Below are 57,671 nucleotides of genomic sequence, written 5' to 3' on the forward strand. Positions count from 1 at the left end.
AAAGGGCGACTTTCGGAGAAGCTTCTTTGGCAGTGAGGGTGTTCGCGCCAACGTCCTACCTCCCCTCGATGGGGAGGTCGGCGCGAAGCGCCGGGTGGGGTGACACCCTCTCAGAAGGAACAACTGGAACATCTGGAGTAGTTAGGTGACCTCTAAATCGCCCCTTCGCGTCGTCGTCGCAGGCCTCGGTAATATGGGGCGTAGCCATGCGCTGGCCTACCACACTAATCCGGGCTTCGAGATCGCGGCCCTGATCAACCGCTCCGACGTGCCGTTACCGGACGGGCTGTCGGGCTATGACATCCGTCGTTCCTTCGACGATGCATTGCGCGATGAAAAGCCCGACGTCGCCTGCATCGCCACCTATTCCGACAGCCATGCCGACTATGCGGTGAAGGCATTCGAGGCCGGCTGCCACGTCTTCGTCGAGAAGCCGCTCGCAACAACGGTGGCGGACGCCAAGCGCGTCGTCGCGGCGGCCAAGGCCAATGGCAGAAAGCTGGTGATTGGCTATATCCTGCGCCATCACCCGTCCTGGGTCCGGCTGATCGCCGAGGCGCGCAAGCTCGGTGGCCCTTACGTGTTCCGCATGAACCTCAACCAGCAATCGTCAGGCCCGACCTGGCAGACGCACAAGCAGTTGATGCAGACGACGTCGCCGATCGTCGATTGCGGCGTGCACTATCTCGACGTCATGCTGCAGATCACCGACGCCAAGCCGGTCGAGGTGCGCGGCATGGGGCTGCGGCTGACCGAGGAAATCGCGCCGACCATGTACAATTACGGCCATCTGCAGGTGCTGTTCGATGACGGTTCGGTCGGCTGGTACGAAGCTGCCTGGGGACCGATGATTTCGGAAACGGCGTTCTTCGTGAAGGACGTGATGTCGCCCAATGGCTGCGTGTCGATCGTCATGAAGGAAGGTGTGAAGTCGGACGACATCGACACCCACACCAAGACCTCGACCATCCGCCTGCACAGCGCTGCGACGGGTGCGGACGGCAAGTTCGCCAGGCCGGACGAGATGCTGTCGATGGACGGCGAACCCGGCCACCAGGATCTCTGCGACCTCGAACAGGCCTTCGTGCTGAAGGCGATCCGGGAAGACATCGACCTGACCCGCCACATGGACGACGCGGTGAAATCGCTCGCCGTCTGCCTTGCCGCCGATGAGAGCGTGCGCAGCGGCGCCCCAGTTAAGCTCTAGTAGGGCAAACTCTAGAACAAGGACGAAGCCGTGGGCTCGCTGGTAATCGAGAATGTGAAGAAGGCCTTCGGGCCGGTCGAGGTGCTGAAAGGCATCAACCTCGAAGTGACCGACGGCGAATTCGTCGTCTTCGTCGGCCCATCTGGCTGCGGCAAGTCAACCTTGCTCAGGGTCATCGCCGGGCTGGAGGATTCGACCTCCGGCAGGGTGGTGATCGACGGCGCCGATGTCTCGGCCACGCCCCCGGCAAAACGCGGCATCGCCATGGTGTTCCAGACGTACGCGCTCTACCCGCATCTGACGGTGAAGAACAATATGGGCCTCGGCCTCAAGCAGGCCGGCACGCCCGCCCCGGAGATCGAACGCCGCGTCGGCGTCGCCTCGTCGATGCTGTCGCTGGAACCGTATCTCGAGCGGCGGCCGGCGGAACTGTCGGGCGGCCAGCGCCAGCGCGTCGCCATCGGCCGCGCCGTGGTGCGTGAGCCGAAACTGTTTCTCTTCGACGAGCCGCTTTCGAACCTCGACGCTGCGCTTCGCGTCAACACGCGACTGGAGATCGCGCAGCTGCATCGCCGGCTGAAGGCAACGATGATCTACGTCACCCATGATCAGGTCGAGGCGATGACGCTGGCCGACAAGATCGTCGTGCTCAACGCCGGCCAGATCGAGCAGATCGGCGGCCCGATGGAGCTTTACAATTCGCCGGCAAACGAGTTCGTCGCCGGCTTTATCGGCTCGCCGAAGATGAATTTCATCGACGGCGCCAGATTGGGCGAGACGGCCAAGACGATCGGCGTGCGGCCGGAGCATCTGACCGTGGATCCAAGGTCCGGTGCCTGGAAGGGAACGGTAGTGCACGCCGAACATCTCGGCGCCGACACCAACCTCTATCTCGACTGCGAAAAGGCCGGGCTGATCACGGTGCGCATTTTCGGTGTCTACGACGCCGAGCCCGGTGCGACGCTGTATGCAACGCCCGAGCCGGGTAAGACATACCGGTTTGGGGCGGACGGCAAGACGATCAAGTAATCCTTCGCCGACAGCAATCACGGCGATCACACCGCGCCGAGCAGCACCGCGCCATGGATCGCCGCCTGCCAGCCCAGGGCCGCCCAGCGTATGTCCAGAGGCTCTACAACAAGCGAATGCGGCAGGCTGTCCGCGATGCGCTGCTTGAGCGTCTGGCGGGGATAGGACTTCATGTCGACGATACCGCCGCCGATCAGGATCGTCTGCGGGGAAAACAGGGCGGCTGCGGTTGCGACGGCCACCGCCTGCTGCCAGACGATTTCGTCGAGCCATTCGCGCAGCGATGGCGGCTGCCCGGCCGCCGAAAACAGATCGGCCACCGGGATATCGTAGTCTGTCGCGAGTTCGACGAGCGTTGCCCCTGAGGCATAGGTCTCGACCCGGTTTGGCGGACCGCTTTCGTCGGGCCGGTAGATCGGCATGTGGCCGATCTCGAGCGCCCAGCCGCCACCCCTGAAAATGCCGTCCTTGCCGAGATAGGCGCACCGATGCCGGTGCCGAGATAGACCGCCAGCACCTCCTTTTGCCGCTTCACTGCGCCGGCGACGCTTTCACCCAGCAATTGCAGCACGACGTCGCGTTCGAGCCGCACGGGAACGCGGAGCCGCGATGCCAGTTCCGTACCCAGCCGGATGCCGTTCAGCTCGGGAATCCACCGGGATGCCGTGGTCGGCAAAGCCAACCTTGACCGACGTGCCGCCGATCTCGACCACGGCGATCGTGTCGTCCATCGTTTGATGCGTCATGCGAGCGGTTCCAGGAATTCCGAAAGACAGGCGCGGAATTCCAGCCGGTAGGCGGCGCGATCCTGCGATTTGGCTGTGATGGTGCAAAGCCGGGCCGACGGAATGAGTCCGGCCAGCGTCTGTGCGTCGGCCAGGCGATGGACGAGGTCATGGTCATGGCCGATGACAAGAGTCGGCACCGCGATAGCGCGGATGTCCGCCTCGCTCACGCCGGGACCATCGCCGGCGATCGCCGAAAGCAGCCTGCCGAACAGAACCGGGTCCGGGCGAGTGAAGAAGCCTTGCAGGCTGCCGAGATTGTCCGGCGCCAATCTGGCCAGTTCGCCGGCAACAGCGCTGTCATCGAACAGACGCCTGGCGTCTTCAGGCGAATGCCGCATCAAGAGATCGCCGACGACGGCATAGGGCCTCATATTTTCCGGAGCCGCCTGGGCTACCCAGGCGGGCCGGGCGAGCACCAAAGCGCGCACACGGGCCGGCCTATGCACTGCCAGGCGCAGCGCCAGCGCCGCACCCATCGAAATGCCGCCGACGACGGCCGGACCGATGCCGAGATCGTCGGCGAGCGCTTCGACATCTTCAGCAAAAGTCGCAATCGAAAGCCGCTCGACCGGCCCGTAGCCGGATCCACCCTGGCCACGGCATTCGAGCGTCACCCGCCGTGTCTGCGGCAGGTCGGGAAACACGTCGGCGACCTGCGCTTCATCACCGCCCAGCCCATGCTGAAAGATGACGGGGAAGCCGGCGCCGACGTCCCGGTAAGCAAGGTCGGCACCGTCGCGGCTGAAGGTCTGTTTCACGCTCTTCCGCTTTCTTCGAGCGCAGAGCGAAGGAAGGCGCCCACGCCGGGCGCCTCGGCCTCCATCAGGCCGTGCGTGATCAGGGGGCCGTCGAACCCGGCAGCTTGAAGGCGGCTAATGAAATGCGGGAAGTCGACAACGCCCTGTCCGGCGGCGGCAAAACTGCCGTCGGCATGGCGGTCCTTGGCATGGGCCATGCCGATCTCGGCGGCCAGCAGGTCGACGGCCTCGTCGATCAGGCGATGACGCTCCGCGCTGTCAGCCACTTCGAACAGATTGGCCGGGTCGAGCACAATGCGCAGGCGCTTGCTGTTCACCTCATCGAGCAGGCGGCGTGCGGCCCGCGCGCTGGAGACGACATTGGCAAGTTCCGGTTCGATGCCAAGCTCGATGTCGAAGCGCTCGGCAATCGCGATCGCGGCTTCCATCTCCACCCGAAGATCGCTCCAGGCGGCGTCAGTGGCATTGTCGGCATGCCAGCGCCACTGATCCTCAGCATCCCTGGTGCCGGTGCACAGCGTAATCAGCCGCGTGCCCATGTCAGCGCATGACGCAGCCAGTACCTCGAGCCGGGCGAGTCCCTGATCGCGAACCCTGCGATCGGGATGGATCATGTTGTAGGTTCCAGACACTGCTGCAATCGAAACACCGGTCTGGCGGCTCGCCTCAACGACGGATCGGGCCGCATCCGGCTCGATGCTGTCCGGCATCGACGGCAGTCCAAGGCACGCCAGGTTGAACTGCGCCGCCGCGTAGCCGGCGTCCGCGACCGCGCGCAGAACCGGCAAGGCGCCGGTGGTGGTGAAGGTCTTGGCGAAGATCCCAAGCTGCATCACACGACCCCGTCGACGTCGGCGAGGCGGACGGCGCGGCCGCCGGCAGCGGCGGAGCGGGCGATGGCCGCCATCCCCCTGACCGATGCGATGCCGTCGTCTATGCCGGCGCCAACCATGGGCGCGCCATTCAGCACGACATCGGCAAAGCCTTCGAGCTGGCGGCGATAGAAGTGACCGTCTGCGCCAAGCGTGCGATGCCAGCTGCCATCGGCCTCGCGGAAAATGTCGACCTCGCTGCTCTTGTAGTACCAGGGGTTATAGGTCTTCGCGAGAACGCTGCCGTTCTGACCATAGATCTGAAACCCTTCGTGCCAGTCCATGCGCACGGCAACCGTCAGGTCGAGATGGCCGACCGACCCGTCGGCGAAGATGGTGGTGATGAACCAGCAATAGGCGCCGTAGCGCTCGGTGAGCCGGGCCTCGACCGCCTCGATTGGGCCGTGCAGATGGCGCGCCGTGTCGATGAGGTGGCTGCCATGCGCCAGCATGTAATACTGGCGCAGATCCGCCTTGGGATTGACGGAAGGCTTGCGCGCCTTGGTGCTGGTGATGATCAGCGGCTGGACCGCATCGGTCATCGGGTAGCGATGGGTGCTGTCGCAATACCAGCCCTTGAACGCCAGCCGCTCACCCATCTCGTCGTCGACGAAGGCCTTGGCCGCCTGGATGCCGGGATCGAAGCGCTTCATATGACCGACCTGGAGCACCTTGCCGCTCCTGTCGACCGCCGCCCGCAAGCCTTCGACTTCCTCGACCGAAACGCCCAGCGGCTTCTCGCACAGCACGTGCTTGCCGGCATCCAGCGCCAGTTCCGTGGCCTTGACGTGGAACGTGTCCGATGTCGCGATGATGACGGCATCGAGGTCGGGATCGGCCAGCATCTGGCCATAGTCGGCATAGGATTTTTCGGGCGCGTAGGTCGCCGCCATCCTGTCGCGCAGATCGTCGGCGACATCGCAGATGGCATAGAGATCGGCATTGCGCGCCTTGGTGCAGGATTCGAAATGCGCCGCCTGCGCAATCGGACCGCAGCCGAGCACGCCGACACGCAGCCGCTTTTCATCTTTGCGAGGCATGGAATCTTTCTCCTGATTAGCGCGCGGCGAGGCCGCGAAGTTGAAATTGCGGATCGCCCGACAAAGCTGCCTGATGCAGCAGGCAGGCAGCGCCCAATGCCGGACCGTCGGCGCGGACGCGCGCCAGTTCGATCCGGGGAACGGGATAGCCTTCGGCGAGGAAGTCCGACAGGAAAGCCTCGACCTGCTCAGCGACGAAAGGATAGACGGCATTGACCGAGCCCGAGAGGATATGCGCTCCGGCTGCAAGGTGCAGGTGAGCGTCGCCAGGCCGCGGCCGAACCAGAGCGCCCAGTCGCGCGCGGTGGCGACGGCTGCCGGATCGCCGCCGGCAAGCGCCGCGACAAACTCATCCACGCCGGCGCGAAGTCCGCTTATGTGCAAATAGCGAGCCAGCAACGCATCTTTGCCGACATAGGATTCCAGCCGCCCCGGGCGCTTCGCGTCGAAGACAAAACCTTCGTCGCCATGCGCAGATGACCGATTTCGCCGGCGCCGCCGAGTCGGCCGCGATGCAGCCTGCCGGCATTGATGATGCCGCCGCCGACGCCGTTCTCGATCAGGATGACCAGGGCATCCTCATCGTCCTTTCCCGGCTGCGGCCGGTATGTCTCGGCCACCGCGACGGCATTGGCATCGTTTTCCAAGAGGATCGGAAAATCGTCGCCAAAGGCATTGCCCAAAAGCTCCGCTAGATTGACCACGTGCCAGCCAAGGATGGTGGCATGGTATGAGACGCCATCAGCTGCGGGGAAGCCGGGCACGGCGACATTGAGCCCGTAGGGGCGCGTGCCTTCAGGCAATTGCGACCGGATCTCGGCAACGAGCTCCTTGATGATGTCGACCGCGGCTTCGGGCGTGCTACCGGGGCCGGCAAATGCCCTAGAGGCGCTCGCACGCCGCGCGCCGGCAAGGTCGACAGTCACGACTGCGATCCAGTTGACGCCGATATAAGCGCCAAGGAAGAAGCCGCCATTGCCTTCGATCTCGACCAGGATACCGGGACGGCCGACCCGACCCTCGCTATCCTGCTCGTCATCCGTTCCATCCGACCGCTCGCGCGCCAGACCGGCTTCGGTCAGCCCCAGCACCAGGGCGCCGGTGGTCGACCGGGTCAGGCCGAGATCGCGTGCGAGCGCCGCTCGGCTCAACGCGCCGGCACGAAACAGCGCCGCAAGTGCCCTCGTTTCGTTCGGCCGAAGATCGGTCGACACCAGCACGTCGTTCTCCACAATTTGTTTGATTTGCATACTAATAGAATTTCTAGGCGGTTTGAAAGACCCAAGGTTGGGTGCATTGCAACAAGATATTCAGCATCCCCAAGCCCTTTGACCCAAGTTTCAAACGAGGATTTGTATCAGAAACTTACAAATTGGCATGGGAGGATGCGTGCCGGTTCTAGCGCGTCTCGAACATATCGTGAAGGATTTCGGTGCCGTCCGCGCGCTGGACAATGTGTCGCTCGACATCAATGAGGGCGAGGTTCTCGGCCTGATGGGCGACAATGGTGCCGGCAAATCGACGCTGGTCAAAACCATCGCCGGAAATTTCCAGCCGACGTCCGGCGCCTCCCAAGCCTGTCCTCCGGCGCATCGGCCGGGGGACATCTCTTCGAAGGCAGGCTTGCAGTTGGGCCGGCCCGCTTCGCAATCAGAGACTGCCTGTGTCCCTCCAGCAGGCGATCAGATGACCGTCGCCGGCCTGCCTGACGGGTGGTTGCGCCTTTCGGCAATCGGGCAGCGCGACAGGACAGCGGGCGGCAAAGGAGCATCCGGAGGTTTCGGCATCGTGTGCCGCGACGTGGAGCTGAGCCGGAGCCCTCGGCGCCGTCTCATCCGAGGAGGCGGCCAGAAGCAGCTTCGTGTAGGGGTGGTTGGGGCCACGGAAAATCTGCTCGGATGACCCCGTCTCGACGAGCCGGCCGCGATAGAGCACGCCGATCCTGTCGGCCATATAGCGCACCACCCTTAGGTCGTGGCTGATGAACAGATAGGTGGTGTCCTTGTCGCGCTGCAGGTCGTTGAGCAAATTGAGCACGGTCGCCTGCACCGAAACGTCGAGCGCAGAGGTCGGCTCGTCCAACACCACGAGCTTCGGCACGCCGGCAAAGGCGCGCGCAATCGCCGCCCGTTGGCGCTGGCCACCAGACAGCGATCTCGGCTTCTGGTCGACGGTCGTAGCGGCAAGACGAACCGAGGCCAGGAGATCGCCGACACGCTGCTTCACCTCGCTGCGGCCAAAGCCGGCGAGCCGCCGCAGCGGACGGCCGAGGATCCTGCCGATCCGCTGGCGCGGATTGAGCGTGCGGTCGGGTGACTGGAACACCATCTGCACGTCGCGCCGTTCGCTCAGGCTTCTTTTCTCGACGCGCGGCGCGACAGTGCTGCCGAACAGCTCGACCGACCCAGCGTCCGGCGTCTGGAGGCCAGTCACGATCCTTGCCAATGTCGACTTGCCGGAGCCGGATTCGCCGATCAGCCCGAACGTCTCGCCCTGGGCTATCTCCAGGTCGATATCGTGCAGGACGGCCTGGGAGCCGAAGGCGTGGCTGATGCCTTTGCAGGCGACGGCGATCGGACGTGCGGCTTCCGGTTGATCGCTGCGGACAGGCTTCGACGGGCTGGTTGTGTGCATCTCGGCCAGCCTGCCGTCGCGCTTGGTGAAGTTGAGCGCCGGGATCGAGGCGATCAGCGCCTTGGTGTAGGCGTGAACAGGGTTCTCGAAGACATCGTTGGCGATGCCGCTTTCGACCACCGTCCCCGACTGCATCACGGCCACCCGATCGCAGGCCCGGCGGACCATGTTGATGTCATGGCTGATCAGCAGAACGCTGGTTTTGTGATCGCGGCGCAAGTCCTGCAGGATGGCGACGATCTCGGACTGGACGCTGGCGTCAAGCGCCGTCGTCGGCTCGTCCAGCACCAGCAGCGACGGGTCGAGCGCAATGGCAATCGCGATGTTGGCGCGCTGCTGCATGCCGCCCGACAATTCGTGCGGATAGAGATCGAGCACCCGTTCCGGATTGCTCACCCTGACACGGCTCAGCAGTTCGGCGGCGCGGGTGCGTGCTTCGTCCTGCCGAACCTGGCGATGCCGCATGATCGTTTCGGTGATCTGCCGGCCGATCGTCATGGCCGGATTGAGTGCCGCACCTGGATGCTGGTAGACAGCCGCGATGCGATCGCCCCTTAGCCGGCGAAGCTGCTCGCCGGAGAGACTGCGGATCTCGCGACCCTGGAATTCGAGCGCCGACGCGGCGATCCGGGCGTTGCGCGGCAGATAGCGCAGAATAGCGAGAGCCACCGAGCTCTTGCCCGATCCGGACTCGCCGACAAGGCCGAGCGCTTCGCCTTCGCCGATGGCGAGCGACACGCCGTTGACGGCCGGATGCGATCCCCGGCGTCCATCATAGGCGACGGTGAGCTGCTCGACGTTCAGAACCGATGACGACATGTCTTGCTGAAACCACTTTCTTTCGGCGCGGTCTTCGAGGGCAATCGCTTCCGCTTTCGCGCCGCACAATCTCTATAAAATTACTCGAATTAAGCTGGAGCGCAATCTACCTTTCATCGCTCAGGAGAGATTGTCGCAGCCGGTCGAGGCGTCGCGACGGTCCCTTGGAGCAGTTCTGCAAGGAGGCCGACATGGCACGCGACCACATGATCCTCAGCGCGTTTTTCTTCAACCCGCAGGGCGATCATCGCATGTCATGGCGCCATCCGCGCGCGCCCGGCCGCGAAGTGCTCGACTTCGACTTCTACCGCGATCTCGTCCAGTCTGCCGAGCGCGCCAGGATCGATACGATCTTCGTCGCCGACCATGTTGCGATCTGGGATTCCGTACAGAGCGGCGTAGCCCATTACGCCAATGCCCGCCTGGAACCGCTGACGCTGTTGTCGGCGCTTGCCGGCGTGACCAGGCATATCGGCCTCATCACCACCGCCTCGAGCTCCTACAGCGAGCCCTACAATGTCGCCCGCATGTTTGCCTCGCTCGACCATATCAGCAAGGGCAGGGCGTCTTGGAATGTGGTGACGTCGGCCATGGACGAGGAGGCCCGCAATTTCGGCCGCGACGGCAATATCGAGCACGCCTTTCGCTATGAGCGCGCCACCGAATTCCTCGATATCGTCAAGGCACTGTGGGACAGCTGGGAAGACGAAGCCCTGCTTATCGACAAGGCATCGGGCTATTTCGCCGATCCCGACAAGGTCCATGCGATCAACCACAAGGGCCCGCACTTCAAGGTGCGCGGACCGCTCAATGTCTCGCGCCCGCCGCAGGGCCATCCGCTGATCGTCCAGGCCGGCTCGTCCGAAGACGGCAAGAATTTCGCTACCGCGCATGCCGATGCGCACTTTGCCATCTACAGCACCAAGGAAGACGGCATCAAATATAGGCAGGACATCAACGAGCGCCTCGCCCGTTACGGCCGCAAGCCCGAGAGCTTCAAGATCCTGCCGGGCATCCTGCCGATCGTCGCAGCTTCCGAAGCGGAGGGACGCGAGCGGCAGGAGTATCTGCAGAGCTTGCTTCCCGATCGGGTCGGCATCGACCTTCTCTCGAGCTGGAGCGGCGTCGATCTCTCCGTATATCCGCCGGACGGCCCGCTGCCGCCGCTGCCGGACGAGAGCACCTTCAATGGCGGCCGCACCTCGCTCAATCGCGTCAAGGAATGGTCGAAGCAGAACCTCACTCTGCGCGAGATCGCTCGCAAGCTCGCCAACAGCGGTTCGGTGCCGACCGTCGTCGGCACACCGAACCAGATCGCCGATCAGCTGCAGGACTGGTTCGAGGCAGGTGCCGCCGACGGCTTCAACCTGATGTTCCCGCTGCTCCCGGAGGATTGGGTGAATTTTGCCGAGCAGGTCGTGCCGGAACTGCAGCGCCGCGGCGTATTCCCCACCGAATATGCGCCGGGGACGCTGCGTGATCGTTTCGGCCTGGCTCGGCCGGCCAACCGCTTCGCCGAACAGCGCGACAATGTGCGCGCCGTATCCTGACTTGGGGCAACTGATATGACCGCAGCGCCAAAACTTCAGCCCCGCGAAGCCACGGCTCCGCAGCTCATCAATGTTCTGCACAGCCCCAAGCGCATTCGGGTCAAATTCGCCGGCCGCACCATCGCCGACAGCCGCAACGTCCTGGTGCTGCGCTCCAACCATTTTCTGCCGATCTATTTCTTCCCGGCCTCCTCGGTGGACCGCTCGCTCTTAAAGCCGTCCGAGCATAGCCAGCGCCATCCCGTCGGTGGCGAAACCACCTATTGGAACCTGGAGACGGGAGAAAAAGCTTCGCCCAACGCGGCCTGGTCGCTTGTCGCGCCGCCGGATGAAAATCTGTCGCCGCTGGCCGGGCGTATCGCCTTCACCTGGAAGGCGGTCGACCAATGGTTCGAGGAGGAAGAAGAGGTCTTCGTCCACGCCCGCGATCCATACGCACGCATCGATGTGCTGCAGAGTTCAAGTCACGTCCAAATCTGGTTCGACGGCGAACTGATCGCCGACAGCCATCGCCCGGTGCTGCTGTTCGAAACGCATCTACCGACGCGTTTCTACCTGCACCCGGACGATGTCAGGCTCGACCGGCTGACCGCTTCGGACAGCACGACGCGCTGTCCCTACAAGGGCATCGCCTCCTACTGGTCGGGCCGGCGCGCCGACGGCTCGGTAAGCCCCGATGTCGCCTGGAGCTACCGCGATCCCATTGCCGAAATGCCCAAGATCAGGGGCCTCATCGCCTTTTACCCGCAAGCCGTCGACCGCATCCATCTCGACGGCGAACCAGTCGCTTAAGCCATTCAACAGTCATTTCAGACAGGGGTTTCAAAATGACCAAACGCAACGACATCGATACGCTTCGCAATCTGTCCGGCGACATCTGGAACGTCGCCGTCGATGAGCACCAGGCCGGCTTCCTCAAGCGCCGCGATCTGCTGAAATACGCAGCCTTGATCGGCCTCACCGGCTTTGCCGCCTCGCAGGGACTTGCTGGTTTCGGCACTGCGCGCGCTGCCGGCGCCGGCGGCACGGTCCGCGTTGGGCTCGGACAGCCGACCAAGGCGATCGATCCCGTCTCCATCACCGATCCGGCCAGCATCGGCGTCATCAGCCAGGTCGGCGAATATCTCATCCTCGACGATCCCAAGGACGGTCTGCAGCCCAAGCTCGCTCTGTCGTGGGAGGCCGACGAGACCGCCAGCCGCTGGACCTTCAAATTGCGGCCGGGCGTGAAATTCCACGACGGCCGCACCGTCACCGCCAAGGATGTGGTGGCGAGCTTCGAGCGGCTGGTCGATCCGGCCAGCGGTTCGTCCGCTTTGTCTGCCTATAAGGGCATCCTGTCCAAGGGCGGCGCCAAGGTCGTCGACGACCAGACAGTCGCCTTTGATCTCGACGGGCCCAACAGCAACTTCCCCTTCTATGTCTCGTCCGACGTCTACAATGCCGTCATCCTGCCGGCCGACTATGCCGGCGATTTCGAGAAGAATTTCAACGGCACCGGCCCGTTCAAGCTCGAATCCTTCCGCCCCAAGCAGGGCGCCAGCTTCGTGCGCAACCCAGACTATTGGGGCGACAAGGCGCTGCCCGACCGCGTCGAGATCAAGTTCTTCGACGACGAGCAGGCGCAGGTGCTGGCGCTGCAGGCCGGCCAGCTCGACGTCATCCCGAGCACGACCCGGCTCGAACTGGCGATCGAGGGCAATCCCAACTTCAAGCTGCTCAGCGTGCAGGCAAGTTCGCATGACGAGGTGCATCTGCGGACCGACCAGGCGCCGTTCACCGACAAGCGCATCCGCCGCGCCTTGGCGCTCACCATCGACCGCGAGGCGGTGGTCAAGGGCTTGCTCAAGGGCCGCGCCATCGTCGGCAACGACACCCCGTTCGCGCCGATCTTCCCCTCGGCCGATCCGTCGGTGCCGCAGCGCAAGCAGGACATCGCCGAGGCCAAGCGCCTGCTTGGCGAGGCCGGCGTGCCGAACGGCTTCCCGGTGACGCTGACCACCGAACGCGCCTATGACATTCCCGATTATGCGGTGCTGATCCAGAACTTCGCCAAGAAGGCCGGCATCGACATCAAGCTCAACGTGCTGCCGCAGGACGCCTATTATGGCTCGGCGAAGTTCGGCTCGTCGCCATGGCTCGATTCCAATCTCGGCATCACCGATTTCGGACATCGCGGCACGCCCGACATCTTCCTCAACGCGACGCTGAAGAGTTCGGGCGCCTGGAACGCCGCGCATTTCAACAACCCGGCCTATGACGGGCTGCTGCTCGAATACGGCAAGGCCCGCGACCTTCAGGCGCAACGCCTTGCCGCGGGCAAGATCCAGACCTTGCTGCTGGACGAGACGCCGCTGATCATCAGCTACTTCTCGCAATACAGCCGCATCGTCTCGTCGAAGGTCGAGGGCGTCCGCTTCACGGCGATCTCGCATCTGCTGCTCGACCGCGTGACGTTCGCCCAGGCATGATTGCGAGACGTCCAGCCACTCCGGGCACTAAAATCCGATGCTGACCGGCCGCACTGTGTCGGCGCGGGCAGCCTCGCTTCTGCTCACGCTGTGGCTGGTCAGCATGCTGGTATTCTTCGCCGGGCAGGTTCTGCCCGGCGATGTCGGTCGCCTCATGCTCGGGCCGTTCGCCGATGCCGAGGCCGTCGCGGCGCTGAACAGGCAGCTCGGCGCCGACCAGCCGGTGCTCGTGCAATACTGGCACTGGTTCAGCAGCGTGCTGTCAGGCGATTTCGGCACCTCCCTGTCGCTGCGTCTGCCGGTGGCGCCCTTCGTTCTGGAAAGCCTCAAGCGCTCGGCGGCCCTTGCCGGAATTATCCTCGTCTTTCTGCTGCCGCTGGGCATCGGCGCCGGCATCGTCGCCGGTCTCAACCAGGGCCGCTTTATCGACCGCCTGATCGTACTCGCCGGCGTGTCCTTCGGCATCGTCCCGGACTTCGTCTCCGGCCTGCTGTTGCTCATCGTCTTCGGCCTGTGGCTGAACTGGTTCCCGATCACCGGCGCTGCTCCCGATGGCGCCGGGCTGTGGGTCAGTGGCTATTATCTGATCCTGCCGGCGCTGCCGCTGGTGCTGAACCTTGCCGGCTACATCACCCGCATGACGCGGGCCGGCGTGATCGAGGCGCTGGCCGCCGACTATACGCGCACCGCCGTCCTGAAAGGCCTCGAGCATCGCGAAATCCTCATCCGGCACGTGCTGCGCAATGCGCTGACGCCGACCATCGCCGTGCTCGCGACGCAGACCGGTTACATGCTTGGCGGGCTGGTGGTCATCGAAGCGCTGTTCGGCATACAGGGTCTCGGCAATCTGGTGCTCAACGCCGCCAAGTCGCGTGACTTCCCGATGCTCGAAGCCGGCGTGCTGGTCATGGCGACAATCTTCGTGCTGTCGGCCGCGGCAGGCGATCTCGTGAATGCCTTGCTCGATCCGCGGCAGCGCCGCCGTGTCTCGCCATGATGGAACTGATGGAATTGCCGGAGCGCCGTACGCTGGGCTGGCGGGCAGCAAGTCGCATCCGCGAGACTGTTTCGCAGCTGCCGCCCTCGGTCATCGTCGGGTCGTTGCTGCTGTTGTTCTGGGTCGGCTGCGCCGTGTTCGGCAGCCTGTTTGTGCCTTACGACCCCTATGCCGAGGATTTCCTGGTCATGCTGGCACCGCCCGACGCCGCGCACTGGTTCGGCACCGACCAGCTCGGCCGCGACGTGCTGTCGCGCATCGTCGTCGGCTCGCGCGACATCCTGCTGGTCGCGCCGGCGGCAACCCTGCTCGGCGTTGCCGCCGGCAGCGTGCTTGGGCTCGTGCTCGGCTATTTCGACGGGCTGGTCGACGCCATCGGTGCCAGGCTGCTCGACACGCTGATGGCCTTTCCCTTCATCGTTCTCGTCACCATGACGCTTGTCGCGCTCGGGCCGTCCAACCTCACCGTCATCCTGGTGATCGGCATCGCCTATGCCCCGCTGGTGGCACGGACGGTGCGTGCCGCCGTGCGCGAACAGCGCGACCGCGACTATGTCAGCGCCGCCCGCCTCGGCGGCGAGAGCGCTCTTGCCATCATGTTCCTCGAGATCCTGCCCAATGTCAGGGAAACCATCCTCATCGAGCTGGTCACAAGGCTTGGCTACGCCTTCTTTTCGATCGCCACGCTGAGCTTCCTCGGCCTCGGCATCCAGCCTCCCTCAGCCGATTGGGGACTGGCGGTCGCCGACGGCTACGGCTTCCTGACCGGCGGCAAATGGTGGGTGGTGATCTTCAACTCGGCGGCCATCGTTTCGCTTGTCATGGCAACCAATCTGATCGCGCAAGGCATGGGCGCCTTCGAAAACAGCGATCGGTGAAGAGCGCAACGCTCAGCAAAGCTGACGCGCAATCGCGGACCGTGCGCTAAAATCGTTCCTCGTGATTCGGCTCTGACAGGGCCTCAAAGCAAGGAACGGCATGAGCAAGGCCCTCATTACATTCGCATTGGTCGCGGTGCTCACCGCATTGCTCATGGCGCTCAGCCTGGCGGTCGCCAGGCACGGCTATCCCTATGGCGCGATCGGGGTGAGGCGGCTGGACGGCATCGCCGATGCCGGGTCGTTCCTGCCACTCGCCGCCGTCTATTTTTTCGGCGCCATGCTGATGATGATCCTGCCGATCCGCGCCGCCGGCATCGTCTTGACCCATGCTGCGGATGCGCTGTTCTGGGCTGTGATTGCCCTGTTCGCCACAATTGTCGGCTGTCTCGTCGCCCGCTGGGCTTTCGGCCAGAGCAGCGTGCTGTGGGCGCTCCTGAACTGGCGTTTCCTGTTCGCCGCGGCCATCGTTGGCAGCCATTTCACCATGAACGAGCTGCGCCGCAACATCCTGCTCAGGAGCTTGTTCTTCGTCATCTTCGCCGCGGCGACGCTGGCTTGCCTGTTCTGGACTTTTCCGACCTGACAGGACCGCTTCATATTGTCCATCTTGAGGTCGCGGCTTTCATAGCCGCGCGCCATCGGCTATCCAGTCCGCAGCTAGATTTCAGCCCTCACAGTGTCGTCATTTGTCTGATAAATAATTCAGGCATACGGCACCCCCAGCGAACCAATACAAGGAAACCGCGACATGAGCCTGTTTCGTAAAAATCTGATCGATGGCGAGTGGGTGGGCGAGGCCGGCTCGCGCAACATCAATCCCTCGAACACGGGCGATGTCGTTGGCGAATATGCCTCGGCCGGCGCCGAACAGGCAAAGCAGGCCATAGCGGCGGCCAAAGCCGCCTTCCCGGCCTGGTCGCGTTCGGCGCCGCTGGTGCGCCACGCCGTGCTGAAAAAGGCGTCGGACGAGATCATGGCGCGCAAGGACGAGATCGGCCGCGCGCTGTCGCGCGAAGAGGGCAAGACGCTGGCCGAGGGCATTGGCGAGACCATCCGCGCCGCCCAGATCTTCGACTTCTTCGCCGGCGAGACGCTGCGCCTGTCGGGTGAATTGGTGCCCAGCGTGCGCCCGGGCGTCGGCGTCGAGATCACCCGCGAGGCCGTTGGCGTCGTCGGCATCATTACGCCGTGGAATTTCCCGATCGCCATTCCCACCTGGAAGATCGCGCCGGCGCTCGCCCACGGCAACACCATCGTCTTCAAGCCAGCCGAACTCGTTCCCGAAAGCGCCTGGACCATCGTCGACATCTTGCACCGCGCCGGCCTGCCGAAAGGCGTGCTCAATTTGGTCATGGGCAAGGGCTCGGTGGTCGGCCAGGCCATGCTCGACAGCCCCGACCTCAACGCCATCACCTTCACCGGCTCGGTCGGCACCGGCAGACGCGTGGCCGCGGCAAGCGTCGAGCACATGCGCAAGTTCCAGCTCGAAATGGGCGGCAAGAATCCGATGGTCGTGCTCGACGACGCCGACCTCGCCACGGCGGTCGAGTGCGCCATCAACGGCGCCTATTTCTCGACTGGCCAGCGCTGCACGGCCTCGTCGCGCCTGGTGGTGACCGAAGGCATTCATGACCGCTTCGTTGCCGTGCTCAAGGAGCGCCTGGAAAAACTCGTCATCGGCGATGCGCTTGATGCCAAGACCCAGATCGGGCCCGTCGTCGATGCGAGCCAGCTGAAGCAGGACGAGGACTATATCGCCATCGGCAGCCAGGAAGGCGCCAACCTCGCCTTCGGCGGCGAGCGGCTGGATCGCGAAACGCCCGGCTTCTACCTCCGGCCGGCGCTGTTCACCGAGAGCACCAACGCCATGCGCATTTCGCGGGAAGAAATCTTCGGCCCGGTAGCCAACGTCATTCGCGTCAAGGACTATGACGAGGCGCTTGCGGTTGCCAACGACACGCCCTTCGGCCTGACCTCCGGGATATGCACCTCTAGCCTCAAGCATGCCACGCATTTCCGGCGCAATTCCGAGGCCGGCATGGTGATGGTCAATCTGCCGACCGCCGGCGTCGATTTCCACGTCCCGTTCGGTGGCCGAAAGGGATCGAGCTACGGCCCGCGCGAGCAGGGCCGCTATGCCGCGGAGTTCTACACCACGGTGAAGACAGCCTATACATTCGCCGGCTGATCGACGGGTGACCCGATGGCAGCGGCGAAAGAGGACCTGACCTGGCTCAACCCGCCGCCGCACCATGCCTTCGGCGATGGCATCGTGCATGTGCGCACCGCCGGGGAAACCGACTTCTGGCGCGAAACCTTCTACGGTTTCTGGCGTGACAATGGCCATTTCCTGTATCGGCCGGTCGAGGGTGACTTCAGCGCCGAAGTCACGGTCAAGGGCGACTACAAGGTGCTCTACGACCAGGCCGGGCTGATGCTGCGGCTGAGTGAAACGCACTGGATCAAGGCCGGCATCGAATACACCGACGGGCTGGCTTACTTTTCGGTGGTGGTCACCAACGACACCTCGGACTGGTCGCTGCTCAGCATTCCCACCGGCCCCGACGGCGTGCGCATCCGGCTGACCCGCCATGCCGAGGCGATCCGCATCCAATATCTTGATACCACCGATGGCAAGTGGAAGCCGGTGCGGCTGGCTTATTTCCCGATCTCCAAATCCGTCGATGTCGGCATGATGTGCTGCTCGCCGCAGCGCGAAGGGTTTGAGGTAACATTCTCCGGCTTTACTGTCGGCCCGCCGATTTCCAGGCAATTGCACGACTGACGGCCATATCGATGGCGGACTAACCGTCTGCCCGATGCTGGAAGAACTGCAAAAACAGCTCCCGTTCGGTGGTTATGTCGAGCTTCTCGTAGATGCGGCGGCGGTGGTTCTTCACCGTGCCGACGGCGATGCCGAGCCGTTCCGCGATGTTGGCGGTCGGATGTCCCGCCAGGATCAACTGAACCAATTCCCGCTCGCGCAGCGACAGTTCCGGCCACAGGCTCGCAGGAATGGTCGGCTCTTGCCGGGGCGAGGCGCCGGGGCCGGTCGGCGCCGATGTGCGGGAGAACTCGGTGCCGCGCGCCTTGATGTCGAGCGCATGCAAGGCCTCGAACACCGGCAGCCGCTCGTCCAGCAGGGCGATCTCGCTCTCCTTGAAGGTGGAGGTCGAGCGGTCGAGGAAGATGCCGAGGCACCAGTCGCCGCCATCGGCCAGCATGATGCCGACCTCGTCGCAGATTTCCGACTGCGCCAGGAAGCCCGCTATGTACTGGCCGCGCTTGGCCTCGTCGTCGGCAAGCCGCTTCAGCGGCAGGATGCCCAGCCGGCGTTCACGCCGCCACGAGGCATAGAACGGGTCGAAGACGTAGTAATTGTCGAGATAGCGCCGGACCATCTCGTCGGAGAAGCGCCGGTGCTTGATGAATTCCGGCGTCTTCGTCGCCGAATATCGGGTCACGGTGACGAGATCGTGCTCGATGTCGGCGCCGATCAGGTCGATCAGGCAGTCGACATGCCTGTCCGTACCGGTGGCGGCAATCGCCCTGGCGAGCGGCCCCCAGATATTGCCCATGCGCATGCCCTTTTCTCAGCGATCCCGGTCCGGCGGTCATTGTGTCTTTTGGCACATGGCGCAAGGCCGCCCAAGGAATCTAGCTTGAGCATCCTAGAGCAATCCCGAGGCGACCGTGACACAACCCAACCTCACCAGCCCCATCGTCGGCAATCCAATCGTCATCGGCATCGACGCCGGCGGCACCATGACCGACACGATCCTTGTCGACCAGGACGGCCACTTCAAGATCGGCAAGTCGGCAACCACGCCCAAGAACGAGGCCGAAGGCTTCCTCGCATCGGCCGAAGACGCGGCCGACGCCTGGGGCATCTCGCTGGAGCAGCTGTTCTCCGGCGTCAACGTCGTGCTCTATTCCGGCACCGGCATGCTCAACACGCTGTTGTCGCGCACCGGGCGCCGGCTTGGCCTGATCACCACCAAGGGTCTGGAAGACATGATCCTGATGGGTCGGGGCCTGCAGGCCTGGGCCGACTATTCCTATGCCGACCGGCTGCATGCGGTGACCCACCATCATCCCGATCCGCTGGTGCCGCGCCGTCGCACCCATGGCGTCACCGAGCGCATCGACCAGTTCGGCGACATCGTGCTGCCGCTCTACGAGCATGAGGTCGCGACTGCAGCCAGGAAGCTGATCGCCGACAAGGTCGAGGCGATCTGCATCATGACGATCTTCTCGCACGTCAATCCGGTGCACGAAAAGCGCATCGCCGAGATATGCCGCGAGGAGGTGCTGAAAGCCGGCGCCGACATCCTCATCTACACCAGCCACGAGGTCCGCCCGGTCATCCGCGAACAGTCGCGGCTGAACTCGGTGCTGATCGAAGCCTACGCGACGTCGCGCGGCCGCAAGCAGCTTAGGGGTATCGAGGACGTTTCGAAAAAATACGGCTTCAAATACGGCGTGCAGACGCTGCTGTCCTTTGGCGGCCTGACCTCAATCAACCATCCGCGCCTGCACGAAACCATGATTTCCGGCCCGATCGGCGGTATTCTCGGCGCGGCCTATGTCGGCAAGCTCATCGGCAACGACTCCCTGATCTGCTCGGACATGGGCGGCACCTCCTTCGACATGGGCGTCATTTCGCGCGGCCAGACGCGGATCGAGAACGAGCCGCTGATGGACCGTTTCAAGCTCAACGTGCCGACGCTGCATCTCGACACGATCGGCGCCGGCGCCGGCATGATCCTCAAGGTCGACCCGCTGACCAAGAAAGTCTCGCTCGGGCCGGAAAGCGCCGGTTCCGACCCCGGCCCCATCTGCTTCGCCAAGGGCGGCACTGAACCCACCATCGCCGATTGCGACGCCATACTAGGCCGCCTCAACCCGTATTATTTCCTCGGCGGCAAGGTCGTCTTGCAGGTCGAGAAGGCGCGCAAAGCGTTTGAGGAAAAATGCTCCAGCATCCTTGGCGTCGGTGTCGAGGAGGCTGCCGAAGGCGTGATCGACATGCTGGAAGCCGATGCCAACAACGCGCTGCGCCGGGTCATCTCCGGCCAGGGCATCCATCCCTCGGAATTCACGCTGCTGTCCTATGGCGGCTCGGGTCCGCTGCATCTGGCCGGCTGCTCCAGGGGCATCGGCTTCAAGGACATCATCACCTTCCAGTTTGCCGCCGCCTTCTCGGCCTTCGGCTGCACCACCGCCGATTTCATGCGTCGGCATTCGGTCTCGACGCAGCACGACATCGGCGCCCGCGCAAGCGATGACGAGCTGCTCGCTTTCGGCAAGAAGGTCACCGACGTCTGGAATGATCTCACCAAGGCGGCGGTCGACGAGATGATCAGCGACGGCCATATCAGAGACAAGATCAAGACCGTACCGTTCCTGATGATGCGCTACACCGGCCAGCTCGAGGATGTCGAGGTCATGGCACCGCTTGCCGAGGTCAATTCGGCTGACGACATGCGTAGGGTCATCGACGAGTTCGAGGCGGTCTACGCCAAGGTCAACCATCGCGTTTCGCGCTATGGCGAAGCCGGCTTCACCATCACCGAGCTCGGATTGATCGCCACCGCCGACAAGGTCAAGCCGGTGCTCTTGAAGCGCCCGCTCGGCAAGTCGGCCCCGGCAGCAGCGCACAAGGGCGTGCGCGAGGCCTATATCGGGGGACGCTGGCACAAGGCCAATCTCTACGAGATGGACCTACTGCAGCCCGGCCATGAGGTGATCGGTCCGGCCATCATCGAACATCCCGCCACCACGCTCGTTGTTCATCCGCAGGACCGTGTCCACGTCGATGAGTGGACGCTGCTGCATTACACCCATTCTTGAAAGGGCACCGCCATGTTGGACAGACCTGCCTCGGCCCTGCGCCTTCGCGAACGGCTGCTCGATTCAGAACGGCTGATGGAAGAGACCGGCTGCTATGACGGCATCACCGAGCTCACGCTACGCAACCAGGACCCGCTGAAATTCGAGACGCTGCACACCAAGCTGCGCGCCTATTGCGTCTCGGCCCGCGAAATGGCCCGCCGCATCTCGGCCTCGCCCGGCGTGCGCGAAGTCGGCGAAATGGTGGTGGCGATCTATACGCCCGAGGGCGATGCGATCGCGCTGTCCAACGGCATCATGGTTCACGTCCACACGATGAGCCGCTTCATCAAATGGATGATCAAGAACAATTACGAGGAAAACCCGAAGATCCGCGAAGGCGACATCTTTGCCAACAACGATGCCTTCATCGGCACCGTGCAGGTGCCCGACGTCATGGACGTGGTGCCGATCTTCCATGAAGGCACGCTGGTCGGCTGGGCCGGTGCGGTCTGCCACGAGCTCGAAGCCGGCGGCATCACGCCCGGCGGCGACGTCTGCCTGGCGCAGGAGCGCTTCACCGAAGGCCTGTTCGTCTGCGCCGAGAAGATCGGCGAGAATGACGAGATCCGCCGCGACTACGTCATCCGCTGCGAGCGCAATCTACGCATGCCGATCTACTGGGTGCTCGACGAGAAGGCCAAGGTCGCCTCCTGCATCGACATGCGCGAAAGCGTCAAGCAGCTGATCTCCGAGATCGGCCTCGACTACTGGATGAAGGTGTCGAAGGAGTTCATCGAGGAGGGCCGTCGCGCCCAGCTCGCCCGCACCCGCCAGCTCACCGTGCCCGGCATTTATCGTGGCCACACCTTCTATGGCCATGTCACGGCGGGCAAGCCCGGCTTCCAGCTGCTTGGCGATCCCGACTGGCTCTACAACATCCCGATCGAGATGGAGATCACCACCGACGGCAAGATCACCATGGACTTCGAGGGCACGCAGCCCTGGGGCTACCATTCGATGAACTGCACGCCGGCCGGCATGGATGGCGGCATGTTCGTCACCTTGACCCAGCACATGAATTTCGAGGGCCTGGTCAATGACGGCGCCTGGATGGCGACCGAGCTGAAGCTGCCGCACGGCACCTGGACCAACCCCGACAATGAGATGGTGGCGACCGCCACATCCTGGGCGCTGCTGCTGCCGGCCTATGGCGTGTTCCAGCGCCTTTTGTCGCGCGGCTTCGTCGCGCGCGGCTTCGTCGAGGAAGCCTTCGTCGGCCAGGTCAACAGCCCGATGATCGAGATGGGCGGCGAAAGCCAGTACGGCACGCCGTTCGGCATGGCGCATTTCGAATGCGCCGCCGCCGGCTCCGGCGCGCTCGCCATCGCCGATGGCCTCGACACCGCCTATGTCGGCTGGAATCCGGAATCCGACATGGGCAACATCGAGGTCTGGGAACAGTCGATGCCGATGGTCTATATCGGCCGCTCGATCATGCCCAATTCGGGCGGCGCCGGCAAATATCGCGGCGGCTGTTCCTTCGTCTCGACCTGGCTGATCAACAAGACCTCGCACCTGCGACTGCACACCTCGGAACACTCCTCGCGGGTATTCGACAATGGCGGCATGTGTGGCGGCTATCCCGCGCCGACCTGCCAGAAGCATCGCGCGGTACGCAATTCCAACATCCATGAACTGGCGGCAAAAGGCGAACCGCTCGCGCATGCCCCAGGTATCGATCCGCATGTCTCCGACTACGAGAAGAACATCGGCGGCGACCATGCCGTGGTCGAAGGCCCCTACATCACCTCGCCGCACAAGTCGGGGGACATCTTCAGCCATTCCTACAATGGTGGCGGCGGTTACGGCGACGTGCTGGAGCGCGATCCGGTCAAGACCGCCTGGGATGTCGAGAACGGTTTTCTCACCCGCCAGGCGGCGATCCAGATTTTCGGCATCGTGCTGAAGGACGACGCCGAGGGTTATCCGGTTGCCGATATCGACGCCACCGTCGAACGTCGTGCCGCCATGCGCAGAGAGCGTCTGGCCAAGGCGATCCCGGTTTCGGACTGGATCGCTGCCGAACGCGGCCGTGTCGAGAAGGCCGACTTCGCGCCCGAGGTGAAGAAAATGTATGCCAGCGCGATCAAGCTATCGTCGCGCTTCACCAGGGATTTCAGCGATTTCTGGACCATCGACGCCAGATCGATCTTCATGCCGGGAGCAAAGCCATGACCTCATACAGCAAGGAAGTCCTCGGCGATCTCTCAGCCGGCAAGCTGCCCTGGCCGCAGACAAGGCGCATCATGAGCGCCTACAAGGACGACGACCGCTTCTTCAAGATGCTCGCCGTCTATCAGGACCGAGTCGCATGGAAGGACCCGATCCTGCTGCCGGTCTCGGATCACCTCTTCATCTGCCAAAGCGGCGATCAACGGATCACCCGCTGCGAATGCGGCCACTCCTTCGGCGACTACCGCAAGAACTGGAAGCTCAAGGCCGCGATCAACGTGCGAAACACCGAGGAAGCGCTGCGCGAGATCTATCCCAACAGCGATATTCCCGATCCGCAATGGATGGAAATTCGCGAATTCATCTGTCCACAATGCGGCACCATGCACGAAGTGGAAGCGGCGGCGCCGGGCTACCCGATCGTCCATGATTTCGAGCCAGATCTCGAAGGCTTCTACCGCGAGTGGCTGGGCAAACCGCTTTAGCGAAACTCGATGTTACGGCCGCGTTGCCGGCAAGGTAGCGCTCCTAGCCGGCGACGGACTATGAATAAACGCATCGTACGTCGCATCGGAGACTGCCCACCATGACAGACCTTTCCGGCCGCAGCGCCATCGTCACCGGCGGGTTTTCCGGCATGGGTTTCGCCATTGCTACGGCCCTGGCGCAAGCCGGCGCCAATGTCGCCGTCGGCTCCTACATCGCGCCCGCCGGCGCCGACAGATCCGACGCCGCCTACTATCCCGGCGCCGATGAACTCGAGGGCGTGCGGTTGGCCCTGTCGGCACACGGCACCAGGGTTTGTGCCGCCCATCTCGATGTCCGCGACAGCGAGGTGACCAACCGGTTTGCAGCCGACGTGCAAGCCGCCATCGGCCCGGCCGACATACTGGTCAATGCCGCGGGCACCACCGCCGAACAGCCGGTCTGCGGCCATTCCGACGCGCTGTGGGACAAGATCGTCGACACCAATCTCAGCGGAGTGTTCCGCGTCACCCGAGCTGTGCTGCCCGGCATGATCGAGCGCGGCTGGGGCCGTATCGTCAACATCGGCTCGACGGCGGCTTCCGTCGGCTGGAAGAACAACCCGGCCTACTGCGCCTCGAAGGCCGGGCTGCTCGGCCTTACCCGCTGTGTAGCGCTGGAAGGCGCCGCGCACGGTGTCACCTGCGTCATGATCAGCCCGACCTGGGTCGAGACCGAACTGATGCGCCGCAACGTGGCGCAGGTCGTCGAGCGTGAGGGCAAGGGCAGAACCGCCGAGGAAGCGATGGCCGAGATCGCCAAGGGTAATCCCCAGCAGCGCATGCTGCAGCCGCAGGAAATCGCGGCTCTAGCCGTGTTCCTGTGCTCGGATCTGGCCAAGGGCATCACCATGGAAAACATTCAGGTCACCGGCGGAGCGCTGTGGTAGCTGTCACCGCTTGAATTTTCAAACGAGCGAGCCGTATTAACGCCATTTGTCGGTTGCATGGCCGTTTTGGCCCTGCCCGCGGCAACTTTACCCCTCGCGGCAAATTTACCATTGAGTGACAGGCGATAGAGGTTATATTGTGCACTGCACAATGGATGCCCGCTGATCGGGTCCGGCAAGGGCAGGTTCCGGCGATCTCGCATGTAAGGGCGGACCTGACGCAGAAAAGCCGACCATGGGCGCTTAAGCCCAGCCGAAAGGCGTTAGCATGAGAAATCCGGTACGGATATGAAGATCCCGAAATCCATTCTGATCGATCCGGACAACAACAAGGCCTATGCCGCCTTCGCCGTTGCGGTGTCGGTGTTTGCCTTCGCCTACTCCACCAATTTCGGCCAGATCCTGATCCTCGCCTACTATCTGGTATGGCTGCCGCTGCTGTTCGTCGATTACCGGCGTTTCGCCCGCGATCTCTCCAGCGCCTGGCTGCCGCTGCTGTTTGCGGCCTATGTCTGCCTGTCGCTGTTCTGGTCGCAAGCGGCCGGCACCAGCGCGCGGGCGGGGCTGCAATATTTCTCCCACATGCTGTGCGCCTACATCGCGGCGCGCACCATCAGCACGCGCACGCTGGTGCTGGGCTCGCTGATCGGCATCTTCATCGTGCTGCTGTATTCGCTGAAGGTTGGCGCCTATGCGCTCGACACTATCGACGGCACCACCAATTTCGTCGGCGCCTTCGGCTCCAAGAACCAGATCGGCTTCTTCGCCTCGCTCGGCATCTTCTTCTGCTTCGCTTTTCTGGCCTTCTACCGGCGCAACTGGATGAGCTTCGTCTGGACCGCGCCGATCATCCTGCTGTCGGTCTATATGCTGGCGATCGCCCACTCGGCGACGTCAGTCGCTTCGCTTCCGGCGGTGATCGGTGTCGTTGCCTTGCTTGCCATGAGCAAGGTTCTGTCACGCCGCTACCGCCGCGTGCTGTTCGTCGTCGGCGCTACGGCGCTGGTCGGCGGTGTGATGGCTGCGCTGAACCTTGGCCTGCTCGATGTCGTGCTCGGCATCTTCGGCAAGGATTCGACGCTGACCGGCCGCACCTATCTCTGGGAACAGGGCTGGGCCGCCGCGCAGCAGCGTCCGGTGCTCGGTTATGGCTATGCCGCCTACTGGATCCAGGGTTTTGCCGATCCGGAACGGCTCTGGGCCGAGTTCTACATCTCCACCCGCACCGGCTTCCATTTCCACAACACCTATATCGAGACGCTGGTCGAGCTCGGCTTCATCGGCGTGACGATGCTGGCGCTGATCATCCTGCGCTCCTTCTGGGGCCATGTTTCGAAGGTGGTGTTCGGTGACTGGAGCGCCGATTCGGTGGTGCTCGCCGGCGCGGTCGGCATGATGCTGATCCGCTCCTTCTTCGAGGTCGAGATCCTCGGCCCCTATTTCATGGCCTCGTTCATCGTCTATTACGGCCTGTTCAAGCTGCGCCCGGTGCCGCTCGCCAGGGCAAGGCGGGCCTATGTTCCGGTGCCGGACGAGAACACCGCCAACGGCCGCATGCCGGCGCGCGTCTGACTTGCTTATCTCAGGCGACGGCGCGCTTGCGCAGCATCAGCCGCTGCAGGAAGCGGCGCAACGGCTCGTCATAGAGGCGCGTGGCGATGTCGGCGATGACGATGACGGAAACCGCCATGACGATGCCGAACCAGGGATGATGCGCGAACGGGTCGATCGCTGCGGCCTTGCCCGCCCCGGCGATGATCATCAGCAGCGGCGTGTGGATGATGTAGATTGGGTAGGAAATCCGCCCCAGCCAGCCATAGAGGCCTGACAGGCGCGGCGCCGTCGGCGCAATAGTGCCGACCACCACCAGCGCCGGGAAAACAAAGACGACGCAGGCGAGATCGTAGGCGACGCGCGCGCCGCCGGCCGGCGCGATGGCAAAGACGACGAGCGTCAGTGCGATCGCGGCCTCTATCCACCAGCCGCGCCGCAGAAAGCCGAGCCCGCTTTGATAGCGTGTCATGGACCGGCAAAGCAGCACGCCCAGGAAGAACGAGAAACAGACGCGCGGCAGGCCGCTGATGATGGTCGATCCGGTCATGCCGAAGTCGAGGGTGCCGGCAATGATAGAGACGACCACCAGCAACACCAGACTGACGGCAATGAGCGTGCTCAGCACGCGTTTCGTCAGCAGGAAGAAGACGGCGACATAGGCTATGTTGACGATCAGCTCGAAGAACAGCGACCACGACGCGGGGTTGAGCGGAAAGATCGTGTGATAGGCATCGCTGACCAGCGGGATGAAGAACATGCCCGTCGTCAGCATGATGCCGATCTCGGAGATCGGCATGTATTCCGCCGGAATCAGCCGGTTCTTGATGATGAGATAGAAGAAACCGAGCAGTGTGCCGGCGAGGTAGAGCGGGTAGAGGCGTATCAGGCGGATCGCCACGAACGTGCCGAAGCCCATGCCGTTTTCGATCTTGCGGGCATAGGCATGCGCGATAACGAAGCCGCTGAGCAGGAAGAACAGGTCGACCGCCAGATAGCTCGACGGCAGCACCTTGCCGGCGGCCAGGAACGGCGAGAAGTGGTAGAGCATGACGCTGATCGCCGCGACGCCGCGGATGGCATCGAGATTGAGATAGACGTGGCGCGGGGCAGCGGGCTGCATTTTTGCCTCAAGCGGTCGAAAAACGGAAGTTCCCGCCCGCACCCTGGCGCGAACGAGCCGAACTTGTTCATCCCGCCCCTTCGTCGTTCCGGTCTAGCTGAGCGAGACAGGAACTTACTGGCTGGCCGTCGGCGCCAGCTTCACCTTGATGACGTCGCCCGGCAGCACCGGTGTATCTTCCTTGGCGTCTATCTCGCTGGTCTTGCCGTCGGTCACGCGCACCAGCGAATAGATGAGCGCCGGCTCTTCATTGTTGTTTGTGATGGCGGCGGTCGTGGCCGGGTCCGATGCCTGGGCCATCAGGCCCTGTTGCATGTTGACCCTGAGTGCGGCTTCGTTGAGGTCTGCTTCGACCTGCTGCCGGTCGGCGGCAAGTCTCGAGTTCAACGTGTTCTGGGCATCGATGGCATCCTGCGTCGCCTTGCTGACCGACTGCTTGGCGGTGAGGATCGCCGTCTCATAGTCCAGGATCTTGCCCTGCAGATCGGTGACCGACTGTTGCGAGGAAAGCAGGCGTGCGTTGGCGACCAGGCCCTTTTGCGCCAGCGGACCGATACTGTCCGCCTGCTGCTGCGCCAGGTCGACCTGCTTTTGCTGGTTGACGATCTTTTTCTGCAGCGCCTCGATTTCGGACTGCAGGACCCCTTTCAGATCGTCAAGCGCCTGCAGCTTCAGCTTCAACGCTTTCTGGTCGGAGATCAGGATCTGCATTTCGTCGGAGACGATTGTCGCCAGGCGCGGGTCGCCCTCGACTTCCTTGGGCGCCTCGAAACTCTCCTTGCCGGCGAGATCGGCATCGATGCGGGCACGCTTGACGATCAACCGCACGCGCTGGTCGTCATAAATGTCGAAATTGCCCTTGGCGGTGATCAGGTCCTTGCCGAGCTGGGTGCCGAAATCGGCGTTGCGCCGGATGCCGCCGGCGATGCTGATCGCCTTGAGCACGGTCAGCTCCGGCACATAGGGAAACTGGCCAGGCGTCTGGATCTCGCCCGAGATGTAGAACGGCCGGAACTGCACCATTTCCACCGAGGCTTCCGGCTTGTCCGACAAGGCAAGCTTGCGCTGCAGGGCGACGCTGATCGCGGCCGCAACCTCCGACGTGGTCTTGCCGGCGGCCGGCAGTTCGCCGACGAACGGCACCGACAAATTGCCGGCGGGACCGACCGAATATTCGCCGTTTACCGCCGACCAGTCACGGAACGTGCCTTCCACCGTCTGCCACTCGGCGACGCGGATGTTGAGCTTGTCCTGCGAGCCGAGCCGGTACTCGTCGGCCATGGCTGGAACCGCGAGCGACAGAGCGAGGCACGTGGCGACGAGCCGTGCCGGCCGCATCGGGCCGGCAAGGCGAAAATACGCTGATATGTCTGTTTTCAACTGAACGTTTCCGATCCGTTTTGGCCCCATCCGCCCGATAGGCCTGCTGCCGAGTGCCTCCTTCGGAACCTGGCAGAATACTATGGCTGCAATGCGAGACCGGCCCATCGCCGAATAGCTTTGGACCGGATTGGCTTCGGGCCGTGCCGGCCCGATTGCTGACCAGTTGCGGTCGGTCAGTAGGAACCGCGCGACATCCACACCGCAGGCACGGTCTTGAGGATGATGCGAACGTCTTCGAACAGCGACCAGTTCTCGACATAGTGACGGTCGAACGCGACGCGACTGTCATAGGAGACATCGTTGCGTCCGCTCACCTGCCAGAGCCCGGTCAGGCCCGGCCGCGACTTCAAATAATAGACCGCGGCGCTGCCGTAGATCTCAAGCTCGTCGCGCACCACCGGGCGAGGCCCGACAAGGCTCATGTCGCCCTGCAGGATGTTGATGATCTGCGGCAGCTCGTCGAGGCTGAGCTTGCGCAGAACGGCGCCGACGCGGGTGACGCGCGGATCGTTCTTCAGCTTGCGGGTCGCGATCCATTCGGCGTTGGCTTCCGGATTGGCCGCGAGATAGGCGGCCAGCACACGTTCGCCGTCTTCGACCATGGTGCGGAACTTGAGGCAGGGGAAAATCCGCCCACCGCGTCCGATGCGCTTGTGGCCGTAGAAGATCGAGCCGCCGTCGGAAAGCTTGACCAGAAGGGCCACCATCAGGAACAGCGGGCTAAGCGCCACCAAGCCGACAAGTGAACCGAAAATATCGAAACTGCGCTTCAGCAGCCCGCCGATGGGTGGCGGAAAATCTACGCCGACATGCGAAAATGCCGCATTGGCCGACTTGGCAACGTCCCTCATGCAAAAGCTCCATACGTTGAACGGATGGTTTATGCCACGATACCAAAAAAATGCTGCAGCGCAACACACAATTTCCCATATGGCTGAAATAGTCACGTCAGGAATTGACTAAATAATAAACCCTCCTTGCCCAAATTTTGCCCTTTATGGCGGGTTTGTGGCGAATAATTAGCAACCCTAGGAAATGTAATGCCTTTTTTCGGCGGGTTTTGGGCAAATCGTCCTTTGCCGTAGAGGGAACGGCTTTAACTGATTTTCGAATCACTGGCTTTGCTAAATTAATCAAGTAAAATACTAATCAACATTGTAGATTCTACTGTAGTATAAAGCGCATGACGAGTTAGGTCACCACCCCTGCGTGTGCATCGCAGCATGGCGGAGTCCAAGCCGCCGCCAAGCCGAAAATTATTGCAGGTTGCCCTTGCCGTCAGTTTCGCGCCTTAATAGAGTCGCAAATTATTCCTGATAGAGTCTGGATGGGTTGGGAAGGCCGGAAGCAACCGGCCGAAAAAGAGCAGCTAAATAAGCTCGCATGGCGAATGGGGAGATACTCGGGTGGGTAAGTCATCGCTTTTGCATGCTCGGGCCGGTTGACGGGCCGCCGAACATGTCATTACCAAAATTCGTCATTGGAATGGTTTTCGCCCTCGCGATCGTGGTCGCGTGGTCCTATGTCGACGGCGCGACGGTCACCACAGCGGTGCTTCGCGTCATCGGCTGCGCTGTCCTCATCCAAGTCGGTTATTTCCTGCTGGTGTATGTTATGATCGCCAGGAGCGCGCCGACATCGGCCGACAGGGCTCGCGACGCCGAAAGAAGCCTCGGCGCCGACAAGGCGGTTGAAGGCGAGAAGCTCTCGGCGAGGCGCAGCGTGCATTGAGCAGTCTGAAGCCGCAAGGTCGGCCTCGGATCATCTTGCAGCCGGACTCAGCCTGCTTCGGCCGGCTCGGGTTCCGATTGCTCGCCTGAAAGCATTTTCGACAGGCGGCTGCCGGCCTTCGCTTTCAACCTCTGATATTGCCCCACTTCGACGATTCGTCCGTTTTCGACTGCAACCACCCAGTCGGCGAAGGCGATCATCGATGGCCTGTGCGCAATGGTCAGGATCGTCATCGATCCGCGCAAGCCGTCGATCGACTTGGCGATCAGGGATTGGTTCTGCCAGTCGAGCGCGCTGGTCGCCTCGTCGAGAATGAGCAGCGAAGGTTTGCGCAGCAGCGCGCGCGCCAGCGCGATGCGCTGGCGTTCGCCGCCCGAGAGCCGGACGCCGCGGTCGCCGACCACCGTGTCGAGCCGCAACTCCAGCCGCTCGACGAAGTCGGCGCCATGCGCAGCGCGCAGTGCAGTCCACAGCTCCGCGTCAGTGGCTTGCGGCGCGGCAAGGCGCAGATTGGCGGCGATCGTATCGTGCAGCAGGAACACGTCTTGCGGCACATACGCCACCTGGTCGCGCCAGCGCCGGCGGTTGGCGGCGCCGATCTCGACGCCATCGGCCAGGATCTTGCCCTCGCTCGGTTCGAGCAGGCCAAGCAGCATGTCGGCAAGCGTGCTCTTGCCCGATCCTGACGGACCGATCAGCGCCGTTACCTTGCCAGCGGGAAGGCCAAAGGTGACATCGCTCACCACCGGCTTGCCGCCGGCCTCATAGGCAAAGGAGACATTGCGGATGTTGAGCCCGACATCGAGCGACAGCTTGGCATCCGATTCGAGGTTTGCCGGCTCGAGTTCGGCATCGAAACGCGCCTGCATGTCGCGCATCGAGGCATAGGCCGGCAGGTTGATCAGCACCTGCTGCGCCTGCATCTGCATGTCCATGAAACGCGGCGCGATGCGCATGAACACCAGAAGCAGGACAACGATCTCGGCCAGCGAGAGGTTGAAGCGCACCAAAGCGACATAGATGAACAGGCTCAGACCAATGACGCTGGCGACCTGGAACAGAGCGGTGCCGATGGTGCTGTTGCGCACATAGTTGATGTTGTCGGCCTTCATCTTCTCCAGCGTCGCGCGAAGCTGCGCGTAATAGGTCGCCTCGACATTCAGGCTCTTGGCCACCTTGATGCCGCCGAGGAACTCCGAGACCGTTCGGTACTGCTCCTGGCGATTGCTGGTCAAAACCCGGCCGAAGGCGCTGGCTCGTGCCCGAAACGGCTGCAGTGCCAGGAAGGTGACGATGCCGACGACAATGGCAAACGCCGTCATCACTGTCGAAATGAACAGCGAGACAACGAGATAACCCGCCAGAAGCACGGCGATCTGCACCAGCATCAGCAGCGAGAACGCCGCCGACTGCACGCGGTCGATATCGCCGGTCAGCGCATGGTCGAGATCCGAGATGCGCATGCGCGCGAATATCCCCCACCGCGCCTTCCCGATGCTCTCGAACAGGTTCATACGCAGGCGATTGATGAAGTCGAGCAGCAGTCGCGCCATGTAGACGGATTTATAGCGGTTGAACGCTGCCTGCAGCGCGACAAGCCCGACCAGCAGGCAAAGCACCGTGGTCAATTGCAGCGTTCCGTCCGGAGCCAGCCAGCGCACCCAGTCGCGGTCAGGCAACCTGACCGCGAAATTCTGCTCGGGTCGCCCGACCAGATGCAGCAGCGGCACCAGAAGCAGGATCGAGATGCCTTCGGTCAGGCTTCCCAGGATCAGGAACAGCAATGCCGTGAAGGTCCTGCGCCCGCCGATCCGGGCCATGGCGGCGCCGAAACCGGCGACATCGCGGTAAAACGAAAAGCGCAGGATCTGCGATGCGGACATGTCAGTCACCGCGGCCCTTTGTCGGCCGCCAGATCGTTTTCGATCAGGGCGACGGCTTCGCCGATACGGTCGAGCCCGGTGGGCACTTCGAGGCGACAGACGCCGATCTGGCTGGCCAGGGCCGCGCATTGGCGAAGATGTGTCGTGGCAAAATCGCCGACCAGGGCTGGACGGCCGAAACGCGTCACATAGGAAAATTTGATGATGGCCGGCAGGGCGCCGATGCCTGGCAGCGGCGTGATCGCTGCCTTATCGCCGCGCTCGAGGATATAGATCCGGGTCGCCGGCACCGCGTCTGCCGCAAATCCGGCGTGCAGGCGATGCTGCATCTTGTCGATCGCCGCATGCACCTGCGGGCGTATTTCTGCCTGGCGGATGGGAAACGCGGCGGCGGCATCGGCGGCGAGCTTCAACTGCGGAAAACCCGGAACGATCATCGGCCGGTCCGTGAGATCGAGCGCCACGACATCGTCGGTCAGCAATCGATGCCCGGCACGGATCATCGCGCTCGCCGTCGTCGATTTGCCGGCGCCCTTGTCGCCCATGAAGACAGCGCTCTTGCCGCCGACCGCAATGGCGCTGGCGTGCAGGATGAGCAGGCCGCGCTGGTGCAGGAGCAGTGCCATGACCGGACCGAGCAGCGGAAACGCCAGCAGCGCATCGTCGACATCGGGCGCCGGCTCCACCTCGATGCGGCAGGCATCGGTGATCAGGAAGGCGCCGACCGTCTGCCATGCCAAATATTGCTGCCGCGGCTCGAAACGGAAAGCGGTTCCGGTCTCGGGCGAGGGTTTTGGCAGGTCGATCGGGCCGACCGTGATCAGCACATCGACGCAAGCTGGTTCGCTCGGCTCTAGCTCAGGCAGTTCGACCTGCGAAGCGATCGTCAGCCCATAGGCTTTGTACAAGTGCTGTGCGCGAGCAGCAATTGCATGGCGGTCATCAGCGGCAAGAGGCATGTTGGCCGGCATCATCAGTGGCTCCCGCGCTGTTGCACCTGCCGCAGCCACAACGATAGCGAAATCGAACGCCATACATACTGGACATCGGGCAAGGTCGCGGCCTCGGGTTGGCTGGAAATGCGGCCATAGGCGGCGGTCACCTCAGGCAGGTTGACGTAAGGGGCGATCCGCGCCGCATCTTTCACCAGCACCTTGTCCAGGAGATCGCGGTGATTGCCGAGCATGCCTTTGACCAGGTTCGAGGTGAAATCGATCTTGTCGCGCCGCCACTGCACTGCCGGCGGCAGGATTCCTTCCATCGCACGGCGCAGCACCGAGCGGCCAAAGCCCTGGTTCAGCTTTTCCGCGCCGGGCAGCGCCAGGCAGAACTCGACCAGAGGCTTGTCCCAGAAGGGGTAGCGCGGCTCGACGCCGAAATTCGCCGCCGCCTTGTCGAGTACCTCGAAGGCGTGCGGCACCATGCCGTTCGACAGCAGCCAGCGATGGGTCAAGGTCTCGCTGGCGCTGACCGCGGGCGACATGTAGCCGGCCCTGCGGAACCGTTCGACGAGGTCGGTACGCATCGCCAGGTCCGGATTGATCAGGGCGCGCCAGCTCGTCGCCGGCCGCCCAGTGGGATGGCGCCGCAATTTGCCAAGCACGCGGTTCGCGAACCGCTTGATTCTCGCGATGCGCCAGGCCGGCCCGTAAAGGGTAAGGAACTGGTAGTAGAGGCCGAGCATGCCATCGCCATAGGTGTTGGAGGCGCTGCGCAGCTCGCGCCACAGCTCCATCCATTTGCCGGCATAGGCGAGTTCGTGCAGATGGCCGTGGCCCTGCGAAACCACCTCGTCGCCTCCATGGCCGTCGAGCAGAACCTTCATGCCCTTGGCGCCGGCGGTCCTGTAGATGTCGCGGGTCAGCGACAGGCCGGGCGCAAGAAACGTTTCTTCCTGCTCCTCCAGGATGCGGTCGAATTCGGCGAAGGGGGCATAATTGCCGACCGAAATCAAAGTGCCGTCGACCTTCTGCTGGCCCAGCACCGCCTCGATGAACGGACGCTCATCCATCGGCGAGCCCTTTTCGAACACCAGCGAGAAGGTCGGCAGCCTCGATCTTTGCTGGGCGGCATTCTGCAGGCCCGCCACGCAGGCGATCGAGGAGGAATCGAGGCCTCCGCTCAGCATAGCACCGACCGCAGGCGTGCCGCGCATGCGGTTGCGGACCGATTGCGAGAACAGATGCCGGAATTCCTCGGCCGTGTCCGCCCGCATCGGCCTTGGCGAGGGTTCGATCTGCCAGTAGCGGCGCAGCACCACCTGGTTCCCGGTCACCGTCAGGCTGTGGCGCGCCGGCAGGCGGAAGATATCGGCATAGGCTGTCGACTGCGGATCGTCGGGCAGCCCGGCCAGGAATCCCGAAATCTGGTGTTCGCTGATGCGCATGTCGACGCCGCCGGCATCGAGGATCGGCCCAATCTCCGAGGCAAAGACGAAGCGCCGGTCGCTCGAATGATAGTAGAACGGTTTGACGCCGAAATGGTCGCGCACGCAAAACAGCTGCCGGCGCTCGCCATCCCAGATGGCAAAGGCGAAGTCGCCTTGCAGATGCTCGGGGCAGGCTTCGCCCCAGCGCAGATAGGCGCGCATCACAAGCACGGCGTCGGCAACCGAATTGTCCCGGATGCCGAGCCTGGCCAAGAGTTCGTCGCGGTTGTCCAGCCGGCAATCCGCGGTGATTGCGAGCTTGCCGCCGGCCATGGTCAGCGGGCCGGGGCCGGCTTCATCGGTGGTGTTGAGCCAGGCGTGGCCAAGAACGACGCCCTCGTCGATCCACCACGAACTGCCGTCAGGCGCGCGATGCTGCATGCGGGCAAGCATGCGCTGGATGTCGGCCGCGGCGGCCTGCCTGCCTTCCTGCCTCAGCAGAATTCCGGCGACGCCGCTCATCGCTCACTGGCCGTGGTCGACGAGATGGTTAAACCTGCCAAGCGAGCCGCCGAGCACGATGTGGTCGCCGCTGACCAGCCAGGCATGCGCCTTCAACTCGGTGCCGGTATCGCGCTCGATGCCGATGCGGATTTTTGAGGCGTTGCCCTGGCGGGCAAGCAAATATTGGCCGGAAAGCGCTTGGGTCAGACAGCTTGCGCCAGGCACCAGGCGGGCAGCCGCAGCCACGCCCCAGGCGACACGCCTGAGATCGCCGATGTCGGCTGGTTCGCGCGCGTCGAGCCGGGTCACCATGCGGCGCACTTTGTTGTAGGAAAGCAGCGTCAGCCCCAGCCGCACCGACACGACCACCGCAAGGCAGTGGGCGAGAAAGAGCATCTCCGGCCCGCTCAGTGAGAAAGCTCTAGACAAGTTCCTCATCATGGAGCCTCGCAAGCCCGGCGTCCGCCAAGCCCTTCAACAATCCATCGACATCGGCCTTGCAGCGTTCCGGATCGACATTGTAGCGATCCAGCACGGCGCTGCGGATTTCGGAAATCGGCCGCGGCTCCTGGATCAGCTCCCAGATATAGGCGCCGACGCCGTTCAGGCTGTAATAGATGTTGGACCTCATATCGAGCAGCGCCAGGCCGTTGCCGAATTCGCAGGCCACGGCATCCTTGCTCGCGCTCATCCGATCATGGTCCGTTGGGTTCCAGTCCATTCCTAAACCTCGCTCACAACCAACGCTTCGGCAATTCCGGACAAAGACGCGAGAGCCGGGGTTTGACCCCCGACTCTCCTTAGTGCGCTCTGTTTGCAGAGTCCGGACTTTGTCACCCCAACGAGAGAATACTCAGGAGAAGGTGAGTTCGCCGACCGGCGTATGTGCCGGAAACGAGGCGTCGAGTGCCGTAGTACCGCTACCGCCTTGCGTGATGGTCTCGATCGAGCCGTGGACCGTCAGGCTAGGGGTTTCGTACTCATGCTTTTCAACATTCTGTTCCAATTTACTCTCCACTTGTGGACTGGAAGCGGCCTGTCGATTGCCGGCAGCGAGCTATTGCTGCACCGCAATAGCTGCATGGCAGCATTTATGAGTCAAGCCTGATTTACCAGCCGTTAATCAATTCTCGGTTGCGACTCCCTTCAATGGTGATCAAAGCGCTTTGCATTTCACATCTCAGGAGAATTCAGCAGAGTGTCCGAGGCCGTCAACTAAGTATCTGATTTAATTACGTTAAAGTTTCCTTCGAATGCTCCTCACTTGGGCGCTGGCGCATTCCCACAAAAATTGTTGCTGACGTACCCGCCACAAGCCCCGATCAGGCGGCGCCTTGCATCTCGTTGTAGGACTGTGTTGCGAAACGTTCAGGTTGCAGGAAAATTGGCGCCAAAGGAAAAACTGGACGCGGCGCATGAATTTGGCGATGCTTTGCTTCGCAGTTGCAATATAACGCGCCTGGCGAATTTTTTGCGGAGATGCTGCAGCATATGGCATTGCAGGAAGGGACCTTCGAAAGGTTGCGCGCCGCTGGCTGCGCCGACGAAGTGGCCTATGTGCAGGCTTGCCTGCGGCTGTTCTTCGCCTCCAGGGCGAGCCCCAGCGCCGCGCCTGCACCGGCCATCTCCGTTGCCGATGTTTGCGATATCGCCAGGCTGAACAAGGTCGCCACCTTCATGCTGAAGGCGCTGTCGCGCCCACCGGCGGGCGAGACGCCGCCGGGATTGCTCGAGTGGCTCGACACTTATCGCCGGCGCACGATTGCGATGAACTCGTCCGGCATCATGGATTCGATGGCCATCGACAAGGCGCTGCGCGGCAGCAGCATCGATTTCGTCTTCCTGAAGGGCCCCCTCCAGCAGCAACTGCTCTATGGCGACCATTTCATGAAGCCGTCCGGAGATGTCGACATATTGGTGTCGCCGGCCGGCTTCTTTAGAGCTCGTGATGCGCTGCGCTCGATCGGCTACGAGGTCGCCGGCAAGTCCCGCTCCGTCTGGTGGGTGCGCTTTCTGGGCGAGCAGCACATGGTTCGCAGCCAAGGTCGGAAATTGTCCACCGTCGATCTCCATTACCGGCTCCAGCAGCCGGGATCGCCCAGCCCGCGCGATACGGAAGGGTTCCTGCGCCGCAAGCGCGCGCTTGCGATCGCCGGCTCCAGCGTGCCGTTCATCTCGGCCTCCGACACTTTGCTTCTGTCCTGCATCAGTGTCGCAAAGGCGCTGTTCAACCGCGAGCCGTGCGCGGGCTATGTCTGCGATGTCCGGGCCGCTGCCGGTCGGCTGAGCGAGGCCGAGCAGCAGACTGTGCTCGACTACGCGGCCGAGCAGGGGCTGGCTGACACCCTGCTGCTGGGCCTGCGCGCCGCCGATGTGGTGCTTGGTGGCGCCGGCACGCTGCTGTCGGATCGGGCCACCAGGATCCTCTCACGCATCGGCAATGAAGACCTGTTCCACATGGTCATCGCGCCGTGGCTGTCGTCGCTCAGATGGCCGCAACGGCGCACCGTTTTGTGGGAATTGTGCGGCCGCGAACCTGTCCGCTATCTGACCGAGGCCGGCTGGGCCGCGTCAGCCGACCTCAGCCGGCGGATTTTCGAGCGGGAAAGCCGGTGACGATGAGGGTCGTCATGCAGCAGGCAGATAACGTTCCGTCCCGATCCGCTGGGGATGGATCGGGGGATGGATCGGGGTCCGGCGCCGCGCGCCGGGAGGGCGAGGGGCCTCGCGACACTTTATGCAATCGAAAGGCCACCCTATGTCCATGACAGAATCCCGGGTCTGCGTGATCATCGCGGCGCGCAACGCGGCCCGGACCATTCCCGCAGCCATCGCCTCGGCGCTGCGCGAGCCGGAGGTGGCGGAAGTCGTCGTCGTCGACGACGCCTCCACCGATGACACCGCAAAGGTGGCCAGCGCTGCCGACGATGGCAGCGGCCGGCTTTCGGTCATCCGGCTCGACGCCAATCGCGGCCCGTCCTTCGCCCGCAATACCGCCATTGCCGGGTCGAAATCACCTTTCATCAGCATTCTCGACGCCGACGATTTCTTCCTTCAGGGACGGTTTCGCCAGCTGTTTGCCAGCGCCGACTGGGATTTCGCCGCCGACAACATCATGCTGATCCGTGACGATACGGCGACCGATGTCTCGAAGATCGTCGCCCCGTCCTTTTCGGCGGACCCGGAATTCCTCGACTTCGAGCGATTCATCGAGGGCAACATCTCCAGACGGCGTGTCCAGCGCGGCGAACTCGGCTTTCTCAAGCCGGTGATATCAAGAGCTTTCCTCGACAGGCATGGGCTGCGTTACGACGAGAACCTGCGTCTCGGCGAAGATTACGAACTCTACGCTCGCGCCTTTGCCCTTGGCGCACGCTTCAAGGTCATCCGTTCCTGCGGCTATGGCGCGATCGTGCGCGCCGATTCGTTGAGCGGGCGCCACAAGACACAGGATCTGAAGCGCCTCGCCGATGCGGATCTGGCACTGCTCGAGATCGACAGCCTGCCGGAAGGCTCCAAGGCCCTGCTGCGCAAGCACGAGCGGCATGTGCGTGACAAATACCGGCTGCGCAATTTCCTCGATGTGAAGGCCGAGCGCGGCATGGCGTCTGCCGCCGCCTATGCGCTGGCCAGCCAGTCGAACTTCATTCCCATCGTTGTCGGCGTGGCCGCCGACAAGCTCGATGCGTTGTTTCGCCACGCCGGTCTGTCCCCGCGGCAGCAGCCGGTGCCGCCCTTGCGCTTCCTCATGGCCGCTACCAACACGGCGGCGCAAAAGTAGGCTCCGCCAAGTCCGGGACGGCGGCCGCAAGGCTGAAAAAATTGCCTTTCTGAAACTCGGAGGTTGCCTACACGCCCCGACGATGGCACTGTATGTTGCGGTGCAGCAATTTTGGAAGGCCAACCGGATGGCTTCAATTTTCGGCTTCAGGTCCAGGGACCCAGCGCGCGACAAGCAGACCGATCTGGCGCGTTTCGACCGTCTGGCAAAGCTGTTGGATCAGATCACGGCCGAGATTGCGGCCGAGAAGACCGGGTTGGAGGCCCGCTACCGGTCGAAGTCCACCAACGCGGCCTTCCTGGTCGAGTCGATGGAGAACGGCTCGGCGTCGGCACGCAAGCTGTCGGAAGTCGGCGAGCTGACGAAGTCCATCCTGAACTGCGAACAGCGCATCGCCGAGCTGGTGCGCCAGACGAGCCGGATGAAGGAACTGCGTCATTCACTCGACGCGATCGTCGGCGAGGATGGCCAGAGTTCTGATTCTCACGGGGAATATGTCAAACCCGCAGGTCGCTTCGGCTGAACACGGTCACACGAGACACAGAAGAGAAAGTTCGGGGACGGAGGATCGGGATCGGCCCTTTAGCAATGTGGGCCAATCGGTGACTTTGGGTTGGGGCGGAACAGCACAAAGGTGAATTGATATGAACGCAGATCCGAAGACGACGCCCATGGCGGCAATCGATGCCATGATTTCGACGCGGCCAAATCGGCCAATGCGTCTTGTAAACCCAACGCGTCTTCTATCCGTTGGTGCGCTTCTGTTGGCGGCAGCCGCAGCTCTGCTCGGCGCCGCCCACCCCTCCCGCGCCCAGGACGCCTCCCCGGAGATGCAAAGCGCACCGTCCTTCGTCGACGATTTCAAGAGTTTCGATCGTTCGCGCTGGTATGTCTCCGACGGTTGGTCGAACGGCAATCACCAGAACTGCACCTGGTCGAAAAGCCTGGTAAAATTTTCCGACAACATGCTGACGCTCGGCTTCGAAAAGCGCAAACTGAAGGACCGCGAGTTCGCCTGCGCCGAGATCCAGACCAAGCAGCGCTTCGGCTATGGGACCTATGAAGCACGGATGAAGACCGACACCGGATCCGGTCTCAACGCCGCTTTCTTCACCTATATCGGCCCTGCCGACAAACAGCCCTGGTATGAGATCGACTTCGAGGTGCTGACCAAGGATACATCCAAGGTGCAGGTCAACAGCTACATCGCCGGCAAGCCCAAGAACGAGAAGCTGGCCGAGGTCGAAGGCGGCGCCGACAAGGGCTTCAACGACTATGCCTTTATCTGGGAAAAGGACCGGCTGCGCTGGTACGTCAACGGCAAGCTGGTCCAGGAAGTGACCAATCCCGAGCAATTGCCGACCCACTCGCAGAAGATATTCTTCAGCCTCTGGGGCAGCGACACGCTGAAAAACTGGATGGGCGCCTTTTCGGACCCCGGCCGCCAGGTGACGATGCAGGTGCAGCGCGTCGCCTTCACCGCGCTCGGCCAGCCGTGCCAGTTTCCGGAATCGCTGGCATGCAGTGTAAGCAGCATAAAGTAGATCTGAACCGGCCCGGCTATATAAGGCCAAAGGGCGTGAACAGGAATTAACCCGAATGAATTTGACGGTCTTTGGAATTGGCTACGTCGGTCTCGTGCAGGCCGCGGTGCTGGCGGAGGTCGGGCACCAGGTGGTGTGCGTCGATGTCGATGAAAAGAAGGTCGAGCGGCTCAACCAGGGCCTGGTGCCGATTTTCGAACCGGGACTGGAGGCCCTGGTCAAGGAGAACCACGCCGCCGGCCGCATCAAGTTCACCACCGATGCCGCCGCCGGCGTCAAGCATGGCGAGATCCAGATGATTGCGGTCGGCACGCCACCCGGCGAAGATGGTTCGGCCGACCTCAAATATGTGCTGGCGGTGGCCGAGACCATCGGCCGCGAAATGGACGGTCCCAAGATCGTCGTCGGCAAGTCGACCGTGCCGGTCGGCACCTGCGAAAAGGTGAAGGCCAAAATCGCCGCGACGCTGAAGGCGCGCGGGCGCCAGGACCTGGCTTTCGACGTCGCTTCCAATCCTGAGTTCCTCAAGGAGGGTTCCGCCGTCGCCGACTGCATGAAGCCTGACCGCATCATTGTCGGCACCAACAGCGAGGGCACCGAGGCGGTGATGCGGGAGCTCTACGCGCCGTTCAACCGCAACCACGAGAAGATGATCGTGATGGACGTGCGCAGCGCCGAATTCACGAAGTACGCCGCCAACTGCATGCTGGCGACCAAGATCTCCTTCATGAACGAAATGGCCAATCTGGCCGAGCAGCTCGGCGCCGACATCGAGGAGGTACGCAAGGGCATCGGCTCGGATCCGCGCATCGGCTACCACTTCATCTATCCCGGCCTCGGCTATGGCGGTTCGTGCTTTCCCAAGGATGTCCGCGCGCTGATCAAGACCGCCGAAGGTGTCAAGTTCGACGCCAAGCTGCTGCGCGCCGTGGAGGAGCGCAACAATGCCCAGAAGTCGGTGCTGTTCGACAAGGTGCACCGTTATTTCAAGGGCAGTCTCAAGGGCAAGACCTTCGCGCTCTGGGGCCTCGCCTTCAAGCCCAACACCGACGACATGCGCGAGGCGCCGGCGCGCGTCCTGATGGAGGCGCTGTGGCAGGCCGGCGCCAATGTGCAGGCCTACGACCCCGAGGCGATGCAGGAATGCCAGGCCATCTACGGCCTGCGCGACGACCTTTTGTTGTGCGGCACCAAGGAGGCGGCACTGCGCGGCGCCGACGCGTTGCTGATCGCCACCGAATGGAAGAGTTTCCGCGCCCCGTCCTTCGACGCGGTGAAGGATGCCCTGACCACGCCGGTCATCTTCGATGGCCGTAACCTCTATGATCCCAAGGTCATCGCCCGTCACGGCATCGAGTATTTCTCGATCGGCAGGATGGCGGCGTGAAGGCAGGGCGGCACAACGCGGAGCCAGGTTCATGAAAGTTCTGTTTGCAGGCGGCACCGGCTACACGCCGCAATTCAGCGGGGGCGTCCAGTCGAGCACCCACCACCTGGTCGAGCAATTGCGCGAAAACGGTCACGAGGCATCCGTTCTGGCAGCCCTGTTCGGCGACGGCATGTTCGGCTTCAGGGCGCGCGCCAAGATGAAGCTCCTTCGTCAGCGCGCGGTCATCGACAATTTCCCGGGCTATCCGGTTGTACGGGCGTGGTTCCCCTGGGAAGCGGCCGACTTCGCCGTCAAAAAGTTGAGGCCGGATGTCGCGGTCGTGCAGTGCCACAATTCGGTGCCGATCGGCAGAGAGCTGCAGAGGCTTGGCGTGCCGCTGACCGTCTATCTGAGGAATGTCGAATTCGACGAATTGGCCGGCGATCTGCGTGAGCTCCATTCGGCGGTCTATATCGCCAACTCCGAGTTCACCGCGCGCGCCTATAAGGCAAAATTCGATATCGATTCGACGGTTATTCCGCCGACCATCAATCCCGCGTTCTACAGCACACCGACGACCGGTGAATTTGTCACGCTCATCAATCCATATGAGGAAAAAGGCTTCGATCTTGCGGTGCGCATTGCCGCCGCCTGTCCCGAGATCCCGTTCCTGTTCGTCGAAAGCTGGAAGCTCGACGACGATCATCGAGCCCGGATCGAAGCAACAATCTCTCCCCTCCAGAACGTCAAGCTGGAAAGCCGCACCAGCGACATGAAGACGGTCTACGGCCGCACGAAAATCCTGCTTGCGCCCAGCAAATGGGAAGAAGCCTGGGGCCGGGTGGCCTCGGAAGCGCATTGTAGTGGCATTCCCGTGGTCGGCTCGCGGCGCGGCGGTCTGCCGGAAGCGATCGGCGCCGGCGGCGTGGTACTGGACTACGACGCCCCGCTCGCCGACTGGGTCGCAACGATCAGGCGGCTGTGGAGCGATGAGGCCGAGTACAAGCGGCTGTCAGCGACAGCACGTCAGTTTTCGGAGCGGCGGCAAATGAACCCCGACAGCCAGTTCGCAACGTTCATGGGCGTTCTCGACCGCGCAAGACGTGTCGGTTTGGAGCGCGCAGCCTAAACGCGTCGTGTTGCATTTCAGCTGAGACGCTGCACGACCGTGGTCGCGCAAAGTTCCCGTTAGCCAGGTCCAGGCGTCGTGCGCCCGTCCGGATCACTTTTAATTGCTGCAGTGCAATATTTTGTGGCACTGCAGCAATCAACGTGTATTCTGCCTGTCTACATTAGGGCTTGTGCGATATGGACCGCTTGGTCCGAGCAAGCCCCAACCTTATGGGCGGGTCATGCGCGTGGGCTTTGTCGTCGGCGAATTCCCTCTGCTTTCGGAAACCTTCGTCGTGGACCAGATGGCTGGGCTGCTGGCGCGGGGCTTTCAGGTCGAAGTGGTCTGCGAAAAGATGCAAGGTGACCACCGAATTGACCGGCAAAGCGAGCCGATGGCGACGCTGCTCGCCAGAACCCGACATTGGTGGCGATGGGCCGCTGTAATCAGCAAATTTGTACAGCGTCTGCCGCCCCGTCTGCGATACAAGGCCTCGACCGTTCTCGACATCGCCTTTGCACGCCGCCTGAACCGCTGCGACGTGATTGTCGCCCACTTCGGACAGAACGGCGAGAGAGCAGCCGCACTGAAGAAATGGAAGGTGCTCAAACCACCGATCATAACCATCTTTCACGGCGCGGACGTGGCGATCCCGGCGCGGCAGGCAGTGCTCGCGACACAATATGCCGGGCTGACCAAGCATGGGACCCTGAACCTGCCCGTCAACGATTACTTCCGCACGATGCTGCTGGAAGCCGGCCTGTCCCAGGCGAGCACGACGGTCCACCATATGGGAATTGACACCCGCGAAATCGGCTATCGCTGGGAATCGTGGGAAGGCACCCAACTGGTCGTGACGACGGTTTGCCGCCTGGTCGAAAAGAAAGGCGTCGAGTTCGCCTTGCGAGCCCTGGCCTCCCTCAAGGCCTCCCAGCCGCAGCTAGACTGGCGTTACGACATTGTTGGCGACGGTCCTCTGCGGATGAATCTGGAGAAGCTGGCCGTAGAGCTGGGCTTGGCTGGTCGCGTAACATTCCTCGGCAGCCTCCCTCACGCAGAGGTGAAAAGACGGCTTCGCATGGCGCATCTCTTTTTGCTGCCAAGTATCACTGCCAGCGACGGGGATATGGAAGGCATTCCGGTCGCGCTCATGGAGGCCATGGCCGCCGGATTGATTGCGGTCAGCACGTATCATTCGGGAATCCCGGAGCTCATCAAGGATGGGGAGACGGGGTTGCTTGCGCCCGAGCGAGATATTTCAGCGCTTGCCGGCAAGCTTACCTGGGCCGCGGAGCACCCGACCGAATGCGAGCGTATCGCGCTTGCCGCACGCCGCAAAGTCGAGGAGGACTTCAACGCAGATGTTCTGAATGAACGTTTTGCGCAGATCGTTACCCAACTGGCCACATCGAGCCCTGCGCATGCACCCACCGGTCATGTCGGCGTTTCCGAGGGCTTGGCGGATCCTTCATCTGCCGGCTGACACTGCTCCTCTGCGTTTGATCGGCAGGCACGCCAAGCTGAGGGAAATCTTGCTACACTGCACCAAAAATGTTGCAGTGCAGCAAGACCTGTACTAACGTTCCTGCGGGTGGGCCAACAGCGGTAGAGTTCCATGCTGCATGTCTTGTGCTTCCGCCACCCTGTCTTCGGCCCGGCTTTTGTCAAAGGGACACCGGCTCCCCGGACGAGCGCATCCTGCCGATGAAGATCTGCTTTGTAGTCGACAAGTTTCCCTCATTGTCCGAAACCTTTGTTCTCGACCAGATAGCCGGATGCCTTGAGCGCGGCATGGAAGTCGGCGTCGTCTGCAACGAGACGTCCTTCGGCAGGGACAGCAACATCGATGATCCGCGCTGGCAGGCGTTGCCAGGAAAGGTCGTATGCTGGTGGGGTGGCCTGGGTCGCTATCGCCCGCTGCTCAGGAAGTGGTCCGGCAGGTTCTGGGACAAGCTCTCGACCGCCATCGACATTGCTCATGCGCGAAAACTGCAGGGCGCCGACGTCATCGTTGCCCATTTCGGCAACAACGGCATGCGCGTGGCCCGCGCGATCAAGCGCGGGAGGATTTCCGCTCCCCTGGTGACGATATTTCACGGCCGTGATGTCGGCGAACCGCTGCATGACAATACGCTCGCGCGCTACAAGATTGTGTTCGAAAAGGGCGTTCTTCAACTGCCGGTGAATGCGTTTTTCCGCGATGCCTTGATTGAGGTCGGTGCATCGCCGGAGCAGGTTGTGGTTCACCATATGGGGGTGCGGCCGAGTGACATCGACTATCGGTGGCGTTCATGGGAGCAGGCTACGCTCTCCTTCATCTCGGTCTGCCGCCTGACTGAAAAGAAGGGCATCGAATATGCGCTTCGCGCGCTTGCTGGCCTGCCGCGGCGAGACTGGATCTACTCGGTGATCGGCGGCGGAGAACTTCTCGAGCAGCTGAAGGGGATCGCCGCAGAGCTTGGCATTGCCGACAGGGTGAATTTTCTTGGGCCCCGGCCGCACAGCGAAGTCAAACAGCGTCTGCGCGATGCGCATGTGTTCCTGCTGCCCAGCGTCGGCGCCCGCGATGGCGATCTGGAAGGCATTCCGGTTTCCCTGATGGAAGCGATGGCCGCCGGCCTGACGGTGGTCAGCACGTATCATTCCGGGATCCCTGAACTGATCGATGATCACAAGACGGGTTTTCTCGTGGCTGAGCGGGAAGTTGCGGCGCTGACCGGAAAGCTTGCCTGGATCGCCGAGAATCCGAAGCCGTGTGAAGAGATCGCTCTCGCAGCGCGCAAGAAGATCGAGGCCGAGTTCAACTCCGATCTGCTGAACCAACATTTCGTGGAAATCGCCATGCGGCTTGGCGAAACGAGGTCGCTTGCATGAACGCCAATCCGCCCCCCCAGTTCGGTCGTGTCGCCCTGCGCGGCGGGCTGGTAACCATCGGCGCCCAGGGCTTCAAGATGGCGATCCAGTTTCTCTCCGTCATCGTGCTGGCCCGTCTGCTCGTCCCCGAGGATTTCGGTCTGGTGGCTTCCGTCGGGCCGATCGTGGCCTTCGTCGGGCTGCTTCAGAATCTGGGCCTGCAGCAGGCTGTGGTTCAGCGCAAGGACATCAGCAACCAGCAGCTCAACCAGGTGTTCTGGATCAGCGCGCTCGTCGGGCTGGGTAGTGCCGTGGTAGTGGCCGGCCTGGCGCCTGCCATCGCCGCGTTCTATGGCGATCAACGTATGTCCGGCATCACCCTTGGCTCCGCCCTGCCGCTGCTTCTCGGCAGTCTCGCCGCAGTGCCGCTGGCGTTGATGAACCGGCACCTGCAGTTCGGCCAGCTCGCACTGAACGACGTGATAAGCGCCGCCGCCGGACTTCTGGCCGCCGCGATCGCGGCCTATGCGGGGTTGGGCTACTGGTCGCTGGTCATCGGCCCGGCGGTTTCGGCAGCTATCGCCCTGGCTGCCGCCTGGCGGGTGGCGCGTTGGACGCCGTTGCGGCCGGACCTGAAAGTCGATGCCGACATATTGTCGTTCGGCGCCAACCTGACCGGCTTCAACCTCGCCAACTTCTTCTCGCGCAATCTCGACAACATTCTCATCGGAAAATATTCCGGTGCGATCGAACTCGGCTATTACGACCGCGCCTACAAGCTCCTGTTGTTCCCGCTGCAGAACATCAACCAGCCGCTGACACGGGTTATGGTGCCGCTGCTCAGCCGCATCCACGATGATAAGGCCCGCTTTCGCGATATCTATGTGCGCACCAACTGGATGCTGGCGGCCGTTACCATGCCGGGCATCGCGGCGCTGACGCTGACCTCCAATCAGATCGTCGGACTTCTCTTCGGCGCGGGCTGGGCACCGGTCGCACCGATCTTTGCCTGGCTGGGCATCGCCAGCCTGGTCCAGTCCGTTTCAAGCACGACGGGATGGATATTCATCTGTCAGGGCAAGACGAAGACCATGTTCCATTGGGGCATCTATTCGTCGCTGACGACCGTCGCTGCCTTCGTCGTCGGCCTGCACTGGGGCGCCGTCGGCGTTGCCGCGGCCTATGCCATCAGCGGTTACGTGCTGCGCGTTCCCGTGCTGGCGCTACTGGTCCATCGCGTCGGTCCGGTGACCGCCGCCGACTTCCTGCTCATGCAGGGGCTTTTCATCGCCTCGTCCCTGCTTGCCTGGTTCCTGTACCTGTGGTTGCCGGCGTCTCTAACGGGCCAGTCAGACCTGCTCGCGGTCTTTTTGGCGCTTGCCCTCAACTACGGCATCGGTCTCGTTTTCATGCTTGCCGTCCCGCAGTCGCGACGCGCCTTGTTCACCACCCTGTCCAACGCCGCGCGCAATATCCGCTGAGCGGCCGGCGATCAGCGGCGCCAGCAGGTTTGTGGCCGACATTGCCGAAGCATGTTCTTCGAGCACGGCCTGAAGGCTTGTCTTGCGATAGCGGTCGAGATTTCCCGCAAACCGGCCGAGCTTTTCGCGCGCCTCTTCGGACGTCACGGTGTCGATGTCGAGCAGCACATCGTCGACACCGATTCGCTTGGCCACTTCCTTGGTTTTGAACTCGTAGGCGATCGGCAGCACCGGCGTGCCGACGCAAAGCGACATGATCATCATATGCATGCGCGTCGCGACGACGAAGTCGAAGCCCTTCACCAGCGCCATCAACTGGTCCGGCGTGTGGAACGAAGCGTCCACCGTCACGTGGCTGGCGATCTCAGGATCGAGCTCGGCAACGATGGCCTGCGCGGTCTTCGAATCGTCATGGGCATATTCCGGCACACCCTGACACGTGGAGACGAAGGTCACCTCCTTGCCAAGGTCCCTGACAAGAATTGTGGCGATCTCGCGGACCGAATCCAGATAGCGGCGCATGCCGCCCTCACCGTCGCTGACGTAGTTCCAGTGGCGGACCGAAATAGCGACGCGGCCCGTCGACGCCGGCGGCTGGCTGGAAGCGAGACGCTTGCCGATCCTGTCGGTATCGGCCAAGGCGAATACGGCATCGGCCACCACGTGGCACTTGCCGAGATCCTTCACCAAGTCCCGGATATGGGTCCGCGACCGTTCGTCGCGCAACAGGATGAGCGGACTGCGGTCAAAGATCGGGCCGAGCTCCTGGCGGTTGTAACTTTTGTCGAACGGACCGAGGGATTGCGTGAAGAAGACCGGATCTTTGCCAAATACGGCATCGAGCCTGAACTGATTGAGGCGTCGTTCGAGATTGTAGTTCTCGACGAGATAGGTTCCCCCTGTGGTGACCACCATGTCCGCGTCGGCGTAGATATCGAGACCGCGCCGGTCGCGATGGCTGAAAAAATTGCCTAGCGCGCTGCTGCCAAACCAGCGCAGGGCCTGGAGAACGAGCCGATTGTAGATCGGCTTGAACCGGTCCCTCAGCCCGCTGCCATTCTTGTATCGGAACAGGGATTCCGACAGCAGCTTATGAAATTCGAGGTCGGGATAATCCGTCTTCGGATAGAGTCGTTCCGCAACCTCGGGCTGGCTGTCGAAGACGGCAAACCGCACGTCGCCTTGCACGATCGTCTTGAGAATGTGGCGGATCGCCAGCAGAATCGCCGCATCCCCGGTATTCAGGCAGACTGTGTTTTCAACGACGATCTTCATGGGATACCTCATTTCGTCAGCAGATTCCGCGGCGTGGCCTGCGGTGCCTAGGACGGGCATGGTGACCGAAAATACCCACGCCAGGACGATCCCGATGCGGCTCGCGTCACAATCCATCGCTGCATCGGGCTGGGTGACCAGCCAGAGCGGCGCTCAAGCCCGACGGAGGGTAACGCATCAATTTTGCAGTGCAACAAAAAACGTGCACTTATGCTACGGCGCACCAAAAATGTTGCGATGCAGCAAAAGCTGGGTTAGCATTCCCGTGGGTGGGCCAACAGCGGTCGAGTTTTCATGCTGCATGTCTTGTACCTTGTGCACGATGTTTCCGACCCGGCGGTGCGCCGGCGGATCATAATGCTCAAGGCAGGCGGCGCGCGGGTCACGTTGGCCGGCTTCCGTCGGACCACAAATGCTGTTGCCGACGTCGAGGGGCTGCAGCCGGTCGACCTCGGCGCGACGCGTGACGGCCGATTCGGCCAGCGTCTGGCGGCGGTCGCCAAGGCGGCGCTGTCGATAGGCTCGAAGCTTGCGGCGATGCCGAAGCCCGACCTCATCATCGCGCGCAATCTGGAAATGCTGGCGCTGGCCAGGCGCGCCAAGGCCGCCTTTCGCGGCGGCGTGCCGATCGTCTACGAATGCCTCGACATCCATCGCCTGGTGCTGCGCAATGACATGCTGGGCAAAGCACTGCGCACAGCGGAGCGTTATCTCGCCCGCGAGGTGAAGCTTCTGGTGACGAGCTCACCGGCCTTCATCGCCAATTATTTCAAGCCGTTCGGGCAGGTCGCCGCACCGGTGGAACTGGTCGAAAACAAATACTTCGAAACCGCGCCGATCGCCTTGGATGACAGGTCAAAGGCCGAAAACCCTGCAGCACCCCCGTGGCGCATCGGCTGGTTCGGCGCGCTGCGCTGCCGCCGCTCGCTGGAGCTGCTGGCCGACTTCACGCGCCGTCAGGGCGGGCGCTTCGAGGTCGTCCTCCGGGGCCGTCCGGCACTCTCGGAATTCCCGGATTTCCACGCTTTTGTCGAGGCCGAACCCTATCTCTCCTTTCGTGGCCCCTACCGCAACCCGGAAGACATGGCCGCGATCTACGGCGAAGTGCATTTTTCCTGGGCGATCGATTTCTTCGAGGAAGGGCAGAATTCGGAATGGCTGCTGCCCAACCGCCTCTATGAGGGCTGCCGCTTCGGCGCCGTGCCGATCTCGATGGGCAATACCGAGACCGGGCGCTTTCTCGACCAGCAGGACATTGGCGTCCTGCTTTCCGATGCCACGCCCGAAATCCTGGAAACCGCGCTCGGCCGCATGGACCAGGAGCACTTCGGCAAGGCCAAGGCGCGTGTGCTGGCCCGCAACCCACGAACCTGGAGCTACGACCGCAGCGACTGCCGCGCCTTTGTCGACAGGCTGCGCGGTCTGGCGGCGGTCCCCGGTCCCTTCGTCACCGAAGCGCTGGCTTAGCGATGGCTGATGATGGGAAAAGTACAGAGCATGGGAAGGCGCCGATGACGCAAACCGAAGCGCTGCCGCCAAGCCTGATCGTCATTCCGTGCCTGAATGAGGCAGCCCATATCGGCGCGTTGCTCGAGCAGCTCAGGCCGGCAGCGCTAAGGCTCGGCGCCCGCATCGTCGTTGCCGATGGCGGCAGCACCGATGGTACTTTGGCCATTGTCGAAGCGGTTGCGGCCAAGGACCCTCAGGTCGTCCTCCTGCACAACCCAAAACGTATCCAGAGCGCGGCGATCAATCTCGCCGTCGCCAGCCTCGGTGACGGCGCCGAATACCTGATCCGCATCGATGCCCATGGCGGCTATCCCGCCGATTATTGCGACCGGCTGGTTGAGGAGGCGCTCGCCACTTCAGCCGATTCGGTCGTCGTCTCGATGCTGACCAGCGGCAGCGGCGCGGTGCAGAAAGCGGTCGCGGCGGCGCAGAATTCCAAGCTCGGCACCGGCGGCTCCAAGCACCGGCACCTTTCCGCCGGCGAATGGGTGGACCATGGCCATCACGCGCTGATCCGGATCTCGGCCTTCACCGCGGTCGGCGGCTATGACGAGAGCTTCAGCCACAATGAGGATGCCGAACTCGACTACCGGCTGCGCCGGGCAGGCTACCGCATCTGGATGAGCGGCAAGACGCAGATGGTCTACTATCCGCGTTCGTCGCTGAAGGGCCTGTATTTCCAATATCTCGGCTATGGCCGCGGCCGCGCCAAGAATGTGCTCAAGCACCGCATGATCCCGAAAGTTCGGCAGATGATCCCGCTGCTGGTGGCGCCGGTCGTCCTTCTCGCGGTATTTTCCTTTATCCACTGGCTGGCGGCGGTGCCGCTGCTGGTCTGGGCTTCGGTCTGTCTGGGCTACGGCGCTGTGACCGCCATCAGCCAGCGCAATCCCAACAATGTGCTGGCGGGCATTTCGGCGATGGTCATGCATTTCGGCTGGTCGCTCGGGTTTTGGCTGCAACTGCTCGGCTCGCGATCGCAGCGCGGGGTGGCATGATGGTCGCCGACAGCCGCCGAATCGACATCTGCGTCTGCACGTTCCGGCGGCCGGAACTGGCCGACACGCTGCGGTCGCTCGCTGCCATGGATATGCCTGCCGGTTTCGGCATCGGCGTCATCGTCGCCGACAATGACGACGAGCCGACCGCCGAGCCGCTGGTGACCGCGCTGGCGAGCGAATTGAAGCTCGTGGTCCGCTACCGGCACGCCCCGGCGCGCAACATCTCGGTCGCCCGCAACGCCTGTCTTGATGCCAGCACGGCCGATTTTCTCGCCTTCATCGACGACGATGAAACCGCCTCCCCGCAATGGCTGGCCAAACTGGTCGCTGCGGCAGAGACAATCGGCGCCGAGGCCGTGCTCGGTCCGGTGCGGGCGCTCTACCGCCCGGATGCGCCGGACTGGATGCGCAAGGGCGATTTTCATTCGACCTTGCCGGTCTGGGTGCAGGGCGAAATCCGCACCGGCTACACCTGCAACGTCCTTTTGAGGATGAGCGCCGACAGCTTGCGCGACCGTCGTTTCAGCCTGGCGCGCGGCCAGAGCGGCGGCGAGGACACCGAATTCTTCGACCGCATGGTCAAGGCAGGCGGTCGCATCGCCTTTGCGCCGGAGGCGTGGGTCGAGGAAGTCGTGCCGCGTTCGCGAGCCGCTTTCGACTGGCTGCGCCGCCGCCGCTTCCGCTTCGGCCAGACGCATGGCCACCTCATCGGCCATGACGCAGGCGTGATAGAGCGTGCGAAGGCTGTCGGCCTTGCCTCGGCCAAGGCCGTCTATTGCTTCGGCATGGCGGCGTTGACCGCGATTAGCCCGGTCCGCCGCAACCGCAGCGTGCTGCGGGGCATCATGCATGTCGGCGTCGTCAGCGGCCTGGTCGGTATCAGCGAAATTCGCCAATACGGACTGTCTTCCCCGCAGCAAGGAGGCAAGCGTGCAGCCTGACGTCTCCTTTGTCATCGCAGCCCACAATGCCGCGGCCACGCTCGACCGGGCGATCGCAAGCGCCATGGCCCAGCGCGATGTCAGCGTCGAAATCATCGTCGCCGACGACCAGTCGCGCGACAACACGCTCGACGTCGCAAGAGCCTATCCAAAAGATGTCGTCAAAGTGGTTGCGCTGCCGGCAAATCGTGGCCCTGGCGGCGCCAGGAATGCCGGCCTCGACCTCGCCACAGGCCGCTGGGTCGCGGTGCTCGATTCCGACGATGCCGTCCTGCCCGGGCGGCTCGCCGCCATGATCGCGCGAGCCGAAAGTGCGGGCGCTGTAATCGCCGTCGACAACCTCCAGGTGGTGCGCGAGGACGGCATTGCCGAAGCGACGATGTTTCCCGCCAAATATCTGGAGGGCCTGCGTGAAATCACGCTCGCCGACTACATCGCTGGCAACATCGTTTTCGAATCCACGTTCAACCTTGGCTATCTCAAGCCGATCTTCCAGCGCCGTTTCCTGATCGAAAACGACCTTCGCTATGATCAAAGTCTGAGCATCGGCGAGGATTACATCCTGCTCGCCAACGCGCTGGCCAAGGGCGGAAAATGCGTGGTCGAGCCGACGACCGGCTATATCTACCACATCCGCACGGGCTCGATCTCGCGCGTGCTCGAGCTTCACCATATCGAGGCGATGCGCAAGGCCGACGCGGTCTTCGCCGAGACCAATTCCATGGACGCTGCTGCTGCGGCCGCCTTCGCCAAACGCGCCCGCAGCCTGCGCAAGGCGGCATCGTTCCTGTCGCTGGTCCAGCACATCAAGGCGCGTTCGCCGTTGAAAGCGATACGCACCGCGCTAAGTGATCCGGCGGCTGTCAGGCACATGTCGATGCCGATCGCCGTCCGCCTCAAAAGGGTGGCGGCGCAGTTTGCCGTCGGCGCGGAGAGGTAAGGAGGGCGAGTACATGAAGACGTTTGTTCATGGCCTGCAACAGGCTGAAATCGATCTGCTCAGAAGGAATTTGCGATGAAGAAAATCAGGAAGGCAGTCATCCCTGTGGCGGGGCTTGGAACACGGTTCCTGCCGGCAACCAAGTCGATTCCGAAGGAGATGCTGCCCGTGGTCGACCGGCCGGTCGTCCAATATGCGGTGGACGAGGCCTTCGAAGCCGGCATCGAGCACATCGTGTTCGTCACCGGCCGCAACAAGGCTGTCATCGAGGACTACTTCGACCTGCACCCCGAACTGATTGGAACGCTCGAACAAACCGGCAAGAAGACCCAGCTGGAGGCGCTCGAAAGCATGCTGCCCGTGGCCGGCGCCACCAGCTTCATCCGCCAGCAGTCGCCACATGGTCTCGGCCATGCGGTGTGGTGCGCACGCGAAGTCATCGGCGACGAGCCCTTCGCCCTGCTGCTCCCCGATATGGTGTCGTTCGGCCGCCGAGGTTGCCTGGCTGAAACAGTCGATCTCTATCAGCAGACCGGCGGCAATGTGATCGCCGTCGAGCGCTGTGATCCCAGCGAGACCAGCAAATACGGCATCGTCGGGCGCGGCGCCGAGACAGGCAGCGGCTTCGAGGTGACGGCCATGGTCGAAAAGCCGGCGCCGGCCAATGCGCCGTCGAATTACTACATCAACGGCCGCTACATCCTGCAGCCCGAGATCTTCTCGCTGCTGGGCAACCAGCAACGCGGCGCCGGCAACGAAATCCAGCTTACCGATGCCATGGTGCGGCTGGCGAAAAGCCAGTCTTTCTTTGCCCAGCCTTTCAATGGCCGCATGTTCGACTGCGGCTCCAAGGAAGGCTTCATAGAGGCCACCATCGCCTTCGCGCTGGCGCGCGACGACATGAAGGGACCTGTGCTGGAAATGCTGCAGGCGTTCGTGCGGTCGCATGAGCGTCAGGAAGTGGCCGCATAATGCCCATCTTTCGAGGGCATATGCGTTTGGACGATGGCGCGGCTCGTGCCTGCACGCCAGGCCGCTCAGGCCCGGCGCCAGATGGCATGAAGCTTGCGTTGCATATCTTGCCCCCGATCTCCGCAGCTCCGGGCGAGGTGCCCCGTCTCGCTCCGGCGCCTGTAACCTAGAATTGGATCGAAGATGAATTATGCCAGCTTTCCTCTCGACAAGAGGATGCCGTTGCCCAACCCCGATCAGGAAAAGGGTGAAGACTTCATCGACGTCGAGCGCCTGCTTGGCATGGCGGCGCGTCAGGTCAAGGTGGTGGCAGTCTGCGCCATCATTGGCCTGTTCCTGGGGTTGCTCTATCTGCAGACCACGCCCAAGCAATACATGTCGGTCGCCAGCGTGCTGATCGACGAAGGCCTGAACAAGGTCATCGACGACATCTCGGCTGCATCCGTCACCATGCAGACCGACGCCGCCCTGCTCAGCCAGATCGAAATCATCACCTCGGCGCGGCTGGCCTCGGTGGTGGTCGACAAGCTGAAACTCGACCAGAACGCAGAGTTCATGAACCCGCCGCAATCGGCGCTGGTCAAGGGCATCGGCTTCGTGCGCGGCGTGATCGGCTATTTCCGCTCAAGTTCCGCCGAGCAGATTCCCGGCATGGAAAACGTCGATGAGGCGACACGCCAGGCCATGATGCAGACGGCGCGCCACGACTATGCCGTGCTGAAGCTGCAGAGCGAGGTGCTGGCGCAGCGCAACGGCCGCTCCTATGTGCTCGCCATCGGTTACCAGTCGACCAATCCGGCACTCGCCACCGCCATCACCAAGGCCTATGCCGACGCCTATCTCGCCGACCAGCTCAATGCCAGCTTCGACGCCACCGAGCGCGCTGCGGTCTGGCTGCAGGGCCGGCTGACCGAGCTTCGTCAGAACTCACAGGCGGCCGCTATGGCGGTCGAGAAATTCAGGGCCGAGCATGGTCTGGCCGCCAACAGCGACGGCCAGCTGATCAGCGACAAGCAGATTGCCGATCTCACCGCGCAACTGATCGTCGCGCAGGCCGATACGGCGCGCGCCAGCGCCCGCTATCAGCAATACAAGACCATCGTCGAAAGCGGCTCGGACAATGCCTTCAACGATTCCGCCATCTCAAGCGATCAGCCGGCAAGCTCCGTCATTGCAACGCTCAAGACCCGCTATCTCACAGTCGCCAAGCGGCTGCAGGACGTGACGGCCAATTTCGGCGCCGACCATCCGCAGGCGGTGGCGCTGGCCAAGGAGAAGGCCGACCTGTCGACCCAGATTTTCGGCGAGTTGAAGCAGCTGACCGAAAGCTATCGCAATGAATATGAAGTCGCGCTTTCACGCGAGACCTCACTGAGGCAGAAGATCGCCGACGCGGCCGGCAAGAGCTCCATCGACAACCAGAGCCAGGTCAAACTGCGCGAGCTCGATCAGCAGGCGCAGGCGCTGACCACGCTCTACCAGACTTTCCTTAGCCGCTACGAGGAGGCCTCGCAGCAGCAATCCTTCCCGGTCGGCAAGGTCCGCATCATCTCGGATGCCTCAACGCCGCTTTCCGCCTCAAGCCCGCGCACCTCCAGGGTGCTGGCGCTGTCGCTGGTGCTTGGCGTGCTGCTTGGCGCCGGCTTTGGTGGCCTGAATGAGTTCAACGAGCGCTTCTTCAGGACCGGCGAGGACATTCGCGATCGCGTCGGCCTCAAATTCCTCGGCTATTTGCCGATGATCGGCGGCAGGCTCGGCAAGGACGCCGACGACGGTGCGGCGGATGCCAAAGGCGCCAACACATTGTCGGCGGCCGAGAAACGGGCGCGCTTGCGGGTCAGCGTCGATGCGCCGGCATCGATGTTCTCCGAAACGCTGCGCAACGCCAAGATCGCCTTCGACGTCGTCATGGAAGGGCAAGGCAGCCGGGTCATAGGCGTGGTCTCGGTCCTGCCCGGCGAGGGCAAGTCTACGGTCGCCGCCAATCTCGCCGGATTGCTGGCCGCCAACGGCTCGAAGACGCTTTTGATCGACGCCGATCTGCGCAATCCTGGCCTCAGCCGCAACCTCGGCATGGAGGCCGAGCAGGGGCTGATGGAGGCCGTGGTCAACGGCCAGACCTGGCAGTCGGTCGGCAAGGTCGACCGCCAGACCAAGCTGGCGATCATCCCGGCCGTGCTGCGTGGGCAGTTCTCGCATACCAGCGAGCTGCTGTCGTCGGCCGGCATGCGGCGCTTCATCGACAACGCCAAGGAGACGTTCGAGTACATCATCGTCGACCTGCCGCCGCTTGGCCCCGTGGTCGACGCCAAGGCGTTTGCGCCGCTGGTCGACGGCTTCGTGCTGGTTGCCGAATGGGGCCGCACGCCGCGCGCCATGGTGCGCTCGCTGCTGGAGCAGGAACCCTACGTCGCAAGCAAGGTCGTCGGCGCCGTGCTCAACAAGGTCGATCTGAAGAAGCTGCCGAAATACGGCTCGCTCGGCGGCTCGGAAAAGTTCTTCGACCGCTATTCGACCTACTATCTGGAGAAATCGGACGTGCGGGCCAAGACCGCGGCCTGAACGGAGCGCGATCCTGAAAAGGAGCGTGATCCGGAAAAGCGGATCCGGTTTTCGGAAAGGATCACGCTCAAACGAAGAAGCACGGCAGGTCAGGAAAAGATCAGCTTGCCGAATTTACCGGCGATCCTGAGCGCTGTCAGCCGGCCGCTTTGAAAGGCGCCGGTGTCGATGCCGAGCCTTCGCCCGTCAAGCCTGGGGATATCGACCGGCGTGTGCCCATGCACCACAAAGCGGTCGAGCAGATAGGCGGCGTTGAAGAACTCGTCGCGGATGTTGAGCAGGTCCTGCTCATCCTGTGCGACCAGGTCGATACCCGGCCTGATGCCGGCATGGACGAAAACGAATTTATCCGAACAGAGCAGCACCGGCAGGCTGCGCAGAAAGTCGATATGGCTGGCCGGAATGACTTCCTTCACGCGCCGGTCGACCTCGTCGCTCAAGGCATAGAGGCTGGCAAGCCGCGCCGGATCGACCCCATAGGAAAACAGCGTCTCGAGGCCGCCGACCGCCAGCCAGCGGTCCCGCGACAGATAGCCGTCGAGATAGTTCAGCATGGCCACTTCGTGGTTTCCCGCCAGGCAGACGCGCAGGAACTCTGTTGGCGGCAGCGCCAAGAGGTGGTCGAGCACGCGCGACGATTGCGGCCCGCGATCGATATAGTCGCCGAGCATGACGATAATCTTGCGGCCGCGAAATTGCAGCGCGTCGAGCTGGATCTTCTGCTCCAGCGACAGCAATTCCTTGTAGCAGCCATGCACGTCGCCGATCGCGTAGACGACGGTGTCGTCCATATCCATTTCCAGGCGCTCGCGCGGCGCCGGCCGGGGAGGTCTGGACCGCTGAAACAACGCCACTGGGGCCGTCAGACCCCGATGCCGCGGGCTTTGAGCGCCGCGGTGATCTCGTCAAGAATGGCGGGATCGTCGATTGTCGCCGGCATCGTCCATTCTTCCTTGTCGGCAATCTTCTGCATGGTGCCGCGCAGGATCTTGCCGGAGCGCGTCTTCGGCAGGCGCTTGATCGTCACCACCGTCTTGAAGGCGGCGACCGGGCCGATCCGTTCGCGCACCAGCCCCACCACTTCGCGTTCGATGGCAGCGGTATCGCGCGACACACCGGCATTGAGCACGACGAAGCCGAGCGGGACCTGGCCCTTCATAGCGTCAGCGACGCCGATGACGGCGCATTCGGCAACATCGGAATGCGCTGAAAGCACCTCCTCCATGGCCCCGGTCGACAGCCGGTGTCCGGCGACATTGATG

The 57,671-nt window shown here is 62.9% G+C and carries 49 protein-coding genes and 3 pseudogenes (1 of these 52 running past the window's edge); 32 read left to right on the plus strand and 20 right to left on the minus strand.

Translation table 11 applies throughout. The annotated features are described in order from the left end of the window. Positions 1-145 precede the first annotated feature (145 nt). Entirely contained in the window at positions 146-1,207 is a 1,062-nt protein-coding gene (locus NKI46_RS11555) for a Gfo/Idh/MocA family protein (protein ID WP_023732573.1), read from the plus strand. A gap of 30 nt (positions 1,208-1,237) precedes the next feature. Further along, entirely contained in the window at positions 1,238-2,236 is a 999-nt protein-coding gene (locus NKI46_RS11560; protein WP_023831220.1) for an ABC transporter ATP-binding protein, read from the plus strand. Between the two features lie 26 nt (positions 2,237-2,262). On the opposite strand, the gene NKI46_RS11565 is transcribed toward NKI46_RS11560, so the two are convergent. From NKI46_RS11565 to NKI46_RS11590, 6 genes and pseudogenes are all read right to left on the minus strand, one after another. Continuing rightward, on the minus strand, positions 2,263-2,697 hold the full coding sequence (locus NKI46_RS11565; protein ID WP_280799750.1) for an ROK family protein: 435 nt from the start codon (positions 2,695-2,697) through the stop codon (positions 2,263-2,265). Between the two features lie 71 nt (positions 2,698-2,768). Continuing rightward, a pseudogene (locus tag NKI46_RS11570) lies at positions 2,769-2,828 on the minus strand (hypothetical protein); the annotation flags it as partial. Between the two features lie 150 nt (positions 2,829-2,978). Then, positions 2,979-3,782, minus strand: a complete 804-nt coding sequence (locus NKI46_RS11575; protein WP_023694228.1) for an alpha/beta fold hydrolase — start codon at positions 3,780-3,782, stop codon at positions 2,979-2,981. Beyond that, entirely contained in the window at positions 3,779-4,615 is an 837-nt protein-coding gene (locus NKI46_RS11580) for a sugar phosphate isomerase/epimerase family protein (RefSeq protein WP_023694227.1), read from the minus strand. The genes NKI46_RS11575 and NKI46_RS11580 overlap by 4 nt, the downstream gene beginning before the upstream one ends. After that, positions 4,615-5,694, minus strand: a complete 1,080-nt coding sequence (locus NKI46_RS11585; RefSeq protein WP_023694226.1) for a Gfo/Idh/MocA family protein — start codon at positions 5,692-5,694, stop codon at positions 4,615-4,617. Before NKI46_RS11585 ends, NKI46_RS11580 begins: the two co-directional genes overlap by 1 nt. A gap of 374 nt (positions 5,695-6,068) precedes the next feature. Next, a complete protein-coding gene (locus NKI46_RS11590) occupies positions 6,069-6,944 on the minus strand; it encodes an ROK family protein (RefSeq protein WP_352746286.1) in 876 nt (291 codons plus the stop codon). Between the two features lie 139 nt (positions 6,945-7,083). Here NKI46_RS11590 and NKI46_RS11595 point away from each other — a divergent pair. Continuing rightward, positions 7,084-7,263: pseudogene (locus tag NKI46_RS11595) on the plus strand (ATP-binding cassette domain-containing protein); the annotation flags it as partial. An 81-nt stretch (positions 7,264-7,344) separates the two neighbouring features. Here the strand turns inward: NKI46_RS11595 and NKI46_RS11600 are convergent. Continuing rightward, positions 7,345-9,147 carry a dipeptide ABC transporter ATP-binding protein gene (locus NKI46_RS11600; protein ID WP_023745189.1) on the minus strand — a complete coding sequence of 601 codons (1,803 nt, stop codon included), beginning with the start codon at positions 9,145-9,147 and terminating at the stop codon, positions 7,345-7,347. 191 nt (positions 9,148-9,338) lie between these two features. Between NKI46_RS11600 and NKI46_RS11605 the strand changes: the two genes are divergently transcribed. The 8 genes from NKI46_RS11605 (at position 9,339) to NKI46_RS11640 (ending at position 17,831) form a co-directional block, all read left to right on the plus strand. Then, positions 9,339-10,697: an LLM class flavin-dependent oxidoreductase gene (locus tag NKI46_RS11605; protein ID WP_023668832.1), complete on the plus strand. Its 1,359-nt coding sequence runs from the start codon at positions 9,339-9,341 to the stop codon at positions 10,695-10,697. A 15-nt stretch (positions 10,698-10,712) separates the two neighbouring features. Next, entirely contained in the window at positions 10,713-11,489 is a 777-nt protein-coding gene (locus NKI46_RS11610; protein ID WP_352746290.1) for a DUF427 domain-containing protein, read from the plus strand. A gap of 35 nt (positions 11,490-11,524) precedes the next feature. Continuing rightward, positions 11,525-13,168: an ABC transporter substrate-binding protein gene (locus tag NKI46_RS11615; RefSeq protein ID WP_023738076.1), complete on the plus strand. Its 1,644-nt coding sequence runs from the start codon at positions 11,525-11,527 to the stop codon at positions 13,166-13,168. Between the two features lie 37 nt (positions 13,169-13,205). Continuing rightward, positions 13,206-14,165, plus strand: a complete 960-nt coding sequence (locus tag NKI46_RS11620) for an ABC transporter permease (protein WP_352459281.1) — start codon at positions 13,206-13,208, stop codon at positions 14,163-14,165. Next, the gene (locus NKI46_RS11625; RefSeq protein ID WP_023738078.1) at positions 14,162-15,043 is read left to right on the plus strand and encodes an ABC transporter permease; all 882 of its coding nucleotides are present in this window, start codon (positions 14,162-14,164) and stop codon (positions 15,041-15,043) included. The genes NKI46_RS11620 and NKI46_RS11625 overlap by 4 nt, the downstream gene beginning before the upstream one ends. Before the next feature lie 100 nt (positions 15,044-15,143). Beyond that, a complete protein-coding gene (locus tag NKI46_RS11630) occupies positions 15,144-15,629 on the plus strand; it encodes a hypothetical protein (protein ID WP_023694218.1) in 486 nt (161 codons plus the stop codon). 165 nt (positions 15,630-15,794) lie between these two features. Next, positions 15,795-17,234 (plus strand): aldehyde dehydrogenase family protein, encoded by a 1,440-nt coding sequence (locus NKI46_RS11635; RefSeq protein ID WP_023738079.1) that lies wholly within the window; start codon positions 15,795-15,797, stop codon positions 17,232-17,234. 15 nt (positions 17,235-17,249) lie between these two features. Then, positions 17,250-17,831 (plus strand): DUF1349 domain-containing protein, encoded by a 582-nt coding sequence (locus NKI46_RS11640; protein WP_023738080.1) that lies wholly within the window; start codon positions 17,250-17,252, stop codon positions 17,829-17,831. Positions 17,832-17,850: 19 nt separating this feature from the next. Here NKI46_RS11640 and NKI46_RS11645 read toward each other — a convergent pair whose 3' ends face one another. Continuing rightward, a complete protein-coding gene (locus NKI46_RS11645) occupies positions 17,851-18,630 on the minus strand; it encodes a helix-turn-helix transcriptional regulator (protein WP_352746293.1) in 780 nt (259 codons plus the stop codon). Between the two features lie 109 nt (positions 18,631-18,739). Between NKI46_RS11645 and NKI46_RS11650 the strand changes: the two genes are divergently transcribed. The 5 genes from NKI46_RS11650 to NKI46_RS11670 all read left to right on the plus strand — a co-directional run bounded on the left by NKI46_RS11650 (position 18,740) and on the right by NKI46_RS11670 (position 26,099). Beyond that, on the plus strand, positions 18,740-20,899 hold the full coding sequence (locus NKI46_RS11650; protein ID WP_023694215.1) for a hydantoinase/oxoprolinase family protein: 2,160 nt from the start codon (positions 18,740-18,742) through the stop codon (positions 20,897-20,899). A 12-nt stretch (positions 20,900-20,911) separates the two neighbouring features. Beyond that, positions 20,912-23,116 carry a hydantoinase B/oxoprolinase family protein gene (locus tag NKI46_RS11655; RefSeq protein WP_352746297.1) on the plus strand — a complete coding sequence of 735 codons (2,205 nt, stop codon included), beginning with the start codon at positions 20,912-20,914 and terminating at the stop codon, positions 23,114-23,116. Then, entirely contained in the window at positions 23,113-23,598 is a 486-nt protein-coding gene (locus NKI46_RS11660) for an acetone carboxylase subunit gamma (RefSeq protein ID WP_352746300.1), read from the plus strand. The genes NKI46_RS11655 and NKI46_RS11660 overlap by 4 nt, the downstream gene beginning before the upstream one ends. A 101-nt stretch (positions 23,599-23,699) precedes the next feature. Then, positions 23,700-24,527: an SDR family NAD(P)-dependent oxidoreductase gene (locus NKI46_RS11665; protein WP_352746303.1), complete on the plus strand. Its 828-nt coding sequence runs from the start codon at positions 23,700-23,702 to the stop codon at positions 24,525-24,527. Between the two features lie 288 nt (positions 24,528-24,815). Next, a complete protein-coding gene (locus NKI46_RS11670) occupies positions 24,816-26,099 on the plus strand; it encodes an O-antigen ligase family protein (RefSeq protein ID WP_023689977.1) in 1,284 nt (427 codons plus the stop codon). Positions 26,100-26,109: 10 nt separating this feature from the next. Here NKI46_RS11670 and NKI46_RS11675 read toward each other — a convergent pair whose 3' ends face one another. From NKI46_RS11675 to NKI46_RS11685, 3 genes are all read right to left on the minus strand, one after another. After that, on the minus strand, positions 26,110-27,201 hold the full coding sequence (locus NKI46_RS11675; RefSeq protein WP_352746306.1) for an acyltransferase family protein: 1,092 nt from the start codon (positions 27,199-27,201) through the stop codon (positions 26,110-26,112). Between the two features lie 114 nt (positions 27,202-27,315). Then, positions 27,316-28,539, minus strand: a complete 1,224-nt coding sequence (locus NKI46_RS11680) for a polysaccharide biosynthesis/export family protein (protein ID WP_032896262.1) — start codon at positions 28,537-28,539, stop codon at positions 27,316-27,318. Positions 28,540-28,757: 218 nt separating this feature from the next. Continuing rightward, positions 28,758-29,435 carry a sugar transferase gene (locus NKI46_RS11685; RefSeq protein WP_023668816.1) on the minus strand — a complete coding sequence of 226 codons (678 nt, stop codon included), beginning with the start codon at positions 29,433-29,435 and terminating at the stop codon, positions 28,758-28,760. Positions 29,436-30,069: 634 nt separating this feature from the next. Here NKI46_RS11685 and NKI46_RS11690 point away from each other — a divergent pair. Further along, positions 30,070-30,315 (plus strand): exopolysaccharide production repressor protein, encoded by a 246-nt coding sequence (locus NKI46_RS11690; RefSeq protein WP_352746309.1) that lies wholly within the window; start codon positions 30,070-30,072, stop codon positions 30,313-30,315. 47 nt (positions 30,316-30,362) lie between these two features. Here the strand turns inward: NKI46_RS11690 and NKI46_RS11695 are convergent, their stop codons facing one another. The 6 genes from NKI46_RS11695 to NKI46_RS11720 form a co-directional block, all read right to left on the minus strand. Beyond that, the gene (locus tag NKI46_RS11695) at positions 30,363-32,198 is read right to left on the minus strand and encodes an ABC transporter ATP-binding protein (RefSeq protein WP_352746312.1); all 1,836 of its coding nucleotides are present in this window, start codon (positions 32,196-32,198) and stop codon (positions 30,363-30,365) included. A 5-nt stretch (positions 32,199-32,203) separates the two neighbouring features. Continuing rightward, positions 32,204-33,172, minus strand: coding sequence for a phosphoenolpyruvate carboxykinase (ATP) (locus NKI46_RS11700; protein ID WP_352459278.1), 969 nt, complete (start codon positions 33,170-33,172; stop codon positions 32,204-32,206). Beyond that, complete coding sequence (locus NKI46_RS11705) at positions 33,172-35,088, minus strand: lasso peptide isopeptide bond-forming cyclase (protein ID WP_352746314.1); 1,917 nt, start codon at positions 35,086-35,088, stop codon at positions 33,172-33,174. The genes NKI46_RS11700 and NKI46_RS11705 overlap by 1 nt, the downstream gene beginning before the upstream one ends. A 3-nt stretch (positions 35,089-35,091) precedes the next feature. Next, complete coding sequence (locus tag NKI46_RS11710; protein WP_245263585.1) at positions 35,092-35,466, minus strand: lasso peptide biosynthesis B2 protein; 375 nt, start codon at positions 35,464-35,466, stop codon at positions 35,092-35,094. 25 nt (positions 35,467-35,491) lie between these two features. Then, on the minus strand, positions 35,492-35,761 hold the full coding sequence (locus NKI46_RS11715; protein WP_245261370.1) for a PqqD family protein: 270 nt from the start codon (positions 35,759-35,761) through the stop codon (positions 35,492-35,494). Between the two features lie 162 nt (positions 35,762-35,923). Beyond that, positions 35,924-36,076: a lasso RiPP family leader peptide-containing protein gene (locus NKI46_RS11720; protein ID WP_023684233.1), complete on the minus strand. Its 153-nt coding sequence runs from the start codon at positions 36,074-36,076 to the stop codon at positions 35,924-35,926. Positions 36,077-36,561: 485 nt separating this feature from the next. Between NKI46_RS11720 and NKI46_RS11725 the strand changes: the two genes are divergently transcribed. The 9 genes from NKI46_RS11725 (at position 36,562) to NKI46_RS11765 (ending at position 47,209) form a co-directional block, all read left to right on the plus strand. Further along, positions 36,562-37,686, plus strand: a complete 1,125-nt coding sequence (locus tag NKI46_RS11725; protein WP_023703575.1) for a nucleotidyltransferase family protein — start codon at positions 36,562-36,564, stop codon at positions 37,684-37,686. Positions 37,687-37,828: 142 nt separating this feature from the next. Then, positions 37,829-38,851, plus strand: coding sequence for a glycosyltransferase family 2 protein (locus NKI46_RS11730; RefSeq protein ID WP_023703574.1), 1,023 nt, complete (start codon positions 37,829-37,831; stop codon positions 38,849-38,851). 127 nt (positions 38,852-38,978) lie between these two features. Then, positions 38,979-39,374 carry a cytochrome P450 family protein gene (locus NKI46_RS11735; RefSeq protein ID WP_023668807.1) on the plus strand — a complete coding sequence of 132 codons (396 nt, stop codon included), beginning with the start codon at positions 38,979-38,981 and terminating at the stop codon, positions 39,372-39,374. 121 nt (positions 39,375-39,495) lie between these two features. Beyond that, entirely contained in the window at positions 39,496-40,395 is a 900-nt protein-coding gene (gene exoK / locus NKI46_RS11740) for an endo-1,3-1,4-beta-glycanase ExoK (RefSeq protein ID WP_023668806.1), read from the plus strand. A 55-nt stretch (positions 40,396-40,450) separates the two neighbouring features. Continuing rightward, entirely contained in the window at positions 40,451-41,782 is a 1,332-nt protein-coding gene (locus tag NKI46_RS11745) for a UDP-glucose dehydrogenase family protein (protein ID WP_023668805.1), read from the plus strand. 31 nt (positions 41,783-41,813) lie between these two features. Next, on the plus strand, positions 41,814-42,893 hold the full coding sequence (locus NKI46_RS11750) for a glycosyltransferase (protein WP_023668804.1): 1,080 nt from the start codon (positions 41,814-41,816) through the stop codon (positions 42,891-42,893). A 223-nt stretch (positions 42,894-43,116) separates the two neighbouring features. Further along, positions 43,117-44,358, plus strand: coding sequence for a glycosyltransferase (locus NKI46_RS11755; RefSeq protein WP_023736210.1), 1,242 nt, complete (start codon positions 43,117-43,119; stop codon positions 44,356-44,358). A 221-nt stretch (positions 44,359-44,579) separates the two neighbouring features. Then, the gene (locus NKI46_RS11760; protein ID WP_352746319.1) at positions 44,580-45,749 is read left to right on the plus strand and encodes a glycosyltransferase; all 1,170 of its coding nucleotides are present in this window, start codon (positions 44,580-44,582) and stop codon (positions 45,747-45,749) included. Continuing rightward, on the plus strand, positions 45,746-47,209 hold the full coding sequence (locus NKI46_RS11765; RefSeq protein ID WP_023702330.1) for a lipopolysaccharide biosynthesis protein: 1,464 nt from the start codon (positions 45,746-45,748) through the stop codon (positions 47,207-47,209). The genes NKI46_RS11760 and NKI46_RS11765 overlap by 4 nt, the downstream gene beginning before the upstream one ends. A 225-nt stretch (positions 47,210-47,434) precedes the next feature. Here the strand turns inward: NKI46_RS11765 and NKI46_RS11770 are convergent. Beyond that, positions 47,435-48,601, minus strand: a pseudogene (locus tag NKI46_RS11770) (polysaccharide pyruvyl transferase family protein); the annotation flags it as partial. A 177-nt stretch (positions 48,602-48,778) separates the two neighbouring features. Between NKI46_RS11770 and NKI46_RS11775 the strand changes: the two are divergent. The 6 genes from NKI46_RS11775 to NKI46_RS11800 all read left to right on the plus strand — a co-directional run bounded on the left by NKI46_RS11775 (position 48,779) and on the right by NKI46_RS11800 (position 56,409). Then, positions 48,779-49,951 carry a glycosyltransferase gene (locus NKI46_RS11775; protein ID WP_352746322.1) on the plus strand — a complete coding sequence of 391 codons (1,173 nt, stop codon included), beginning with the start codon at positions 48,779-48,781 and terminating at the stop codon, positions 49,949-49,951. Between the two features lie 44 nt (positions 49,952-49,995). Beyond that, entirely contained in the window at positions 49,996-50,991 is a 996-nt protein-coding gene (locus tag NKI46_RS11780; RefSeq protein ID WP_023738098.1) for a glycosyltransferase family 2 protein, read from the plus strand. Continuing rightward, positions 50,988-51,935 (plus strand): glycosyltransferase family 2 protein, encoded by a 948-nt coding sequence (locus tag NKI46_RS11785; RefSeq protein ID WP_023738099.1) that lies wholly within the window; start codon positions 50,988-50,990, stop codon positions 51,933-51,935. The genes NKI46_RS11780 and NKI46_RS11785 overlap by 4 nt, the downstream gene beginning before the upstream one ends. Further along, complete coding sequence (locus tag NKI46_RS11790) at positions 51,925-52,875, plus strand: glycosyltransferase family 2 protein (RefSeq protein WP_023738100.1); 951 nt, start codon at positions 51,925-51,927, stop codon at positions 52,873-52,875. Before NKI46_RS11785 ends, NKI46_RS11790 begins: the two co-directional genes overlap by 11 nt. A 75-nt stretch (positions 52,876-52,950) precedes the next feature. Next, entirely contained in the window at positions 52,951-53,847 is an 897-nt protein-coding gene (gene galU, locus NKI46_RS11795; RefSeq protein ID WP_023668795.1) for a UTP--glucose-1-phosphate uridylyltransferase GalU, read from the plus strand. Positions 53,848-54,030: 183 nt separating this feature from the next. Further along, entirely contained in the window at positions 54,031-56,409 is a 2,379-nt protein-coding gene (locus tag NKI46_RS11800) for a polysaccharide biosynthesis tyrosine autokinase (protein ID WP_023738101.1), read from the plus strand. A gap of 89 nt (positions 56,410-56,498) precedes the next feature. On the opposite strand, the gene NKI46_RS11805 is transcribed toward NKI46_RS11800, so the two are convergent. Together NKI46_RS11805 and NKI46_RS11810 are read right to left on the minus strand one after the other, a co-directional pair. Then, the gene (locus tag NKI46_RS11805; RefSeq protein WP_245260382.1) at positions 56,499-57,200 is read right to left on the minus strand and encodes a metallophosphoesterase family protein; all 702 of its coding nucleotides are present in this window, start codon (positions 57,198-57,200) and stop codon (positions 56,499-56,501) included. A gap of 71 nt (positions 57,201-57,271) precedes the next feature. Then, positions 57,272-57,671 carry the 3' end of a propionyl-CoA synthetase gene (locus NKI46_RS11810; protein ID WP_023684216.1) on the minus strand. Its footprint extends 1,508 nt past the window's final position, so only the last 400 of its 1,908 coding nucleotides appear in the window; its start codon lies off the right edge, out of view — the gene reads right to left on this strand; its stop codon occupies positions 57,272-57,274.

Origin of the sequence: Mesorhizobium sp. M0615 (assembly GCF_040320805.1) — a bacterium.
GTDB lineage: Bacteria > Pseudomonadota > Alphaproteobacteria > Rhizobiales > Rhizobiaceae > Mesorhizobium.

Coding starts and splice junctions, on each gene's coding strand:
- NKI46_RS11705 (WP_352746314.1), bottom strand. CDS start 35,088: ATGAGCGGCGTCGCCGGAATTCTGCTGAGGCAGGAAGGCAGGCAGGCC.
- NKI46_RS11695 (WP_352746312.1), bottom strand. CDS start 32,198: ATGTCCGCATCGCAGATCCTGCGCTTTTCGTTTTACCGCGATGTCGCC.
- NKI46_RS11600 (WP_023745189.1), bottom strand. CDS start 9,147: ATGTCGTCATCGGTTCTGAACGTCGAGCAGCTCACCGTCGCCTATGAT.
- NKI46_RS11690 (WP_352746309.1), top strand. CDS start 30,070: ATGGTTTTCGCCCTCGCGATCGTGGTCGCGTGGTCCTATGTCGACGGC.
- NKI46_RS11750 (WP_023668804.1), top strand. CDS start 41,814: ATGAAAGTTCTGTTTGCAGGCGGCACCGGCTACACGCCGCAATTCAGC.
- NKI46_RS11585 (WP_023694226.1), bottom strand. CDS start 5,694: ATGCCTCGCAAAGATGAAAAGCGGCTGCGTGTCGGCGTGCTCGGCTGC.
- NKI46_RS11735 (WP_023668807.1), top strand. CDS start 38,979: ATGGCTTCAATTTTCGGCTTCAGGTCCAGGGACCCAGCGCGCGACAAG.
- NKI46_RS11605 (WP_023668832.1), top strand. CDS start 9,339: ATGGCACGCGACCACATGATCCTCAGCGCGTTTTTCTTCAACCCGCAG.
- NKI46_RS11645 (WP_352746293.1), bottom strand. CDS start 18,630: ATGCGCATGGGCAATATCTGGGGGCCGCTCGCCAGGGCGATTGCCGCC.
- NKI46_RS11580 (WP_023694227.1), bottom strand. CDS start 4,615: ATGCAGCTTGGGATCTTCGCCAAGACCTTCACCACCACCGGCGCCTTG.
- NKI46_RS11590 (WP_352746286.1), bottom strand. CDS start 6,944: ATGCAAATCAAACAAATTGTGGAGAACGACGTGCTGGTGTCGACCGAT.
- NKI46_RS11765 (WP_023702330.1), top strand. CDS start 45,746: ATGAACGCCAATCCGCCCCCCCAGTTCGGTCGTGTCGCCCTGCGCGGC.
- NKI46_RS11715 (WP_245261370.1), bottom strand. CDS start 35,761: ATGAGCGCGAGCAAGGATGCCGTGGCCTGCGAATTCGGCAACGGCCTG.
- NKI46_RS11625 (WP_023738078.1), top strand. CDS start 14,162: ATGATGGAACTGATGGAATTGCCGGAGCGCCGTACGCTGGGCTGGCGG.
- NKI46_RS11640 (WP_023738080.1), top strand. CDS start 17,250: ATGGCAGCGGCGAAAGAGGACCTGACCTGGCTCAACCCGCCGCCGCAC.
- NKI46_RS11655 (WP_352746297.1), top strand. CDS start 20,912: ATGTTGGACAGACCTGCCTCGGCCCTGCGCCTTCGCGAACGGCTGCTC.
- NKI46_RS11780 (WP_023738098.1), top strand. CDS start 49,996: ATGACGCAAACCGAAGCGCTGCCGCCAAGCCTGATCGTCATTCCGTGC.
- NKI46_RS11630 (WP_023694218.1), top strand. CDS start 15,144: ATGAGCAAGGCCCTCATTACATTCGCATTGGTCGCGGTGCTCACCGCA.
- NKI46_RS11615 (WP_023738076.1), top strand. CDS start 11,525: ATGACCAAACGCAACGACATCGATACGCTTCGCAATCTGTCCGGCGAC.
- NKI46_RS11800 (WP_023738101.1), top strand. CDS start 54,031: ATGAATTATGCCAGCTTTCCTCTCGACAAGAGGATGCCGTTGCCCAAC.
- NKI46_RS11610 (WP_352746290.1), top strand. CDS start 10,713: ATGACCGCAGCGCCAAAACTTCAGCCCCGCGAAGCCACGGCTCCGCAG.
- NKI46_RS11680 (WP_032896262.1), bottom strand. CDS start 28,539: ATGCGGCCGGCACGGCTCGTCGCCACGTGCCTCGCTCTGTCGCTCGCG.
- NKI46_RS11805 (WP_245260382.1), bottom strand. CDS start 57,200: ATGGACGACACCGTCGTCTACGCGATCGGCGACGTGCATGGCTGCTAC.
- NKI46_RS11710 (WP_245263585.1), bottom strand. CDS start 35,466: ATGCTCTTTCTCGCCCACTGCCTTGCGGTGGTCGTGTCGGTGCGGCTG.
- NKI46_RS11685 (WP_023668816.1), bottom strand. CDS start 29,435: ATGAGGGACGTTGCCAAGTCGGCCAATGCGGCATTTTCGCATGTCGGC.
- NKI46_RS11775 (WP_352746322.1), top strand. CDS start 48,779: ATGCTGCATGTCTTGTACCTTGTGCACGATGTTTCCGACCCGGCGGTG.
- NKI46_RS11670 (WP_023689977.1), top strand. CDS start 24,816: ATGAAGATCCCGAAATCCATTCTGATCGATCCGGACAACAACAAGGCC.
- NKI46_RS11665 (WP_352746303.1), top strand. CDS start 23,700: ATGACAGACCTTTCCGGCCGCAGCGCCATCGTCACCGGCGGGTTTTCC.
- NKI46_RS11700 (WP_352459278.1), bottom strand. CDS start 33,172: ATGATGCCGGCCAACATGCCTCTTGCCGCTGATGACCGCCATGCAATT.
- NKI46_RS11785 (WP_023738099.1), top strand. CDS start 50,988: ATGATGGTCGCCGACAGCCGCCGAATCGACATCTGCGTCTGCACGTTC.
- NKI46_RS11730 (WP_023703574.1), top strand. CDS start 37,829: ATGTCCATGACAGAATCCCGGGTCTGCGTGATCATCGCGGCGCGCAAC.
- NKI46_RS11745 (WP_023668805.1), top strand. CDS start 40,451: ATGAATTTGACGGTCTTTGGAATTGGCTACGTCGGTCTCGTGCAGGCC.
- NKI46_RS11755 (WP_023736210.1), top strand. CDS start 43,117: ATGCGCGTGGGCTTTGTCGTCGGCGAATTCCCTCTGCTTTCGGAAACC.
- NKI46_RS11725 (WP_023703575.1), top strand. CDS start 36,562: ATGGCATTGCAGGAAGGGACCTTCGAAAGGTTGCGCGCCGCTGGCTGC.
- NKI46_RS11675 (WP_352746306.1), bottom strand. CDS start 27,201: ATGCAGCCCGCTGCCCCGCGCCACGTCTATCTCAATCTCGATGCCATC.
- NKI46_RS11635 (WP_023738079.1), top strand. CDS start 15,795: ATGAGCCTGTTTCGTAAAAATCTGATCGATGGCGAGTGGGTGGGCGAG.
- NKI46_RS11620 (WP_352459281.1), top strand. CDS start 13,206: ATGCTGACCGGCCGCACTGTGTCGGCGCGGGCAGCCTCGCTTCTGCTC.
- exoK (WP_023668806.1), top strand. CDS start 39,496: ATGAACGCAGATCCGAAGACGACGCCCATGGCGGCAATCGATGCCATG.
- NKI46_RS11660 (WP_352746300.1), top strand. CDS start 23,113: ATGACCTCATACAGCAAGGAAGTCCTCGGCGATCTCTCAGCCGGCAAG.
- NKI46_RS11760 (WP_352746319.1), top strand. CDS start 44,580: ATGAAGATCTGCTTTGTAGTCGACAAGTTTCCCTCATTGTCCGAAACC.
- galU (WP_023668795.1), top strand. CDS start 52,951: ATGAAGAAAATCAGGAAGGCAGTCATCCCTGTGGCGGGGCTTGGAACA.